The 57671-nt window shown below is 40.2% G+C and carries 50 protein-coding genes and 1 tRNA gene (1 of these 51 running past the window's edge); 21 read left to right on the top strand and 30 right to left on the bottom strand.

All coding sequences use genetic code 11. The annotated features are described in order from the left end of the window. Positions 1 to 303: 303 nt before the first annotated feature. Entirely contained in the window at positions 304 to 1017 is a 714-nt protein-coding gene (locus CRO21_RS01645) for a FadR/GntR family transcriptional regulator (RefSeq protein ID WP_097077610.1), read from the bottom strand. A gap of 580 nt (positions 1018 to 1597) precedes the next feature. On the opposite strand from CRO21_RS01645, the gene dusA reads away from it, so the two are divergent. Continuing rightward, on the top strand, positions 1598 to 2623 hold the full coding sequence (gene dusA / locus CRO21_RS01635) for a tRNA dihydrouridine(20/20a) synthase DusA (RefSeq protein WP_097077608.1): 1026 nt from the start codon (positions 1598 to 1600) through the stop codon (positions 2621 to 2623). Between the two features lie 76 nt (positions 2624 to 2699). Then, complete coding sequence (locus CRO21_RS01630) at positions 2700 to 3572, top strand: lysophospholipid acyltransferase family protein (RefSeq protein ID WP_097077607.1); 873 nt, start codon at positions 2700 to 2702, stop codon at positions 3570 to 3572. 55 nt (positions 3573 to 3627) lie between these two features. Here the strand turns inward: CRO21_RS01630 and CRO21_RS01625 are convergent, their stop codons facing one another. Further along, positions 3628 to 4848 (bottom strand): glycosyltransferase family 4 protein, encoded by a 1221-nt coding sequence (locus CRO21_RS01625; RefSeq protein WP_171293960.1) that lies wholly within the window; start codon positions 4846 to 4848, stop codon positions 3628 to 3630. Between the two features lie 137 nt (positions 4849 to 4985). On the opposite strand from CRO21_RS01625, the gene CRO21_RS01620 reads away from it, so the two are divergent. Further along, entirely contained in the window at positions 4986 to 5858 is an 873-nt protein-coding gene (locus CRO21_RS01620; RefSeq protein ID WP_097077605.1) for a glycosyltransferase family 32 protein, read from the top strand. 19 nt (positions 5859 to 5877) lie between these two features. On the opposite strand, the gene CRO21_RS01615 is transcribed toward CRO21_RS01620, so the two are convergent. From CRO21_RS01615 to CRO21_RS01595, 5 genes are all read right to left on the bottom strand, one after another. Further along, positions 5878 to 6789 (bottom strand): glycosyltransferase family 32 protein, encoded by a 912-nt coding sequence (locus CRO21_RS01615; protein ID WP_097077604.1) that lies wholly within the window; start codon positions 6787 to 6789, stop codon positions 5878 to 5880. A 57-nt stretch (positions 6790 to 6846) separates the two neighbouring features. Beyond that, complete coding sequence (locus tag CRO21_RS01610; RefSeq protein ID WP_097077603.1) at positions 6847 to 7605, bottom strand: glycosyltransferase family 25 protein; 759 nt, start codon at positions 7603 to 7605, stop codon at positions 6847 to 6849. 9 nt (positions 7606 to 7614) lie between these two features. Next, positions 7615 to 8610, bottom strand: a complete 996-nt coding sequence (locus CRO21_RS01605) for a stealth family protein (protein WP_097077602.1) — start codon at positions 8608 to 8610, stop codon at positions 7615 to 7617. Between the two features lie 150 nt (positions 8611 to 8760). Continuing rightward, a complete protein-coding gene (locus CRO21_RS01600; RefSeq protein WP_097077601.1) occupies positions 8761 to 9531 on the bottom strand; it encodes a glycosyltransferase in 771 nt (256 codons plus the stop codon). A 290-nt stretch (positions 9532 to 9821) separates the two neighbouring features. After that, the gene (locus CRO21_RS01595; RefSeq protein ID WP_087619340.1) at positions 9822 to 10442 is read right to left on the bottom strand and encodes a 2OG-Fe(II) oxygenase; all 621 of its coding nucleotides are present in this window, start codon (positions 10440 to 10442) and stop codon (positions 9822 to 9824) included. Between the two features lie 255 nt (positions 10443 to 10697). Between CRO21_RS01595 and CRO21_RS01590 the strand changes: the two genes are divergently transcribed. After that, a complete protein-coding gene (locus tag CRO21_RS01590; RefSeq protein ID WP_097077600.1) occupies positions 10698 to 11867 on the top strand; it encodes a nucleotide sugar dehydrogenase in 1170 nt (389 codons plus the stop codon). Next, a complete protein-coding gene (locus CRO21_RS01585; protein ID WP_097077599.1) occupies positions 11864 to 12886 on the top strand; it encodes an NAD-dependent epimerase in 1023 nt (340 codons plus the stop codon). Before CRO21_RS01590 ends, CRO21_RS01585 begins: the two co-directional genes overlap by 4 nt. A 54-nt stretch (positions 12887 to 12940) precedes the next feature. Here CRO21_RS01585 and CRO21_RS01580 read toward each other — a convergent pair whose 3' ends face one another. From CRO21_RS01580 to CRO21_RS01560, 5 genes are all read right to left on the bottom strand, one after another. Beyond that, positions 12941 to 13867 (bottom strand): branched-chain amino acid transaminase, encoded by a 927-nt coding sequence (locus CRO21_RS01580; RefSeq protein WP_097077598.1) that lies wholly within the window; start codon positions 13865 to 13867, stop codon positions 12941 to 12943. Positions 13868 to 13894: 27 nt separating this feature from the next. Further along, entirely contained in the window at positions 13895 to 16609 is a 2715-nt protein-coding gene (gene glnE, locus CRO21_RS01575; protein WP_378234920.1) for a bifunctional [glutamate--ammonia ligase]-adenylyl-L-tyrosine phosphorylase/[glutamate--ammonia-ligase] adenylyltransferase, read from the bottom strand. A gap of 178 nt (positions 16610 to 16787) precedes the next feature. Then, a complete protein-coding gene (locus CRO21_RS01570) occupies positions 16788 to 18014 on the bottom strand; it encodes a sensor histidine kinase (RefSeq protein ID WP_097077596.1) in 1227 nt (408 codons plus the stop codon). Positions 18015 to 18300: 286 nt separating this feature from the next. Next, entirely contained in the window at positions 18301 to 19053 is a 753-nt protein-coding gene (locus CRO21_RS01565; RefSeq protein ID WP_097077595.1) for a carbonic anhydrase, read from the bottom strand. A gap of 657 nt (positions 19054 to 19710) precedes the next feature. Further along, positions 19711 to 20700 carry a substrate-binding domain-containing protein gene (locus CRO21_RS01560; RefSeq protein WP_097077594.1) on the bottom strand — a complete coding sequence of 330 codons (990 nt, stop codon included), beginning with the start codon at positions 20698 to 20700 and terminating at the stop codon, positions 19711 to 19713. Positions 20701 to 21125: 425 nt separating this feature from the next. Here CRO21_RS01560 and CRO21_RS01555 point away from each other — a divergent pair, with 425 nt between their 5' ends. From CRO21_RS01555 to CRO21_RS01520, 8 genes are all read left to right on the top strand, one after another. Next, entirely contained in the window at positions 21126 to 23627 is a 2502-nt protein-coding gene (locus tag CRO21_RS01555) for a TonB-dependent receptor (protein ID WP_171293959.1), read from the top strand. A gap of 67 nt (positions 23628 to 23694) precedes the next feature. Beyond that, positions 23695 to 25032: a sulfatase family protein gene (locus tag CRO21_RS01550; RefSeq protein ID WP_097077592.1), complete on the top strand. Its 1338-nt coding sequence runs from the start codon at positions 23695 to 23697 to the stop codon at positions 25030 to 25032. 13 nt (positions 25033 to 25045) lie between these two features. Further along, positions 25046 to 26305 carry an ABC transporter substrate-binding protein gene (locus tag CRO21_RS01545; RefSeq protein ID WP_171293958.1) on the top strand — a complete coding sequence of 420 codons (1260 nt, stop codon included), beginning with the start codon at positions 25046 to 25048 and terminating at the stop codon, positions 26303 to 26305. Then, a complete protein-coding gene (locus CRO21_RS01540; protein WP_097077590.1) occupies positions 26305 to 27249 on the top strand; it encodes a carbohydrate ABC transporter permease in 945 nt (314 codons plus the stop codon). The genes CRO21_RS01545 and CRO21_RS01540 overlap by 1 nt, the downstream gene beginning before the upstream one ends. Positions 27250 to 27251: 2 nt before the next feature. After that, entirely contained in the window at positions 27252 to 28130 is an 879-nt protein-coding gene (locus CRO21_RS01535; RefSeq protein WP_097077589.1) for a carbohydrate ABC transporter permease, read from the top strand. 4 nt (positions 28131 to 28134) lie between these two features. Continuing rightward, positions 28135 to 29118 carry a formylglycine-generating enzyme family protein gene (locus CRO21_RS01530; RefSeq protein WP_097077588.1) on the top strand — a complete coding sequence of 328 codons (984 nt, stop codon included), beginning with the start codon at positions 28135 to 28137 and terminating at the stop codon, positions 29116 to 29118. Between the two features lie 22 nt (positions 29119 to 29140). After that, on the top strand, positions 29141 to 30262 hold the full coding sequence (locus CRO21_RS01525) for an ABC transporter ATP-binding protein (RefSeq protein ID WP_097077587.1): 1122 nt from the start codon (positions 29141 to 29143) through the stop codon (positions 30260 to 30262). A 230-nt stretch (positions 30263 to 30492) separates the two neighbouring features. Further along, complete coding sequence (locus CRO21_RS01520) at positions 30493 to 31179, top strand: GntR family transcriptional regulator (RefSeq protein ID WP_171293957.1); 687 nt, start codon at positions 30493 to 30495, stop codon at positions 31177 to 31179. 113 nt (positions 31180 to 31292) lie between these two features. On the opposite strand, the gene CRO21_RS01515 is transcribed toward CRO21_RS01520, so the two are convergent. From CRO21_RS01515 to CRO21_RS01475, 10 genes are all read right to left on the bottom strand, one after another. Beyond that, positions 31293 to 32033: an SDR family NAD(P)-dependent oxidoreductase gene (locus tag CRO21_RS01515; protein WP_097077585.1), complete on the bottom strand. Its 741-nt coding sequence runs from the start codon at positions 32031 to 32033 to the stop codon at positions 31293 to 31295. Between the two features lie 9 nt (positions 32034 to 32042). Continuing rightward, positions 32043 to 32888: a shikimate dehydrogenase family protein gene (locus tag CRO21_RS01510; RefSeq protein ID WP_097077584.1), complete on the bottom strand. Its 846-nt coding sequence runs from the start codon at positions 32886 to 32888 to the stop codon at positions 32043 to 32045. A gap of 152 nt (positions 32889 to 33040) precedes the next feature. Further along, positions 33041 to 34342: an MFS transporter gene (locus CRO21_RS01505; RefSeq protein WP_228150336.1), complete on the bottom strand. Its 1302-nt coding sequence runs from the start codon at positions 34340 to 34342 to the stop codon at positions 33041 to 33043. Between the two features lie 132 nt (positions 34343 to 34474). Further along, the gene (gene lpdA / locus CRO21_RS01500) at positions 34475 to 35866 is read right to left on the bottom strand and encodes a dihydrolipoyl dehydrogenase (RefSeq protein WP_097077583.1); all 1392 of its coding nucleotides are present in this window, start codon (positions 35864 to 35866) and stop codon (positions 34475 to 34477) included. 13 nt (positions 35867 to 35879) lie between these two features. After that, positions 35880 to 37118, bottom strand: a complete 1239-nt coding sequence (locus CRO21_RS01495; RefSeq protein WP_097077582.1) for a dihydrolipoamide acetyltransferase family protein — start codon at positions 37116 to 37118, stop codon at positions 35880 to 35882. A 45-nt stretch (positions 37119 to 37163) separates the two neighbouring features. Then, entirely contained in the window at positions 37164 to 39347 is a 2184-nt protein-coding gene (locus CRO21_RS01490; protein WP_097077581.1) for an alpha-ketoacid dehydrogenase subunit alpha/beta, read from the bottom strand. A gap of 48 nt (positions 39348 to 39395) precedes the next feature. Then, positions 39396 to 40181: an SDR family NAD(P)-dependent oxidoreductase gene (locus tag CRO21_RS01485; RefSeq protein ID WP_097077580.1), complete on the bottom strand. Its 786-nt coding sequence runs from the start codon at positions 40179 to 40181 to the stop codon at positions 39396 to 39398. A gap of 108 nt (positions 40182 to 40289) precedes the next feature. Next, positions 40290 to 41753, bottom strand: coding sequence for an NAD-dependent succinate-semialdehyde dehydrogenase (locus CRO21_RS01480; RefSeq protein WP_097077579.1), 1464 nt, complete (start codon positions 41751 to 41753; stop codon positions 40290 to 40292). A 404-nt stretch (positions 41754 to 42157) separates the two neighbouring features. Next, positions 42158 to 42334: a hypothetical protein gene (locus tag CRO21_RS17500; RefSeq protein ID WP_171293956.1), complete on the bottom strand. Its 177-nt coding sequence runs from the start codon at positions 42332 to 42334 to the stop codon at positions 42158 to 42160. A gap of 276 nt (positions 42335 to 42610) precedes the next feature. Then, a tRNA-Leu gene (locus tag CRO21_RS01475) sits at positions 42611 to 42697 on the bottom strand. A gap of 187 nt (positions 42698 to 42884) precedes the next feature. On the opposite strand from CRO21_RS01475, the gene queA reads away from it, so the two are divergent. From queA to CRO21_RS01455, 4 genes are all read left to right on the top strand, one after another. Next, positions 42885 to 43925, top strand: a complete 1041-nt coding sequence (gene queA, locus CRO21_RS01470; RefSeq protein WP_097077578.1) for a tRNA preQ1(34) S-adenosylmethionine ribosyltransferase-isomerase QueA — start codon at positions 42885 to 42887, stop codon at positions 43923 to 43925. A gap of 20 nt (positions 43926 to 43945) precedes the next feature. Next, positions 43946 to 45001, top strand: a complete 1056-nt coding sequence (locus tag CRO21_RS01465; protein WP_097077577.1) for a hypothetical protein — start codon at positions 43946 to 43948, stop codon at positions 44999 to 45001. 109 nt (positions 45002 to 45110) lie between these two features. Continuing rightward, complete coding sequence (locus tag CRO21_RS01460; protein WP_097077576.1) at positions 45111 to 45683, top strand: LemA family protein; 573 nt, start codon at positions 45111 to 45113, stop codon at positions 45681 to 45683. 167 nt (positions 45684 to 45850) lie between these two features. After that, positions 45851 to 46792, top strand: coding sequence for a Dyp-type peroxidase (locus tag CRO21_RS01455; protein WP_097077575.1), 942 nt, complete (start codon positions 45851 to 45853; stop codon positions 46790 to 46792). A gap of 302 nt (positions 46793 to 47094) precedes the next feature. On the opposite strand, the gene CRO21_RS01450 is transcribed toward CRO21_RS01455, so the two are convergent. Beyond that, positions 47095 to 47661 (bottom strand): L,D-transpeptidase family protein, encoded by a 567-nt coding sequence (locus CRO21_RS01450; RefSeq protein ID WP_097077574.1) that lies wholly within the window; start codon positions 47659 to 47661, stop codon positions 47095 to 47097. A 255-nt stretch (positions 47662 to 47916) separates the two neighbouring features. On the opposite strand from CRO21_RS01450, the gene tgt reads away from it, so the two are divergent. The 4 genes from tgt (at position 47917) to secF (ending at position 52409) form a co-directional block, all read left to right on the top strand. Then, complete coding sequence (gene tgt / locus CRO21_RS01445; RefSeq protein ID WP_097077573.1) at positions 47917 to 49053, top strand: tRNA guanosine(34) transglycosylase Tgt; 1137 nt, start codon at positions 47917 to 47919, stop codon at positions 49051 to 49053. 87 nt (positions 49054 to 49140) lie between these two features. Continuing rightward, a complete protein-coding gene (gene yajC, locus CRO21_RS01440; RefSeq protein ID WP_097077572.1) occupies positions 49141 to 49467 on the top strand; it encodes a preprotein translocase subunit YajC in 327 nt (108 codons plus the stop codon). A 49-nt stretch (positions 49468 to 49516) separates the two neighbouring features. Then, a complete protein-coding gene (gene secD, locus CRO21_RS01435; protein WP_097077571.1) occupies positions 49517 to 51424 on the top strand; it encodes a protein translocase subunit SecD in 1908 nt (635 codons plus the stop codon). Between the two features lie 10 nt (positions 51425 to 51434). Further along, entirely contained in the window at positions 51435 to 52409 is a 975-nt protein-coding gene (secF, locus tag CRO21_RS01430; protein ID WP_097077570.1) for a protein translocase subunit SecF, read from the top strand. A gap of 42 nt (positions 52410 to 52451) precedes the next feature. On the opposite strand, the gene CRO21_RS01425 is transcribed toward secF, so the two are convergent. From CRO21_RS01425 to CRO21_RS01395, 7 genes are all read right to left on the bottom strand, one after another. Continuing rightward, a complete protein-coding gene (locus CRO21_RS01425; RefSeq protein ID WP_228150335.1) occupies positions 52452 to 52985 on the bottom strand; it encodes a 4'-phosphopantetheinyl transferase family protein in 534 nt (177 codons plus the stop codon). Positions 52986 to 53138: 153 nt separating this feature from the next. Further along, positions 53139 to 53567 (bottom strand): excinuclease, encoded by a 429-nt coding sequence (locus CRO21_RS01420; protein ID WP_097077568.1) that lies wholly within the window; start codon positions 53565 to 53567, stop codon positions 53139 to 53141. 26 nt (positions 53568 to 53593) lie between these two features. Continuing rightward, positions 53594 to 54814, bottom strand: a complete 1221-nt coding sequence (locus CRO21_RS01415) for a beta-ketoacyl-ACP synthase (protein WP_097077567.1) — start codon at positions 54812 to 54814, stop codon at positions 53594 to 53596. Continuing rightward, positions 54814 to 55539, bottom strand: coding sequence for a 3-ketoacyl-ACP reductase FabG2 (locus tag CRO21_RS01410; RefSeq protein ID WP_097077566.1), 726 nt, complete (start codon positions 55537 to 55539; stop codon positions 54814 to 54816). Before CRO21_RS01410 ends, CRO21_RS01415 begins: the two co-directional genes overlap by 1 nt. Before the next feature lie 21 nt (positions 55540 to 55560). Then, entirely contained in the window at positions 55561 to 56001 is a 441-nt protein-coding gene (locus tag CRO21_RS01405; RefSeq protein ID WP_097077565.1) for an ApeP family dehydratase, read from the bottom strand. Continuing rightward, positions 55998 to 57173, bottom strand: coding sequence for a beta-ketoacyl-ACP synthase (locus CRO21_RS01400; protein ID WP_097077564.1), 1176 nt, complete (start codon positions 57171 to 57173; stop codon positions 55998 to 56000). Before CRO21_RS01400 ends, CRO21_RS01405 begins: the two co-directional genes overlap by 4 nt. A 27-nt stretch (positions 57174 to 57200) precedes the next feature. Continuing rightward, positions 57201 to 57671, bottom strand: partial view of a DUF3261 domain-containing protein gene (locus CRO21_RS01395; protein WP_228150334.1) — the 3' portion only. The gene runs 108 nt beyond the window's last position; only the last 471 of its 579 coding nucleotides appear in the window; its start codon lies off the right edge, out of view; the stop codon is at positions 57201 to 57203.

Genomic DNA, 57671 nt, shown 5'->3' with positions numbered 1-57671 from the left:
CAAAACTTTAAAATATAGATGTCGTGATCACGCTTTGTTTTGGGTAAAGCGAAAATTATGCCAGATATTTATAAAAAATATTTTTTTAATATAAGTTTATGTTTTATATTATTTTAATAAAAATCAAAAAATCATGTTAAGTGATGCAATATGATCACGAACCATCTGGTATGACCAGTATGTCCAAAAATTTCAAGGTGGAAATAGATGACCTATTTTTTGCATTATTATTGTGCACTTATGCCATAAAAATGGGCGTAAAAATATTTTGACTCATAAAAGTACATTTTAAAATCAGACAAACTAATCACTATGACTAAAAAAATAGATACCTGCACGTTGCGCTGCACCAATAATATGTTTTTGCATGGCATATTCAGCTGCTTTAGCATCCTTATTACATAATGCTGTCAAAATTGTCTGATGCTCTGTGATGGTTTTATGTGCAAGATTGGGTTGGATAAATGGTAAAATTTGACTTTGCTGCAACCATTTTGTTTGTTGTTGTAAAACATGAATAATCGATTGATTATGACTTAATTCAATAATATATTTATGAAAATCATAATCCTGCCTCGCTGCTTCTTGCCAGTTTCTAGATATAATGGCCGAAGATAAATTATCAAAATTATTTTTTAAGATAATAGCATCTTGATCCGTTAGGTACTCACATGCTAAGAGCGTACTAAAACTTTCCAAAATATAACGCATTTGATAAAAATCCTTTAAAGAAATATTATTTTGGACATTCCATTGTTCTACAGAGCGACTTTGCTGCGAGATGACATAAACCCCTTTACCTGCCCTAATTTGTATTAGACCCAAAGCAGATAATCGTATTAATGCTTCTCTTAGTGAAGCACGGCTAATACCCAACTTTAGAGCCAATTCACGTTGAGCCGGTAATGTAGAGTTAATTGGATAAAGCCCCTGTTGAATCCAATTATTAATCGTTTCTACAGCTTGTTCGGTAACTTGAGACGTTCTATGGTTGTTGAGCGTAGCTTGTGGCTTCATCACTATCAATATTCCTACAATTAACAAATGTGTAATAAAAATAGATTTTACACAAGTCTATGATTTTTTTTCTGTGATTTTGGAATTTACATTAAATCCTTAAATCGTCCCAATCAAGATCCGCATCACACATCACACATCACACATGTATGGGATAACATCGAAAGACTAGGTATAACTCATGTTACAAAGTATGTATTGCAAACGATTTCAAATCGAATTTTGCATAACTATTTCTTAAATAAGGCAACTTGATCACAAATATTACCAGGTTTTATTTTTATGATAATATGCTGCACCATTGAGTTTTTAAATGAAACGAAGGCAATATCACTCCGACTTCATCAAGATATATTGCGATGGCATTGGCTAAAGTGATATTGTTCGCCTCTGATCTGCTTAATAAAATATCTGGATTTTTTTCGATTTACTCTGTTAATTTACGTTATGACATGATTGCTATTATTTATACATTAGTCATTTTATTAAAACGTAAATTACAAAAAATAGGATATGAAATGCGGCGTAAAAAATTGCTATAAGTTAAAATCAGCAACACTGTAAAGGTATGTTTTTTAATATGAATATTGACAAACCCATTAAAATCACTAAAGAACCTCGCATCAGTGTAGCGCCGATGATGGATTGGACAACTCGTGATTACCGATATTTTGCTCGTCTATTCAATCCCCATATTGTTTTATATACCGAAATGGTCACCACAGGTGCCATTCTTTATGGTGATGCAAAACGTCATCTAGATTTTAATGCGCAAGAACATCCAATTGTTTTACAGCTTGGCGGTTCCAATCCACAAGAATTAGCACAATGCACAAAAATGGCAGAGGACTGGGGTTATGATGAAGTCAATCTCAATGTTGGCTGCCCGAGTGACCGTGTGCAGAATAATAAAATCGGTGCATGTCTAATGGCCGAAGCAGATCTTGTCGCTGAATGTATTACTGCTATGCAAAATGCTGTAAATATTCCGGTCACGATTAAGCATCGTATCGGCATTGATGACATGCAGTCCTATGAAGAAATGCTGAGTTTTGTCGATACTGTCGCTGCCATAGGTTGCACACATTTTGTGGTACATGCCCGTATAGCGATTTTGCAAGGTTTATCGCCCAAAGAAAATCGTGACGTTCCACCTTTACGCTATGAAGATGTCTATCATCTAAAACAGGATCGTCCATATCTCACCATTGAAATTAATGGGGGGATTAAAACTGTTGCAGAAACACAGGGTCATTTACAGCATGTTGATGGCGTTATGATTGGACGTGAAGCTTATCATAATCCTTATTTACTAGCAGAATTAGGGCAATTATGGAATCTGACATTGCCAGATCGTTTTGAGATTATGCAGCAAATGTTGCCTTATATTGAGCAACGACTGCATGAGGGTGCGCCCATGTCGATTCTCTCTCGGCATATTTTAGGTTTATTTCAAAACCTTCCTGGTGCTCGCAAATGGCGACAAGCGTTAAGTGGTGGCAATGCGAAAGATTTAAACGATATCAAAAATGCAGTGTTAAATATGCAAGAAACACTTGCTCGCTCAGAACACGATCGTCTTGAATATATCCAGTCCTTATCCTGATCTATATTGTGAATTGCATCATCACGCTGCTAACGTTATGATTTCGTCTTAAATAAATTCGGTTTGTTAAATTTTCATGCAGATTCTTAAACTCTTTCGTTATCTTCCGCTTACTGTGATTCAAGCAAGCGCACGCATGGCTGCATGGTTTATCAATCAAAAACCGAGTACAGGAATGTTTTGGAAAACAAGCATTAACCTTAAACTGGCCTATCCTGATTTAACAGATCAACAACGTCAACAGCTGGCAAAAGAAAGCGTGACCAAACAATGTTTATCTTATGCCGAATCACTAAAATGCTGGGCAATGCCACCTGAATGGAGTATCGAACAAATCAAAGTAGTTCATCATCTAGAAGTATTCAAAAATGCTTTAAATGATCTACATGGTGTATTGATTATTGTTCCACATCTAGGCACATGGGAAATGATGAATGCATGGATACATCAATATGGCATCCCAACCATTATGTATAAACCCATAAAAGATCAATCCATCAATCACTTTGTATTACAGGCAAGGGAACGGTTAAATGCGACACTTGTACCGACTAATGCCAATGGCGTAAAAACTTTATTTAAAAATTTAAAACAGGGCGGCTTTAGTATAATTTTACCAGATCATGTCCCGCATCCTTCCGGTGGTGTGATCGTACCTTTCTTTGGAATAAACTGCTTAACCAGTACACTTGCCAGTAAAATGGCACAAAAAACCCATTGCCGTTTAATCGGTTTAAGTTGTATTCGCCGTAATAATGATGACGGTTTTGAAGTCTATTGTGACGATCTTAATGATCCAAAACTTTATGATACAGATATTGAGATTGCTACCACTGCATTAAATCAGGCAATAGAAAAGATGATTAAGCGTTTTCCAGCCGAATATATGTGGGGATATAAGCGGTTTCGGGGCAATCCCGAGCTAAAAAATATCTATAAGATAAACTGAATTTATTTGAAGAGTAAAAGCCTAGTAGATTAAAACTAGGCTAAACCCACTCAGACTATAACTCCGCATCTAAAATTTGTTTAGCTGTTTTTTCCCAAGTCATAGGTCGATAATTATTCTGGATGTTGAATTCCTTCTCGGTAATATATGATGGATGGTTAATCAAAAATAGAATTTTCTCACACCATTCATTTATATTATGAGGATTTAAATAATCTATATAATTTCCTCCAACTTCTGGTAAAGAACCCGTATTAGAAGATAAACAATATTTGCCAAAGGAAAGACTTTCTGCGACTGGCAAACCATACCCCTCAATAAAAGATGGATATAGAGTAAACCAACATTTTTTATATAATTGAATCAAATCCCCATCTGAAACATGATCTAAAATAATAATTTTATTATGAATTCTATGATCAGAATCTAAATTTTTCAATAAGTTTTCAACTTTCCATCCTCGGCGCCCAACAAAATAAATTTTTGGCAAATTAGTTATACCTTGCTCAATCAAAGATAAATAAGCTTCGTATAAAACTTTATGATTTTTTCTTATCTCAATTGTAGAAACAAATAATAAATACTTATCCTTGACTAATTGGTCTATAAATTCACTATGTCTAATAGTCTCTTTTTTATATAAATCACAACCTAAAGTAATTACATGAATTGGGGGTATACTTTTTTGTTCTTCTTTCAAATATTTTACTAATTCCTGCTTTGTAAAATGAGAATTACAATAAAATTTATCAACGACATCGATTACTTCAGAGAAATATATCTTAAATAATGCTGAATGCTGCTCAGGTAAAAACTCTGGATGAGTAATTGGAATAATATCATGGCAAAGCAAATTAAAATTAATTTTAATTTTTTGCTTTAATAAGTGATAAACTTTTATTTCACCTGAGTAAAAATCTTGTCCTACAGAGATGACTTTATCCCCTTGTTGATAAGGATGAGAAATCTTGCCAAAGTTTTGTTTTAATACTCTTAATCTCTTACAGATACTACGAACCAATTTATATTTGAACTTCTCTACGAATTTCAGACCCTTCTTATTTTGAATAGATTTACTTCTAAACTTATTTAAAATACTGGAAATTTCTTTATGATCGACTTCAACAAAGCCAATACATACATCAAAAGTACTAAATTTAACGTCATGTCCTTGCTGCTGAAGTTTTAATCCATAGGAACATATTTCAAACTCTGTCCTAGCAATTCCTGTAAAATTATTTACCTTTGAAATATTTGAAATATTGATCCAAATCATAAATTGACCTAAAAACATACATAGTTAGTGAGTATTGGTTTACATCATATTTTATTATTGTATACTGTGAAATTCACCAACATCTAGTGATTAAACGTAACTATGACAAGATATTCATCCATATCTTGAATATAAAGATGATTACTTACAATGAGTTTGTCAAACTTATGCTAAAATATATCAAACCTGAAAAACATATTGCAAAAGTAATCCATCAAACCTATAAATCGAATCAGCTTCCAGAAGAGCTACAAAGCATAGTCAATCACCTAAAATTTAAAAATCCAGACTGGCAATACAAATTTTATGATGATCACAATATAATCAAATATATAAAATATCATTACGGTCAAATAATACTAGATTATTATCTTCGTATCAACCCAAAATATGGTGCTTCCAGAGCCGACTTTTTCCGATATTTACTTATTTATAATGAAGGTGGCGTTTACCTTGATATAAAAAGCTCCTGTAATATCCCTTTTGACCAAATTATACAAGATAATGATGTATATTTATTATCGCAATGGGACAATGAAAAAGATCAAGCATTTAAAGGTGCTGGTTTACATAAAGAATTAAGGAATATTAATGGTGGAGAACTTCAACAATGGTACATTATTGCTGCTGCTGGATCACCTTTTTTACGTGCGGTAATTGAAAAAATTATTAAAAATATTGATGAATATACTGTGTGGAAATTTGGTGTATCAAAACATGCTGTTTTGACTTTTACCGGACCTATTATGTATACACTTACTATTCATCCTTTATTAGCAAAGTATCCACATCGTTTTGAACGATACAATAGTAATTATGGTTTGATCTATAATGGTTTAAAAAATATTAATCATAAACAAGTTCTTCAAAACCACTATAGTCTAAATTTTGAACCCCTCGTAATGAATCATGGTTTTCAAAAATATATCGATTTAATGTTTGCTTTTTTTTATAAGTTTTATAGAAAAAATTTAAGATTTTCAAAAAAAGATTTTGTGCGAAAAAAATGACTTTTTACTTTTTATATTTTCAAAAATCAATAAGAGAATTCTTCAAGAACTTATCTTTAATATAATATTTTTCTAAAAAATTACGCTCCTTACGAGCAAGTTTTATTAATATTGGATGATTTTGTGGTGCATAATTAATCGATAAATCAATTAGAATTTTCTCTTTCACCCATTTATTTTTCACCTGATAAAACAAAGCATTTTGATCACAGTCAATCAATGTAATACTTGGAAAAGACTGTCTTAATACTTTTTGACAAGCGACATAGGCAACCAGATATTCTAAATTGCTGATCCGTTGAAAAATATCTTGAGTATTTGATTCTGTTTGTTTAATCTGTTGTATATATTTTTTAGGTGTTTGTTGAATTGCAATATATAGCTCATCATACCACTGTTTAAAGAATATATTATTCGGAACACTTGCCAATAACCAGTTTTCTATTACAGGATAGTTTAGATTGGTGGTATTTTTTCTTCTATAATAGGCAAAACTTTCTGTCTGGTTCTTCTGCATGATATTTTGAATCCAATCCAAACTATCATAGACAATAATACTGGCATCCAACCAAATACCACCGTGACGGTAAATAAGATCAAATCTTAATAAATCTGCTTTTTGTTGTGGTGTTGCTCCTTTTAATTGAGAAAAATCAAGATTGGTATATTGGTGTACATTTTCAGGATTAAGCACAAAAACCTCATAATCCGAATTTTTTTCACGAATATTAACAATACATTTCTCAACAAATTCCGGAAAATCACCTTCCCAATATATCCATATTTTTTTAGGTAAAATGATGCTTTTACTGACGGGATTAAAAGTCAACATACCCGCATAATTATCAATATTTTTATTCACCTGTCTAATTTTATAATGATACATAAAATGAAATTTAAGCAGATAAAATATTTTTTTAAAAATTTTCATATTAATTTCACACTATAGTCAGTTGATGAACATCAAAATTTATATAAATTGACGCGATCAGGAAATCAAATGCTTTAAGGCATGGTAACGATCCAGCCACATCCGTTTTTGCTTTTTCAAACCATGGGAAAGACTACGATTTTCTTTCTCTTTACGACTAATCCCTTGTGCAGCAACTGTACCTAAAATATCACTATCGACACCACGTGGACGAACCAGTGGAGGCCAAACACCTAGACCTAAACCATTTTTACTTAGCCAACGCTGGAAAAAAATATCTACAGGCACATTGATGTCCTTACCAGCGTTTAGAAATTCTTCTGCCCCTGCTCTAGACCAAATTAAACCCAAGCCACGAATAGGAAAATAATAGGCGTGCCAAAGTGAATATTCACCAATAGGTGTGATATCTTTTGCCAGTTTTTTCTTTTTGGCTGCAATATTAATCAAATACCAGTTCAAATCTTGATGTTGCTGTAAATAATCAAGTATGCCGTCAATAGCTGTTTTAAAATCCGTGACAATCTTCATATCATCTTCTAAAACAATTAGATAGTCAGCATCAGTTTTTAAAAACTGTTCGACACAACCATAATGACTTAGATAACAACCTATTTCGGAATTCAATAAACTACGACCTAAAATTGCTCTGGCCTCTGTATCGTCATAATCCTTGAATTCAGATAAATTTTTACCCCGACCATCATAAGCGGGAAAACGGCTAAACTCGACCTGTGCCAACTGCAACTGTTGACTGGCATTTTCCAGACGCTGATTGCTGCCATCAAGATTAATTAAATAAGTAATGACTTTCATTCTATGCTCTTAAACAGGTGTGTATTGAACTAAGGATTCGGGTAAAAATCCTGCAAACTTAGCATTTAAAGCGGTAGATATTTGCCGAGCTGCATCTTGATCAAGTTGGTCAAGACTCTGTATACAACCATATTTAATCGTATTCGACTGCAAATCCTGTATAAATTTGGTCAATCCTTGCTGATTTTTTAGATAAGCAATCTCAATATCCGTTTTCAAAATGGCTTCACCTTTTTGAATTTTTAAATGATTCATTAAAGAAATTGGGTTGAGTTGTTCTACACTTCTAAACTTATAGCGAATTTGTCGATCCAGTAATTCTGGTGATTTTAGCAGATAATCCGCTAGAATTTTTCGATCCACAATATGCGGATAATGATGAATTTCAAAGAATTTTTTAAATCCAAGAATATCTGCACCAAGCATTTGAGCAATAATATGTCCAGGCTGAATCGGCTTGCCAAATTGTTTGTTTAAAAATTGACGATATTTTAATTTGACTTTTAAAATACTGCTATTGGTCCAGTGACCATAAATAACCATTTTATCCTGCTGAATAAAATCTGTAATATCTGCTGGTTGATTAAAAAAGAAATCATCATTTAAATAAATGAAATCATCCGATAATCCGGGAATATTCCAAAGCATGCTCTCAATAGAACGTGTATTAAATGTCGGTAAATTTTGCGCATAGCCTGCAAAAATATCATGGTGGTCAACGATCTTTATCTTTTCAGCAGTGCAAATATTTTGCTTAGCAAATTCATCAATCCATTCTGGTTGTTGCTGATCTGTAACGATATAAATATGACGGCAAAATGGGACATATTTTAAAATAGACGCAACATTATAATAAATTTCATTATTACTGGCGAAGCGAGTATCACTGACGGCATCAGATGCTTGTTCAGGATTTAAATACTGTTGACGTTTTTGCTTAAGTTTTGGATCATTTCCATCTACCCAGGCAATCACTACATCTATATATTGCGCTGTATTATTCATTTACGCCAACTCTTAAAATGCTTTATTAAATCATCATAAATCAGACGCTTTCATTGGATGAATGAGCGATCATCAATATATTTATGATGATGTTCTGAAGTCTTTATTTTGCCAAAATTGATCATAAAACAGGCAAAAGCTAAACACCAGTTATTGCCATGCCTGTTTAATCCAGTCTGACGGCAAAATATGACGATACCATTTTCCACCACCGCCATTAATCGCATCAGGTGGATTTACTTCACCATGGAAAATAATAATTTTGGCATCTTTGGGTTTTTTAGGCGGCAAGACATAAGCCAAAGGGAGTTTGCGTAGGCAATGATATTTATAGCTTTTACACCAGCTTTCCGGCCAATAACTCAATTTACCTGTTTGTTTAACAAACCAAGTTAAATATTCCTGTTCGTTACGAAATCGATTACTGATTTCGTCAAAATGTTCACGGAAATAAGGCAAAATTTCCGGAAATGCTCCCAATTTAAAACGATAAACCGAACTATTTCCGGTAATACGCCATGGGCGCTTCCAGTCATGGATAATTAGAAAATCTCCTTCCTGTTGGAAAAAGCAGTCGATATTATCAATAATCACCACATCCAAATCCAGAAACAACAGATTCCCTCGTAGTCCATATAAATCAGGCTCAAAAGTGGACAGTTTATTCCAGCCACGTTCTGGACTACCCGCAGGTAAATCTAATGATGGTATCGGAAAACATTGTACTTCAGGATTTATGCCCTCGGTACGATCAGTTAGACACACCATTTTAAACGGCAAAGTCAAATGACGGCTGACCATGTTGTACAGGCGATTGACGTATTCGGCACCATATTTTGTACCCCACTTCATACATAGGATAATATTATCCTCTTGTGTTTGGCCAAGCTGTGAATCTTGTTCAATGTTATTGACCGGCATCATCAATCATCCTGCTATTCGACTGTTTATATCATAACATTATTGTCATTATATTTGCGTAATCCACATAATTTAGCACATTCCCAACAGACTTTATTTTTATGATTAAATTTAAAAAATATCAATCGATTAAATCAGAAACAATACGACTAAAATGATCAATAATTTTGATTTTAGATTGAAATTTTTTAAAAATAAGGAAAGGACAAAACCAAGCTATTATTTTTTTATCACATACAGAAACCTTTATACAAAGGAGAAACTATGCTCTCCTTTGTAAGAGAAAAAGATTATCCAAATAATTTTTTCATTTTTGCACTTAAACCATGGATAAAACGATGTTTAGCATTGGCTTTGTCGCTGGTTAAAAAATTAATTTGAATGGACTGACGTTGGCCTTCATAGGGTACATAACCATGCCAGCCATTATCAGTGACTTTAAATGCAACCAATGTCCCCGGACCTGCATTAATTTCTGCGGCATAGTTATCCATATCTTTTTCATCATTCAGAATACGTAAACGTCCGGTAGGCGCTTCCCAAGACTCGTTCAGATAAATAAGAATAGTGAGTAACTTGGTTTTGGAATCAGAATGAATACGACCATCTTTTTGACGGGAATAACCACGCAAAGTAATCATCATGGGATGTTCCATCACATCCACATCAAATTTTTCTGTCAGTATTTGGCGAAATTCCTTACAGTCCAATGACTTTAAAAAACGATCGAAATTCGGTTTCAGTTCAACATCATCAAGATTATAACTTCCACCCTGTTCAATCTTGGGAAAATCCCGAATAACAGCCTGAACCTCACTGTCTTCTAATGAATTTTCTACCACAAAATAGGGATATGGCGAAGTAGAAACCTTCGCTTCTTTTAAAGCGTCTAATTTTAAAATATGTGCCATAGGAATAATTCGATTAGATAATAAAACTGGCAATAATTATAGCAAAAAATTCATTGGCATGACATGTGACAACTCAACTTGGTGTGCCAATTACAAAAATCCAAATATCTGCAATATGATATTATCCTTATTTCGGACCAATCAGTTGAGCAGGTTCATTGCAAAATAATCCGCCTTTCACCTCAACCAGCCGTTATAATAAATACCATCTATCCAATCCTTTTCATTTAAATTGAATAATAGTGTCAGGTCATTATGAAAATTGCAGTTGCGGGAACAGGCTATGTCGGGCTATCAAATGCAATGCTGTTCGCACAGCACCACGAAGTCGTCGCATTAGATATTTTGCAAAGCAAAGTTGATTTACTCAACAATAAAATATCTCCTATTCAGGATGCCGATATCAGTTATTTTCTAAAAGAAAAACAGATAAATTTTCGTGCAACCACAGATAAGCAACATGCTTATCAGGATGCTACATTTGTTATTATTGCTACACCCACAGATTATGATCCGCAAAGCAATTACTTTAATACCCAAAGTGTCGAGTCTGTAGTGAAAGATGTGCTGGCCATTAACCCAAATGCAACCATGGTCATCAAATCCACCATTCCTGTCGGTTTTACCGAAAAATTAAGACAGCAGTTTGCGTGTGACAATATTATTTTTTCGCCTGAGTTTCTACGGGAAGGCAAGGCGCTGCATGATAACTTATACCCATCAAGAATAATCATTGGGGAACAATCGGAGCGGGCGCAACAATTTGCTAATCTTTTAATTGAAGGTGCAATCAAAAAAGATATTCCCGTGTTATTAACTGATGCCAGTGAAGCAGAAGCCATCAAACTTTTCGCCAATACTTATCTGGCCATGCGGGTATCTTTTTTTAATGAACTCGATACCTATGCCCAGACCTTTGGACTGGAAACCAAACAAGTCATTGATGGCGTTTGTCTGGATCCTCGTATTGGTAGTCATTATAATAATCCATCGTTTGGCTATGGCGGTTATTGCCTGCCCAAAGATACCAAACAATTACTTGCCAACTATCACAATGTACCGAGTAACCTGATTCAGGCCATTGTCGATTCAAACCGTACCCGTAAAGACTTTATTGCAGATTCTATTATCGCCCAAAATCCAAATGTGGTTGGGGTTTATCGTTTAGTCATGAAAAGCGGCTCAGACAATTATCGTGCCTCTGCTATTCAAGGGGTAATGAAACGAATTAAAGCCAAAGGCATAGAAGTCATTATTTACGAACCGACCTTCACGGAAGATGAATTTTTTAAATCCAGAATTGTTAATGATTTGAATACCTTTAAAGCATCTTGTGATGTGATTATTGCCAATCGTTTATCCAAAGATTTACTGGATGTTGAAGATAAAGTCTATACACGAGATATTTTTGGAGGCGATGAATGAAAGTTTTAATCACAGGTGCTGCGGGATTCATCGGCTTTGCTGTCGCAAAAAAACTACTTGAACGTGGCGATGATGTGGTCGGTTTTGATAATCTCAATGACTATTATGACCCTGCATTAAAGCAGGCACGGATTGAGCAGTTACATCATATTGCACAATCCGCACAAGGTACTTTTGTTTTTATTCAAGAGAATTTGGCCAATAAAGCTGCGGTAGATCAATGTTTCGAGCAGCATAAGTTTGATCGTGTGATTCATCTGGCAGCACAGGCTGGTGTACGTTACTCACTTGAAAACCCACATAGCTATGTAGAAAGTAACATCATCGCATTTACCAATATTCTTGAAGCCTGCCGTTATGCCCAGACACCGCATCTAACCTATGCTAGCACCAGTAGTGTCTATGGTGCCAACACCACCATGCCCTTTAGTGAACAACATGGTGTTGATCACCCAATTCAGTTTTATGCAGCCACAAAACGGGCCAATGAATTAATGGCACACAGTTATAGTCATTTATTCAAACTACCAACCACAGGCCTGCGCTTCTTCACCGTCTATGGCCCATGGGGCCGTCCCGATATGGCACTGTTCAAATTCACCAAGAATATTATTGAACAGCAGCCTATTCCAGTCTTTAATCATGGTCATCATACGCGGGACTTTACCTACATTGATGATATTGTAGAAGGTGTAATTCGTACGAGCGACAAAATTGCAGCACCGAATCCCGACTGGGATAGCCATCATCCAGATCCTGCCAGTAGCAATGCCCCGTTTAGAATCTTTAATATTGGCAATAATCATCCCGTGCAATTAATTGAATATATACATGCGATTGAAAAAGCATTGAATCAGAAAGCACAATTGAATTTACTGCCGCTACAACCTGGTGATGTTCCTGATACTTTTGCAGACAGTCATGCCCTTGAGCAATATGTTAATTATAAACCATCTACTTCGGTTGAAGATGGGGTGAGAAACTTTGTAGAGTGGTATCGACAGTATTATCAGGTTTAAGAATAAAGCATAAAAAAATCAGGCAAATGCCTGATTTTTTTATCACAAGATTACTTATTTTACATAAGTCAACCAATGTGCATATTTATCGTTTCGACCTTGAACAGCATCAAAAAAGGTTTTTTGAATCTCTGTGGTAATGGGACCACGACGACCTTCACCAATTTGACGATCATCATATTCACGGATTGGTGTTACTTCTGCGGCCGTACCGGTAAAGAATGCTTCATCTGCAATATAGAACTCATCACGGGTAATGCGACGTTCAATTACTTCAATACCCAGATCCTGTGCAATAGTAATCACGGTTTGACGGGTAATCCCGTCTAATGCGCCACCAGCAAGATCCGGCGTATGTAATTTACCATCTTTGACCAGAAACACGTTTTCGCCAGAACCTTGACAAACAAAGCCCTGTGGATCCATGAGCATGGCTTCGTCATAACCTGAATGTGCCACTTCCTGATGAGCAAGAATCGACACTGTATAGTTACCACTGGCTTTTGCTTTACACATGGTCACGTTTGGATGATGGTGGGTAAATGAAGATGTTTTGACACGGATACCCAATGCCATGGCTTCATCACCCAGATAAGCACCCCAAGACCATGCAGCAACCGCAGCATGAATGGTATTATCTGTCGCAGCAATACCTAGCTTTTCCGAACCAATCCAGATGATCGGACGTAAATAGCAAGAACTTAACTTATTTTCACGCACCACATCAATTTGTGCTTGCTCTAATGTTGCTTGATCAAATGGTACTTTCATTTGATAAATTTTGGCAGAATTTAATAAACGTTTTGTGTGGTCCTGCAAACGAAAAATTGCGGTACCTTTAGGTGTTTCATACGCACGTACACCTTCAAATACGCCCATACTATAATGTAAGGTATGGGTTAAAACGTGAATTTTTGCATCACGCCACTCAACTAATTTTCCGTCTTGCCAAATAAAACCATCACGATCAGCCAAATTCATGGCACATACTCCAAATTTTTTACACAATTACTCACTGTCCGGTGCCGAAAGCTTGTCAAAAAGCTCTACAGTTGCACTCGGATCAATTAATCTTTGCCATAACTTGCAAACGACTTCTCGGGTATCATGCCAATCCGCAGCTTTAACTTGCAAAGATTGATTTGCAAGTGCCAAACGGTGGCTTTCAGCGCGTTCACGTAGATAAGCTTGCGTTAATGCTGTGGCGTCGATGCTTGGTAAGCAGCCTGCTTTGGCAGCATCTTCAAGGATCCGCACATTGTCTGAGTAGTGGGCGAGATCAGGATTCGACCCACTCCATGCCAGTACTGCATACTGTGCCATAAATTCGATGTCAACGATACCACCTGCATCTTGTTTTAAGTGAAAAATTCCATGTTTTTTTTGTTCATTGGAAGAACCGAGATGATCTTTCATTTTTTGCCGCATCTTCAGCACTTCAGCACGTACTTCATTTTCATCACGTTTCCGGGTTAAAATTGTTCGACGAAGTGCCTCAAAAGCCTCGCACAATTCTATATTACCCGCAATCGAACGTGCCCGAACCAAGGCCTGATGTTCCCATAACCACGCACTGCTCAATTGATAATGCTCAAACGCCTTTAAGCTACACACCAGTAAACCGGCCTCACCATTAGGACGCAAGCGGGTGTCAATCTCATAAACACGGCCATCAAGTGTTTGTGTCGTCATCAGGGATAAGAACTTTTGTGCAACCCGCATGGCAAATTCAAGTCCAGTGACGACTTTTTTACCATCGGTTTCCGCTTGTTCTTCATATTGATGAATAAAGACCAAATCAAGATCGGAACCATATCCCAATTCAATGCCACCCACTTTGCCATAACCAATAATGGCAAATCCGAGACGATCTAAACTACAGCGCTCTCCGGCACTATCTAAAGGATAACCATGACGTTTCACCACCATTTGATAGGATAAATGCAGTGCTGTTTTTACAGTAATTTCGGCAATATCCGTCAGTACATCCGATATCCGCATCAATGGGCTTTCGGCCAGAACATCACTGGCGGCGACAGCCAAAACATTGGATTTTTTGAATAAGCGCAGCACTCGCATAATATCTTCGACTTGATCCAACTCAATACGCAACAGCTGTTGCCGTAAAGCCTGTTCCAAGTCCTGTCGACGAGGCAATTCAAAATCCATCGATAAAAATTCATCCAGTAATACAGGATAATGTGCCAATTCTTCACAAATCCATGGACTAACACTGGCCATTTTAACCAAACGCTGTAATGCACCGCGATTTTCCATCAGCATGACAATATACACACTACGCCGTAAAATCGATTCAATCAGTGGTAATAAGCGCATTAATGCAATTTGTGGATGTTCCGAAGCGATGACTGCCTGTACCAAATGTGGCCAGAATTGCTGTAACCGTTTCAATGCTGTACTGGGCAGACGCTGTACCGTATGACTTTGCCAAAATGCTTGGATACGTTGATAAGCCTCATCATCCAGATAAGGTTGTAAATCGATATGCTCTGATTCTGTAATATTGACATCAGCATCATTAATCCGCTCCTGAATTAATGTACTAAAATAAAAACTGACCCGTTCACGCTTTTGATTTAAGACCTGCATAAAATCTTGCCATGAATCGTAATTCAAGGCAAAAATCAGCCGTTCTCTTAAATTTTCATCCTGTGGCAAACTCTGGGTTTGTTGGTCCTGCAAGGCCTGAATTGCATGTTCAACCCGACGTAAGAATAGATACGCATCTTTTAATTCATGATAGGCTGTTTCATCAAGTAAATGATCATCTTTTAAATGCTGCATGGCGACCAGACACTGCCGATCCTGTAACTCCAGACGTGAACCACCATAAATTAACTGAAACACTTGTACAATAAATTCAATTTCACGAATACCGCCGGCACCCAACTTGACATCATCCGAGATATTGCGACGAGCCACCTCTTTCTCGATCATCGATTTCATTTCACGCATGGCAGAAAATGCGGTGTAATCCACATAACGACGAAATACAAACGGGCGTGCCATGGCAATTAATTCATCACCTGCCTGTCCGCCAGTGATCACTCTGGCCTTGATCCAGGCATAGCGTTCCCATTCACGTCCATGCTGAATCAGATATTTTTCCAGTGCAGCATAACTCAGCGCCAGTGCACTGCCATCCCCCCATGGACGTAAGCGCATATCTACCCGAAACACAAAACCATCAGCAGTCACCTGATCCAACAGGTTAATGATTTTTTGTCCCCACAAAATACAAAATTGCTGAACATCGATACACTTGCGTCCATTGCTTTCACCATTTTCACCAAAGGCAAAAATCAGGTCGATATCACTGGATAAATTCAGTTCCTGTGCACCATGCTTACCCATGGCAATTACAATTAAATCCTGTACTTGCCCATCATCACCAATCGGTTCACCATATTTTGCAACTAAAGCAGGACGGGCAAATTTTTTCGCAGCAATCACACAAGCATCGGCAAAATCTGATAACTCTCGTGTTAAGGTCACCACATCAGTGAGTTGATTACAATCCTGCCAGATCCAGCGCAGCATAAATCGGGCTCGTAACTGTCGAATACTACGCATCCAACTGGTTTCGTCACTGATATTTTGTAAGGTATTTTCAACCCACTGGAAAATTTGACTGCTATCTAAAGGAAGGAGAAATTGATCTTTGGCATAATCCTGCTGCCAGATGCCATCTAATGTTTGCATCACCTGACCAGCGTATAGACTACAAAATTGCACTCGTCTTGCGGAGGAAATATCTATCCCGTAAAGTTCCACATGTTGTTGATTCATTGATATTCAAAACCTGATAAACTTATATGTTCATCATTCCCGAATTTAGATCACCTTGCAACAACATATCGGATGTATTAAACATTCAGGTTCAAGATATACTTTTACCAATCGGCAAACGCACAATAAATTTTGTCCCCTGCCCCGGTGTCGATTCCACATGAATGGAACCGTGGTTTAAATCCAGAAAGCGTTTACACAATACCAATCCTAAGCCAGTCCCTTTCTCTCCGGCTGTCCCTTGCGTACTCGGTACAGTGTGTTCTCTGAACAATTTAGCGATTTGCACAGGCGTCATACCAACCCCCTGATCTTGAATGGAAATTTCTACCCATTGCTCGTTTTTGATCGCTTTGATTTTAACGGTTTTATCACTATTGATCGGGGTGAATTTTAGTGCATTAGAGGTTAAATTCTGAATCACTGATGTAACCATATTGACATCGGCAAAAGCATACAAATCATCAGCAGCATCATAATCTAAATGAATCTGTTTTTTAAAAGCAAAGGCATTTAAAAGATCACTCACAAACTGTAAGGTATCCGCCACTTTAAAATGTGAAGGTGTTTGATGAAAACGTCCATTTTCGGCCATGGCCCAATTTAGCAGGTTTTCCAGTAAGCCATAGGTTGATTGCGTCGTATCATGAATATAATCTGCCAAACGTTGTGCAGCGGCTTCATCCAGTGTTTCTTTCTCATGTGCCAAAATATCGGCACAACCCAGAATACCATGGAAAGGCGCACGTAAATCATGCGCAATAACTGAAAAATATTTGGCGCGCCCAAGATTAATACTTTCTAGCTCAGACATTCGCTGCTGTAATTGGTCATGTTGTAAAAGCTGACAACCACTCTTTTGACGTTGCTGTACATAACGTTCAATACATTGCCAAGTCGTATGAGAAAGTTGATGTTGCTGATCAGAAAACAGAATCACGGTAATATCGTATTCAACCGCATCAAAAGTCAATTTGACAGAACTTGCTGATTCCAACTTATGATTAAAAAGTTTTTCGAGTTTTTGTTTTAAGCTTAAAAATGATGGCGAAAATACATTCAACTTAATATGGTGGTCCAATACTGTAATTTCATCTAGACTGGCTTTGCTAATAAATGATTCCTGTCCAAGAAATATTTTTACATATTGTTGTCCCTTATCATAAAAACTATAAAGCGCAAAATCGTATTGACTCAATTCTTTTAATAAATCTACCGTCTCATCAATAAAGTTGGCAAAAGTGTGCGCTTCTGCAAACCAAGTTGAAGAAAAGTCAATTTGAGTGGTTTGATCTGGCATTTGAACTGCAACTTGCATTTTTCGCCCCCATCAATCCTAGTGTATAAAAAACATTAAGATATGTTTGATTGTTCAAAAATCATTGTTATGGATTAAATCTAACATACCTATAAAAACTTACAAGCTGTTTATGCCCAAAAGTGACAAAAATTGGTAATTTACAACCAGTTTAGATCCTATCTTTAGTATAACTATTTTAGTAAAAAGAGGCTTGATGATATTTTTTATACTTATATTTTGGATTGAATAAAAAAAGCAATAAAATCCAAGAGATTTTATTGCCTTAATTGATCAAAATAATCTCTTAATCTTCAATCACAATACGGCCATTGACAGGTTGTAATGGACGATTATTGGCTTCATCTTTCAATACAGCTTTAAATTGTTTTAATTGATCGGCAGAAATTGTTAAAGGTTGTTTTAAAACGATCCAGTTTACACCTTCAGAACAAGGCGGCGTAGTTAAGGATCCTGAGAAACGATAATACTCACGTTTTTTAGGCAAAAGTTTTTCAAGATCAATAGTATGCGTTAAACTTTTAGCATCATTTTCTTTATCGGAAAGATCAGACCAGAGTTTATTCCATTCAGAATTTGGCTGACCCAGTTCAAACATCACGGCAAGCACGGTTAATTGACCATCTGCATTAGCATTAACAAAGTGCAATTCCAATGGATAGCTTTTACCCTTGATCTGGTTTTCACTAGGTGTGTGAAAATGGAATTGTTTTAAGAAAAATTTTTGATTATCCAATACCAGATAATCACTATTATCGTCAGCCTTGGTATTGACCTGAACAGTATGACCATTAAATACAATGTCTTTTGGAGAAACTTTATATTCAATGTCAACTTTATGTTTCACAGTACTGGCATAAGTACTGCTGATGTTAATCGGTGTTTGATTTTTACCGGCACTACATGTTTTATATGTTTCATTGAGTTCACCCCAATGTTCAGGAGAGATATCTTTATCATATCCCCAATGGATCGTTTCTGCGGCAAAAGTGACTGAGCTTAAGCAGCAGATTAAGCTACTTAAAAGAATTTTTTTCATGGGAAAACCTATAGTGAAAAACAGATGAAAGGTATTATGAAAACGAAACAAATCATACGCCTTTACTTCGATTTTGACTTATAGATTATTTATATAAAAGTCAAACTACTATTAATATTTCTTATAAAAAATTTTTCAAAAAAAGAGTAAAGAATTGAAACAAAAAAATAAGACTACCCAAAGTAAAAATAAAAAATTAATAAAATCAAAAAATTAAGATTAAATTTATTTTTATTAAATTTTTTTCATTATACGCTTTTATTTCGTAAAAATTATGACAATTTAATGACCTTTTTTTCTTAGCATCCATCAGCGTCATCAAAGTAATTAACAATTAATCAAAAAAATTTATGTTTCACCCATATTTTCAATAAAAAATCAGATTATATAATCTTCAGATCGGCAATTTAGACTAAAATATAATCCTTATTAATAATAGGGTTTAAAATTGACTATACTTTGTCTGGATTAAATTCAAACAGCCTTCAAAAATGTAAATAAGACGTATTACTAATGTGGTGCTAGTAGAGAATGTTCTTAATAAACACTTAAATCCTCATTTATATATTTGAGTTGTTTATTTATCCTTCTATTTTTCATCATTTTGTAAACATAATATAAGTTTCTCTTTAAAAAAAACCTTATGTTAAGTTCCGATTAATACTCAATAAATCCAAGTACTGGTTGATATAGAACACTGGATATTTCATCTTTCTTCAAGAGATTAAGCATTAATTCTGCCAATTCATATCCCACATCAATTGTTTTGGGAATCTCTATGGTTTGAATATCATGTGTTGGCAATATGGTCTGTTGCGATAACATACCATAAACAATCACTTTAATATCCTGATTCAGATTTAAGCCTGCTTTAGAAAGGGCAAGTAAAACACCTACCGCCGCCATATGATTATCAACAAAAATAGCATCAGGTAATATTGTTTGTTCTAAAAGATGTTGGGTGACTAAAAAACCAGAATTTTGCTCAAGGCCAATGCGGTACTCTTGTAAGCGAATGTCTGGATATTGACAGACTTCATTTTTAAAAGCTTGATATCGTTGCTGAATAAAATTATAAGATAAATCTGCACCCAAATAGGCGATAGACCGATGGCCAGCGTTAATCAGCTGTTTTGCTGCTAGGGCCGCGCCATGGGCATTGTCCATATCAAACCAAGCATAGGGATGAATAAAACCCTCGCTTCTACCATGCGCCACAAAAGGGATTTTTCGTTGGTGCAGATAGGCCAGTCGCTCATCATGGACTTTTGTTCTGGGTACAATAAACGCATCGACACGCCCACCCTTAATAATCCGTTCATAAGTTGCCAGCTCGTGTTCTGGAGGAGCAGAAATAATCAGTAAATCTATGCCCTCTTTGGCAAAACGCTCACTCATGGAAGAAAGCACATGCAAATAATTAACATCGCCCAGATCATTCACTGTGGCGGGAAATACGATACCGACCGCATTCGCACGTCCCAATGCCAGTCCTCTGGCAATTGAATTCGGCACATAACCAAGACGATCTGCAACCTGTTTAACTTTGATTTTTGTTTTGGAGGATACTTCCGGATAATCATTTAATGCCCGACTCACTGTAGTAAGTGATAAACCAAGTTCTGCGGCGATGGCTTTGAGTGACATTAAATGGATAACCTGAATGACTGAATTTGGTGGTATAGCATTTTATCGAATATCCTTTTTTATAATCCAATTATTTTCGTCTAAAACCGGCATGATCACCTTTCGTTAAAAAATAATTTTTTATCAAGAATAATCAATCTATTACATGAATAAAATCTTCAAATTTTCAACATACAACTCTTGTTTATCTATTTTTCAGATGTTGACCCCTATTTTTCTTATTTCAATTTAAAGCCTAAAAGTCACAAAATCCAAAGCGCTTTGGATGGATACAAAAAATCATCAAAATATTCCCATGATTTTAAATATCCATCCTATAACAACAAGTTATCTCTAAACCATGTATCGGAAAAATGAATACTCGCTCGACAGATAACTTAATTTTTTGCCATGACTTTTGCTATGACCATTTGGGGGTTTGTATCATGACTTTATCCAAGACCAGATTATCTGTTGCTGTGAGTATGCTATTAAGTTTTGCACTTCAAAATAGCCATGCAGACACACAACCGGACACCGCTTCAACGACCACGTCTCCTGCTGTAGAAACGCAATCTACGGAACAGGTCAAACAGTTGGAAACAATTGTCGTGACAGGTACGGCAAGAAGTAGCGGCATCAGCAAATTGGATGCCGGTTTCTCTATTTCCACTGCAAATCAGGAACAAATTAAGCAAGTGGCACCACAAAGCACTGCCGATTTAATGAAAATCGTACCGGGTGTATTTGCTGAAACTTCGGGCGGTGTGGCCGGTTTACATGTCGGTGTACGGGGATTCCCGCAAAATGGTGGTGGCGGTTTTGCCACGGTCCAGCTGGATGGTTCACCGATCTTTGTACCTGCAACGCTAGATTTCCTCGAAGGGTTTAGTCTATTTCGTATTGATGATACGGTTGAGCGTGTAGAAGTCCTGCGAGGTGGTCCGAGTCCGATTTTTTCCAATGGTAATCCAGGCCTTACTGTAAATTTCATTCAAAAGAAAGGCAAAGATACCCCAGAAGGAACAGCTGGCATCACTTTAGGCTCTGAAGGGTTATATCGTTTTGACGGCTACTATGGCGGTAAAATTGCTGAAGGCTGGTACGCAACTGTCGGCGGTTTTTATCGTCAAAGTGATGGGATTCGTGATACCCAATATCCTGCTGATGAAGGTGGGCAACTCAGTGCCACTTTAAGCAAACGCTGGGGTGATGGCAATGATTTAACCTTCTATGTGCGAAAAACCCATGACAGCAATGCCTTTTTCACACCAGCCCCTTTACTCTCCAACAACGGTAAACTATCCACTTATCCCGGATTTGATCAACGCAAGGATACCTTACAGGGTAATGATCTTCGTCAACTTAATCTGGAAATTGCACCTGATCAAACCATCTCAAGAGATTATTCGGATGGCCGTACCATTGATCTGAATTTATTTGGTGTCAATCTCGACTTAAATTTTGATGAATGGACCTTGAGTAATCGTGCCAGTTTTCTTAAAGGTACAGCCGATGTGCGTGCCTTATTTACCAGCGCAACGCCTTTAAGTTTAAATGACTATATCAATGGTCGTATTACTGCTGCCAATGGTTCTGCCAATGTAGTGAATAGTGCGGGTGGATTAGCAACCTCGGGAAGTGCTTCTTTTGCCTCAACCGGTAGTGCCATTACCGACCTATCCCAACCGGTTATTGTGGCTGCACTTAATTCAATCGACAAAGACATCGAATCTTTTAGTAATGACTTTCGCTTAAGTCGTAGCTTTGCTGATCATACTGTTACGCTAGGTGGATATTTTGCACATTATAGTGTCGATGATTTATGGTATCAGGGCAATAATGTTTTATTGTCAATGGAACCTAATGCCCGTCGTATTAATGTCACGCTAGATAACGGGGTGCAAATCAGCCGGGATGGTTTTGTCAGTGCCACCACCAATCAGGTTAAGGCATCTTATACTGGTAGCAATTATGCCGCATTTCTGGCAGACGAGTGGCAAATCACACCCGATTTAAGACTGGATGCCGGCGTTCGTCTAGAACACTATAAAGCGGATGGTAATCGAAACCTCACCACAGCTGGTGTCGATCTGGATGGTAATCCTCTGACATTTTATAACAACAGCAGCGTCATTTTAAATGGCAATAAACTGTACTCAAAATTCTCTGATACCAAAACTTCTTGGACCTTAGGCGCCAACTATTTCCTACAACCTGATCTCAGTGTTTTTGCCCGTCTAAACTCTGGCTATCGTTTTCCCTCACTGGATGATGTGCGCAACTTAGGTGAAGCAAGTGTAGTACAAAGTATTGATCAGTATGAACTGGGTTTAAAAACCATTAATCCATTGTATGATCTGGCGCTCACTGCATTTTTAAATGAATTTGACGGACAGACTTACACTCAGCAAATTGTAGATCCCAATACCAATCAGCAAACCACCATTAACTCGATTGCTGGTTCCCGTACCTATGGTCTGGAACTAGAAGCTGCACTGCGCCCAACTGATCGTCTGGAATTACGTTTGAATACCACATGGTTAAATGGTGAATTTAAAGATGTCGTCGACAGTAGCAATCCTGCCTTTAAAAATGGCAATGAAGTGCAACGTCAACCCTCTGTACAGGTTCGTTTCACGCCAAGTTATTATATTCCGCTGAATTTTGCCGATTTATCGCTATATGGCACCTATAGCTATGTGGGTAGCCGTTATTCGGATATCAATAATTTGCAACCCTTGCCGTCTTACCAAACTGTAGATTTAGGGGCAAAACTGGACTTTGGCCAATGGGATCTACGTTTTACCGGCAGTAATATCACCAATGAGCTAGGATTGACTGAAGGTAACCCTCGTGTTGCAGGTTCAGCCAATGTGAATAATGTGGTGATGGGACGCTCGCTATTTGGACGTGAATACCAGCTAGCCTTACGTTATCGTTTCTAAATTGTTTTGGTGGCTGTTTACGGACAGCTGCCTGATTTAATTTCTCTAGTATGAAGTTGTTATTGCCATGAATTTGCTTTATTTACATACCCATGATAGTGGTCGTTATGTGTCACCTTATGGGTTTGCCATACCTACGCCGAATATTGCCAAACTTGCCCAGCAAGGGGTACTTTTTAGGCAGGCATTTTCGGCAGCGCCAGTCTGTAGCCCAAGTCGGGCTGCATTGTTACATGGTAACTGGCCACATGAAAATGGCATGATGGGCTTGGCACATCGTGGCAGTCGACTCACCACACCCCACCAACATCTGGCTTATGTACTGGCACAGGCTGGCTGGCAATCGGTGTTAATTGGCGAACAGCATGTCGCTCCACCTGATGAACTCACTGCATTGGGCTATAGCGAAATTTTGCAAATTGACAATACTGCCGCACAGAAAGTCGCACCTGTTGCCATCCATTGGCTAAAACAACGTGATCGCAGCACGCCTTTTTTCCTGTCTGTTGGTTTTCATGAAACCCATCGTCCTTATCCCTATGTTGCTGATGAAACACAAGCACGTTACCTCTCAACCCCACCCGGAATTCCTGATAATGCCGCCAATCGTCTGGATATGGCAGGCTATCATCAATCGATCAAAATAGCAGATGAAGCCTTTGGACAAATTCTGGCAGCATTAGAGCAAACAGGCGATGCAGATGATACGCTGGTGGTACTCACCACCGACCACGGATTACCTTGGCCCAATATGAAATGTACTGCGGGGGATGCAGGCACAAGCGTCATGCTGATTATGCGAGATGGTGCGCATTTTTCCGGCGGTAAGGTGATTGATGGTATAGTCTCACAACTGGATATTTTCCCGACATTTTGCCAACTTGCCAATATACCGGAACCTGACTGGCTAAGAGGAGAAAGTTTATTGCCACTGGTCACAGGTGAAACCGAACAACTTCATCAACAACTCTTTTCAGAAATTACCTATCATGCTGCATTGGAACCTGTGCGTAGTATTCGCACAGCGAAATGGCGCTTTACCAAGCGTTTTGATACAGCAGATTTGCGTATTCTGGCGAATGTCGATGCCAGTCCCAGCAAACAACAATTTATTGAACATGGCTGGCGCAACTGGCTGCCCGAGGGAGAAAGTTTATTTGATGTGATTCTGGATCCGCAGGAAAAAGTCAACCTGATTGATCGAATAGACTATGGCGAAATTGCCCAACAGCTTCGGCAACAGTTATTGAGCTGGATGCAGGAGACTCATGATCCTCTATTACAAGCGGACTGGACGCCTGATCCAAACATCTATGTGGTACCTCGTGATGCTATTTCACCGGATGGCGATACCAAGGTCAACTCACAACAAAATGATGATACAACCTCATCTACAGTGTTATAAGGTCGCCAATCTTATGAAAAGAAGTGTTTTTTTCTGTTTATGTGCCTTGTCTGTCACCACACTGTTTTCATCAGCATATGCAGCAACTTTAACCCTTGCTGCACCCTCTGATGCACAACTTCCAGCACTGAAAAAACAATTGGCAGCATGGCAGAAAAAAACCGGGCATCAGGTTAAAATCATCAAGCTGAGTAATGCCAGTAATGATGTTTTTGTGCAATATCGTACCTGGCTGGCTTCACGCAATAACAGTGTGGATGTGTATAAATTTGATAGTCAGTGGGTGGGGCAATTGCGCCAACATTTACTGGATTTATCGCAAGACACCACACAACAGCAACAGATGTTCCCCACTGTCATTTCTGCATATTCTGATCAAAGTGGAAAATTATATGGGCTACCTTATACCGTAGGTATTCCGCTACTCTATTATCGTAAGGATTTACTGGATCGATACCAACAGCCAGTACCCAAAACGTGGACAGAAATGACCCGAATTGCCCGCTATATTCAGCAACAGGAACGGGCAAAAGGGCAAAAAAATCTCTGGGGCTATGTCTTTCAGGGCGCTGCCTATGAAGGTCTGACTGCCAATGCTTTGGAATGGGTCGCGTCCTATGGTGGTGGGCAAATTGTTGAGGCGGATGGTTCAATCAGCATCAATAATCCTGCCAGCATCGCTGCACTGAAACTGGCTGGTTCATGGGTTGGAAGTATCTCCCCCATTGGTGTGGTCAACTATAAGGAAGATGATGTACGTGGCGTGTTTCAGACCGGTAATGCGGTATTTATGCGACACTGGCCAGCAGTGTGGAATTTACTACAAAAGGAATCAGGTAGTGCAGTCTCCGGCAAGGTTGCCGTCACACGTCTACCGTATGAAGGTCAAGGTCAATCTGCGGCAACTATGGGGGGTTGGGGTTTTGTTGCCTCTAAATATTCAAAGCAAAGCCAACTGGCAAAACAACTGGTGATTTATCTAGGTAGTCAGGAAGCACAGCGTATTTCAACCACCTATAGCTTACCACCTACTTATCCAACACTGTATGATGATCCAGCCCTTATTCGGCAATTCCCATTATTGCCCCAACTTAAACTTGCTGCACGGGATTTGATCGCACGACCTTCGGCACAGACTGGACAACATTATCCTGAAGTCAGTAATGAATTCTGGACAGCGGTGCAACGTGTTTTACAAAAACGACAAGCCGCCCCTGAAGCAGTCGAGCAACTGGAACAACGCCTGAAACGGGTTAAAGGTCGGGGGTGGTGATGAATATCAATCATTTAGGTCAGACATTTTTTGCCAAGACATTGGCAGCAAGACGATTACGTACAGCCCTATATTTGTTGCTACCAGCTTTATTATTACTGCTTTTGGTGGCGGCACTGCCCTTAGGGCAAACCATTTTATTTAGCTTTAGCAATGCCACTGCCGATGACCCACAAGCGGCTCAATGGGTTGCTTTTGATAATTATTTTAGTGTTTTTCAGGGTGAATATTTAGGGATTTTAACCGATACGCGCTGGTGGTTATCGGTTAAAAATACCATTATTTTTGCCTTTTTTTCCGTGTCGCTTGAATTGTTTTTTGGCATGGCGATTGCGCTGAGTCTCAATCGGGAATTTCCCTATCGAGGAATTGTACGTGCCTTGGTATTAATTCCTTGGGCGATCCCAACCATTGTTTCGGCACAAATGTGGGTCTGGATGTTGCACGATCAATACGGCATTATCAACTGGATACTCACACAGCTTGGCTTGATTGATACCGGTGTGGCATGGTTATCACAACCGTCCACTGCACTTGCCACCATTATTGTGATTGATGTCTGGAAATCCACACCCTTTATGGCTTTAATGCTATTGGCAGCACTACAAACTGTACCGAATGAGTTAAAGGAAGCGGCCAGAATAGATGGTGCAACGTCATGGCAAACGTTTAGGCACATTGTTTTACCGATTATTTTTCCTGCGGTTGCTGTGGCAGTGGTATTTCGTATGCTGGATGCCTTACGTGTGTTTGATCTCATTTATATTGCCAATCCCTCTGATGAAAATGTAATTTCTATGTCGGTCTATACCCGTCGTTTATTGTTTGAATATGGCAAATTCGGTGAAGGTTCTGCCGCATCGGTTCTATTATTTCTGGTTGTATGTGGCTTGGCAATTGTCTGGATTAAATTTTCAGGTGTCATTGAGCGGCAGGAGCATTAACCATGGCAAAAAACATTGCAAAACATATAGGCAAAAGTGGGTTGTTTTTTTTCTGGTTATTGGTGGTGGTGGTCTGGCTGGTATTTCCCTTTTATTATGCCATTATCACCTCGTTACAATCCGGAACAGCAATCTTTCAACCTGGTTTAATTCCGATTGATGCCAGTTTGGAGAATTATCGTCAAATTTTTCTTAGAGAATATTTTAGCGTCAATATTTTAAACTCGGTCATCATCGCCAGCACTGTGGTCTGCTTATCCTTATTCTTTGGCGTGTTGGCGGCCTATGCACTAGCACGAGTTGACTTTATTGGCCGCAAAACCTTATTACTGACAATCCTGGCAGTTTCCATGTTTCCGCAAATTGCAGTATTGTCGGGCATGTACCAGATGTATGTGGCATGGCGCAGTTTTTTACAAGTTGAATTGGGCGTGCAATGGTCACATGCCTTGTCGTTAAGCTGGCTTAGTTTTTCTTATTTAATTTTTACCTTGCCATTTACCATCTGGACCATCACCGCCTATATGCGTGCCATTCCACAAGAACTCGAAGATGCAGCACTGGTCGATGGTGCCAGCTACCCTACGATTATCCTTAAAATCTTTTTACCCACTCTCTGGCCTGCTTTAATTACCACAGGTCTGATGGCTTTTGTTACGGCATGGAATGAGTTTTTATTTGCTTTAACCTTTACCAGTCAAGAATCCGAACGGACCGCAACGGTGGCCATTTCTATGATTTCCGGAATTGCCGACTATCAAGTGCCCTGGGGTATGATTATGGCAGCCTCGGTCATCATCACCATTCCCATCATTCTTTTGGTATTGATCTTTCAGCGTCGTCTCATCTCTGGTCTTACCGCTGGGGCTGTTAAAGGATAAATCTATGCACAAACCTATCACACCACAAACCCAATCGCCCTGCTGCTGCCCACAAAATCAACAACAGCATTGTCCATCTTCAATGGAGATACAAGTACAAGCTCATGCCGTATTTCAGCTTGATCTGGTTAAATTTGAAAATCAACAACAGTTTTTGATGGGCAGTGAAGATACTGATATTAATATTTTGGATGGCGAGGGTCCTGTTCGACAAGTGACCTTATCGCCCTTTGCCATTGCAAGCAAACCAATCAGTAATGCAGAATTTCAACAGTTCATTGATGCCACTGCATATGTGACGCAAGCAGAACAGTTCGGTGGATCGTATGTGTTTTTCAAACATTTACAAACACAGCAATTGCAACATTATCAAGCACAACATGTCGCTGAAACACCCTGGTGGGTCTATGTAGAACATGCAGCATGGCATAGCCCTGAAGGAAAAGGTTCAACCATTCAACATCGGCTGGATCACCCCGTAGTCCATATCTCTTGGCATGATGCTCAAGCATTTTGTCAGTGGGCAAAATTGCAATTACCAACAGAAGCACAATGGGAATTTGCAGCACGAGGCGGTTTAATTCAGCAAAAATATGCCTGGGGCGATACATTCCAACCCAATCGACAATTAATGTGTAACACATGGCAAGGCAGATTTCCGGATCAACACAGCGGACAAAATACACCTGATACCGGCTATTTAGGCACCTCACCTATTGGCACATTCCCTGCCAATAACTACGGTTTATATGATGTTGCTGGCAATGTCTGGGAATGGTGCGCCGATTATTTCAGTACGCGCCATCTACAGCTCCATTTACATGATCCCAAAGGCCCCGAGACTGGCAAACAACATGTCTTGAAAGGTGGCTCTTTCTTATGTCATGACAGCTATTGCAATCGTTATCGTGTTGCTGCGCGAACCGCGAATACGCCGAACAGTAGTGCGTCCAATATTGGTTTTCGTTGCGTATCTAACCCTGAATAAAAATAGAATCGAGTAACCCTTCATGGCAAAAGTAACCCTCAAAAACATTGTAAAACGATATGGTCAACTTGAGATTTTAAAAGATATTTGCATAGAGATTGCCGATGGTGAATTTGTTGCATTGGTTGGACCATCAGGCTGCGGTAAATCGACGCTTCTACGCAGTATTGCAGGACTGGAAAGCATACAATCTGGCGATATTAAGATTGGTGAACAAATCGTTAATGATATTGAACCCAAACATCGTGACATTGCCATGGTATTTCAAAGCTATGCCCTCTATCCGCAAATGACCGTCGCAGAAAATATGGGTTTTGCGCTAAAACTCAAAAAAATAGATAAACAAAGTATTCAAAACAAAGTCGAACAAGTCGCAAAAATGCTGGACTTAAGTGCAATTCTTGAGCGTTATCCCCGCCAGCTTTCAGGTGGGCAACGACAACGTGTTGCCATGGGACGGGCCATTGTACGTGATCCACAGGTATTTCTATTTGATGAGCCCTTGTCCAATCTGGATGCCAAATTACGGGGCCGCATGCGGCTAGAACTCAAACAATTACATCAAACGCTGAAAACCACGACGCTATATGTCACCCATGATCAAATTGAGGCCATGACGCTGGCAGATAAAGTGGTGGTGTTAAAAGACGGAAAAGTTGAGCAAATCGGTACGCCCCTGCATATATACGATGCACCGACAAATGTCTTTGTAGCCGGATTTATCGGCTCACCCAGCATGAATTTCCTAAAAGGTAAAATTTCATCACAGTATCCCCACGATTTTATCACCACGCATGGCTGTAAAATTACACTTGGTAATAATCAAAATATCAAAGCATTACTGGATCGCGACCTGATTCTCGGTATTCGCCCAGAAGATATCTCACTTGTCGCAGCCCCACAGAAACACAGCATCACGGCAACCATTCAAGTCACTGAACAAATGGGCGCAGAAACCCATATACTGACGTATTTACAATCACCTTACCAACCGCAAACCAAACATGATGTCGAAGAGTTATTTATTATCAGTAAAAAACGCGACATCAGACAGGCAGGAGAGCCGCTCTATCTAAGCATCAACGCAGAAAAATTGCATTTTTTTGATGCGTTGACTGAACAACGGATGAATACACATGTATAAAAATGTTTATGCCAAAAACCGGCTTAGCCCTTCAATCATGGTACAAAAATCTTTCTTAACCCATTTTTATGCAGATACTTTTGCGACATATTTTTAGCGAATTAAATTTTGACTATTTTTAAATAATTTTGATAATTTAATTGTTTACAGATACTTTGTCCCAGTACAAACCAACAAAATAAATCTATCTGTATTATAATATTACGATGTCCATTCCTCAGGTTCCAACAATGAATGATAAGCCTTTAGTTCAACGCCAAGCAGCGCCGATTAGGCAACAAGTTACAACTTTGTTAAAACGTGACATCCTTGATGGCTTCTTTATGCCTGGTGATCGTCTGGTAGAAAGTACACTATGCGAACGTTATGGTGTTTCTCGCACAGTTATCCGTGAAGTTTTACGCCTGTTAGAAAGTGAACATTTGATCAGTGTGGAGTCTACACAAGGTCCCATCGTAACTAAATTGTCTGAAGATGACATTATCAATTTATATTTGGTTCGGGCCAAAGTTGAAAGTTTAATGATTGAATTATTTATTAAAAATGCCAATGCAGCAGACAAAAAAGAACTCAAAGAATTATATAATGCACTGGATAAGAATTTTTTAAATGGTTCAGTAGATCAACGCTGGGAATACAAAGATAAATTTTATAACATTCTACTCAAAGGCGCTAAAAATAATGTACTCGAAGAAATGATTTTAAAAATTCAGGCACGTGTCGGCTTATTTAAACACTTTGCGTTTGTTTACGAAGATCGAGTCAAACGTGGTTATGCAGATTTAAAACTGATCTTTGATGCAACTCTTGCCGAAGATATTGAACAGGCCTGCGCACATAACGATGAGCATTTATTAGATGCAGGTCGAGCAGCCGTGATCAATTATAAACGCCGTTTAGATTTACATTCGCTATAAACATCTTCCTTTCGTCCTCTTCCTTTGAAGAAGAAGACGAAAGATTGTGATGGCTATAGATCTTTTCACTTTAAGAAATATATGCCTAGTGATTGGCGTCTGTACTGCCTAGATTAACTTGCGATATATAAACCGCCATTCACATGCAAGGTTTCACCAGTAATAAAACTAGCAAAATCAGAAGCTAAATATAAAATCGCGTCTGCGACTTCATCTGCGTGTCCAAGGCGGTGTAATGGCGTTTGATCAAGCAACTGCTCCCCTTTTTCTTCCATCAATTGACGAACCATGGGGGTATCAATTAAACCTGGTGACACATTATTGACGCGAATATTGGGCGCCAATTCCATCGCCAACGTTCGGGTTAAATTTAGTACCGCACTTTTAGATGCTGCATAATGACCATGGTTAAAACTCCCTTTATGACCTGCCATTGAAGCCACATTAACAATTGCACCGCCTTGACGTAAATGCGGAATGGCTGCGCGAATGGTATAAAATACCCCTTCCAAATTTACACCCGTTACTTTCGACCATTCCTGATCGGACATATCTTTTAGAGCACGCTCTAAATATAAGCCTGCGCACGGAATCACAATATCAATGCCACCAAAGCGTTCCACTGTAGCTGCAACCACATCAATGGCGTGTTGAGAATTCGATACATCTTGCACCACAGCTAAAATACGTTCGCCAGTTGGATCAAGTGCTGAAGTAAATTTTTCTAGGGTATCAATATTCAGATCCGACAGTACCAACTGAGCACCCGCCTGATAAAGTTTTTTGATACAGCTAATTGCGATTCCACCAGAAGCACCAGTAATCAGAACAGTTTTACCTTGAAAATTAAACATTTCGATATCCTATAAACGAATAAGCGCCAATTCTGGTTCATCTAAAATAAAAGCAGCCAACTGACCAATTTGTGCAAGTAACATTTCTTGTCCAGGTACGATTTTCATTCCCTTAGCTTCGGCCTTTAAGAGTATTTGTGTTTTCGGTGGATTCATGACCACGTCAGCAACACAAGTTTTTTGGTCTAAAGCATCAATATTAAATGGCAGGATATTTTGCAAAGCACCCAACATACCTGCCGAAGTCGCATTAATACATAGATCGACATCAACTGCGTTGGCATTTGCATATTGAATATCTGCATCTGGAGCATAGGCTTGTAATGCAAGTACTAATTCTTCTGCTGTCGCCTGAGTACGATTATATATACGTAGCGTTTTAACGCCTTGTTCTAATAACGCAAAAGCAATACCACGTGCCACACCACCAGCACCGGCCATAAATACCCTTAAATCTGCGCCAACATTAATATCTGAGTTAATTAAACCCTGCACGAAACCTTTACCATCAAACATTTCACCATGTACCTGACGTTGCGAATCAAAGCGAATGGCATTCACTGCACCAATGATTTTCGCTTGTGCACCTTTGACATGGGTTAATTCAGACATACTCATTTTATGCGGGACAGTGACCACGGCTCCGGCAATGGTCGGAATCAATCTTAGGCTTGCTATACATTGACCGAGATTTCCAGCCGCTACCTGAAACGGCACACAAACTGCATCATAATTGGCTTTACGTAGTAACATATTCATGATGCGTGGGGTTTCTACATGAGCGATGGGATCGGCCAATATCGGAATGATTTTGGTGTTACCAGAAATGGGCATTGCTTCAATATTATTTATCATCACGTTCCTCAACTTGAAACTTTATCGCTATGTTTTCGCTATTTTTTACACATTCAACATGGTATATAGAGATTTAATCGTCACCGATACCAACATTGTTGATTAAATCCAAAGAAAGCTTCTATTCAAGGAAAGCTTTCTTTGATAGAAGCTTAAACTTTATCCAAATCAATACCTTTATTATCTTTCCAAGTTAGTACCACAGCAATCGCAATAATACACACTACAACTGCATAAATATTAAAGAAAGCCTCAAGATTATTGGCATATAACCAAGTATTTAAATAAGATGCGGTACCACCGAACACTGCGATTGACAGCGACATAAAGATACCAAATAATTTAGTACGATAACGGTTTGGAATTTGCTCAGACATTGCCGCAGGTTTGCTGGAAGTCAAGAAGCCTACAAAGAATAGACCAATGGCCTGTGCAACAAACAAAGTCCACGGCTCATTTGAAAGCAGGCCCCACAATGGGAATAACATCACCATCGAACCACTAAATGAAATCAGCGTACTAGTTTTACGACCAATAATATCCGATAACCAACCTTGGATCGGCAGACAAATCAAATAAACCAGCTGCGCTAAACAACTCATAACGAAAGCATCATGTGGGTCCATTTTTAAATGCGTAATCGCATAGATAGCACATACCGTCACCCAAATATAATAAGTTAAGGTTGAACCAGCTTCATAGAAAAATAGTTTTAACCCCGTTATTAGAAACTTAGAGAATGGCCAAGGTGGACTATCATCCTGCTGCATTTTTTCAACATGCTCACTTTCCATCATATTACGTCGGAGATAAAGTGCAAAGAAGGCTAATACTCCACCCAATAGAAATGGAATCCGCCAGCCCCACTCATACATTTCTTCTTTTGGAATCACAGATGTCAGTAAAGCAAGAAATAACGTTGCTGTTAAAGAACCTAAGCCAACCGCAAAAAATACTGTACTCGACCACAGGCCACGCCTTTTTGGCGGGGCAATCTCAGATACATAAGCATATGATGTGGTCGTTTCTCCGCCATGAGCAAATCCCTGAACTAAGCGTGCCAAGACTAAAATCAATGATGCCCAATAGCCAATGCTTTCAAAGCTTGGAATCAAAGCAATCACGATACTTGCACCCGCCATAAGTAACATGGTAATCATCAGCACATTACGTCTGCCGATTTTGTCCGCAAGCGGCCCAAAAATAAAACCACCAAAAGGGCGTGAAATAAAACCTACAGCAAATACTGCCAAGGTACTGAGTAATGCAGAAGTGGGATCAGATTTATCAAATAATGCTGAAGCAATATAAACTGAAGCAACCGCATAAATGGTCCAGTCATACCATTCTAAAAGGTTACCTACTCCACTTGCCATGAGCGATTTTCTACGCGTCGCATCCATTGCGGGCGTTTCATCTACGGATTTATTTAAATTATCTAGGGCCTGATTCATATATATCCTTATGTAATTTCTCTTAATTGGCTACCAATTCAATGATTTGCATACAAAAATGCATCCATACTCATCGTGCACAATCATGTCATGATGTGATCTCACAAATCCTAATCTGCAAGTCCTTTCAGACTATTGATGCAGTGCGCGTTGATAAGCAGCAAGTACTGCTTCATGCATTGCCTCCGACATCGTTGGATGCGGTAAAATAGTTTGCATCAACTCCTGCTCAGTGGTTTCAAGGGTCTGTGCGATGGCATACCCATTGATCATTTCCGTTACTTCATCTCCCACCATGTGTGCACCCAGCAATTCACCACTAGCCTCATCAAAAATCACTTTGACAAAACCTTCGCTGCTTTCCATTGCTAGGGCTTTACCATTAGCAACGAATGGGAATTTTCCAACACGAATTTTTTTAGCTAAGGCCTGCGCTTGTTTTTCGCTATAACCTACACTGGCCACTTGTGGATGGCTGTAAGTACATGCAGGAATTTTATGGACTTCCAGTGGATGTACCTCCAACCCCATGATTTTTTCAACACAGAGTACACCTTCATGACTGGCTTTATGCGCTAACCACGGCGGACCAGCAACATCACCAATAGCATAGACATTTTTTTCACTGGTGCGACAATATTCATCTGTCACGATATGACCACGATCAAGCTGAATTCGAGTTTTTTCCAATCCGAGATTTTCGGTATTGGCCGAAATCCCTACTGCCAACAACACCACATCAGCGTTCAATTGAGTATTTTGCTTGCCTTCAATACTGAGCTGTACTTCGTCATTAAGCAGTTGATGACGAGCAACTTTGCACTCTGTATAGATTTGAATACCATCTTGCTTCAATGATTTGGCAACTGTACTTGAAATTTCAGCATCTTCTTGTGGCAAAATACGATCTGTAAGTTCAATCACGGTGACTTTGGCTCCCATTGATTGATAAAAACAGGCAAATTCCATTCCAATCGCTCCGGCACCAATGACCACCATACGTTTTGGAATCATCTTGGGTACTAATGCTTCCCGATAACTCCAAAAATGCTGTCCATCGACTTGCATATTAGGTATGGCACGTGCGCGGGCGCCGGTTGCCAAAATAATATGGGTGGCATCAAGTTGTTGTGTTGATGCTATGTTTTGTACACTAATTTGACCTTTCCCTAGCAGTTTGGCCTCACCTTGAAAAACAGTCACTTGGTTTTTCTTGAGTAAACCTGCCACGCCACGCTGTAACTTTGCCGATACATCGCGTGAACGTTGTACCACTTTGTCAATATTTACTTGTGGTTGTTCAACATCGATACCAAATATATCTGCGTGTTTCACCAGACGTAAAACATCGGCACTACGTAATAATGCTTTGGTCGGTAGACAACCCCAATTCAGACAGATCCCACCTAATTCCGCTTTTTCAACCACTGCGGTTTTCATACCAAGCTGACTGGCACGGATTGCCGCAACATAGCCGCCCGGTCCGCCACCAATTACGACCAGATCAAATTTTTGCTTACTCATTATGTTCCCCTACTCAGATCAACAACTTCAGTGGATCTTCGATGAGTTGCTGGAAAGCAGACAACCATGCAGCAGCCACGGCACCATCGACCACACGATGGTCCGCAGACAAACTACAACGCAGTACTGACCCAACTTCGAGGACATCATTGATCACGATTGGTTTTTTCTTAATGGCACCCACTGCCAAAATACCAGCCTGAGGTGGATTGATGATGGCATTAAAATCTGATACACCAAACATACCCAAATTACTGATACTAAAGCTGCCACCTTGATATTGGTCAGGGGTCAATTTACCGGCACGCGCTAACTCTGCTAATTCAGCCACTTCACGATGAATTGCCGACAACGACTTGGTTTCGACCTTTTTAATCACTGGGGTAAGAAGACCTTTTTCAGTTGCCACAGCCACGCTAATATCCACATGGTGATATTGACGAATGACAGTTTCAGCCCAGCATGCATTCATTGCAGGCACTTGTACTGATGCCATTGCAACAGCTTTAATCATCATGTCATTAACCGAAATTTTCTCTTGAGCAATCGCATTGATTTGCTGACGCATTGCCAGCAAAGCATCCACATGACACTCCACATTTAAATAGAAATGCGGTACGGTCGATTTACTCTCAGACAAACGACGCGCAATAGTCTTACGCATATTGGTCAATGGGATTTCGTCATATTCCGCCACAACTGTAGCAGGCTCTGCGATAACAACTGGTACGGATGTCGTCTGCGCAATCGATTGCTCTAATGCCAATTCAATATCACGTTTGACAATACGACCATGAGGACCACTGCCATTGAGATCATTTAGATTTAACTGATTTTGCTGTGCCAAGCGTTTTGCCAAAGGAGAAGCAAAAATACGTTTATCTTTTTTATGATTTGATGCCGTTGATGAATCAGTTTCAGCAGTCTGGGCAATAGATGCAGCATCACCTGTTGTATTTGAAGCAGTATTAACCTCTACTGTCTCAGATTGAATCGCAGCGAGATCAACCTGACCACCACCATTTAGCTGCGCAATTGCTGCACCGACTTCAATTTCCTCACCTTCTTGAGCAATAAGTTTAGTGATCAAACCTTCTTGCTCAGCAATCATTTCAACGACTGCTTTATCGGTTTCGACTTCTGCAATACATTGGCCAATAATGATGCTATCGCCTTCTGCAACCAACCATTTATTAATCGTGGCATGAGTAGTATTCGCCAAAACTTCTGGCATATGGAGTAACTTTGACATGGTGCGACCTTTGACTAAAATGTATATAAACTGTGACGAAGGCGATTAGATCGCTTCGCCCTTATCACGCATAACCCGGTATAAACCATCAACCACTTCTTCAGTACGCGCAGCCGCAGCGCGTTCGAGCACCTTGGAAATACTCGGCGCACCTTCCGTGCCGTGGACACGCTGAATCGGTTGATCAAGCCAATCAAAGCAACGACGTTGTAATTCATCTGATAACCAGCCGCCATAGGAAGTACCTTGATTGCCCTGTTCTACAATCAATACATTGTTGGTTTTACGAATACTGGCTTCGATGGTATCCCAGTCCAGACTGGCGCGATCAAGGAAACGTAAATCGATGACTTCCGCATCAACTCCGGTTTGTTCAACCGCTTCCAAGCTATGATTAACCATAGATAAATAAGTCAAGATAGTCACTGCTTGACCTTCACGACGTACTGCTGCTTTACTGAATGGAATTTGGTAATCGAGGTTATTTTCAGGAACAAAACCACTTTTGCTATACAAGTCCACATGCTCAATAACCAAAACCGGATCATGGCAAGCTAAGGCAAAGTTCATCAGGCCGATATAATCAAACGGTGTTGATGCGGCAACGATCCGCCAGCCCGGATTGGTGACAAAAATACCAGCAGGATCCATAGAGTGTTGTGAGCCATAACCAGTTCCCATCGCAATCTTAGTACGCAACACCAAAGGCACATCGCTTTGACCACCAAACATATGACGCGCTTTACCAATTTGGTTAAATACTTGGTCAGCTGCCACCCACATAAAGTCTGGATACATAAACTCGACTACAGGTTTAAAGCGACCATCAACCGCAATGCCACCACCAAGCCCCATAAATGCATTTTCACTGATCGGCGTACCTAGAGTACGGTTTGGATAGCGCTCTTTTAGCCCCTTGGTGGCACCGTTGGTCCCTCCTTTTAAACGGTGAACATCTTCTCCCATCACCACGATTGAATCATCCGTTTCCATACGACGATTCATCACATTGGCGACTGCATCAATAAACTTACTTTTCACTAAAGGTTGGGTAAAGCCAATTTCTTCCAGCGTTTCTGCATTTTTAATCTCCTTGAGATCACCACGAATACCGACATCAACAAAATCTTTTGAAGGCCACAATTCAGGACGAATCCGGCGCTTGCCTTTGTCTGTAGGTTCTGTCAATTCAGCCACAGCTTGTGCCATGATATCTTGGCATTGTCTACGCAATATATTGACTTGATCTAGAGTCAATAATCCGCGTTCAATCATTTGTGTTTCGAGCAATAGAATCGGATCACGGACTTTCCATTCTTGCTCTTCTTCTTTACTGCGATAACCAAATGCACTGCCCGGATAGGGACCGTTTTGATGAAAAAAGCGATAAACATCCGCTTCAACAATGGTCGGGCCCTTACCTTCACGCATATGTTGTAAGGCTTGCTGCATGGTCAAATGCACAGCTAAAGGATCCATTCCATCGACTTTCCAACTCGGAATATTGAATGCTAATCCTCGTGAAGACAAACGTGTTTCTGCTGTGGCTTCTTCAACCGACGTAGAAACAGCATAACGGTTATTTTCAATAAAAAAGCAAATGGGAAGTTGCCATGCTGCTGCCAAATTCATGGTTTCAAGCACAGAACCAATATTAACCGCACCATCACCAAAATAAGTAATCGCAACCGCATCGGTTTGCGCATGGCGATGAGCCCAAGCTGCCCCTGCTGCCATCGGTGCGCCACCACCCACAATAGCATTGGTTCCCAAGGCACCCGCTTCAATCCATTGCAAATGCATTGAACCACCACGACCTTTACAAAAACCTTGTGCCAAGCCTAGAATTTCCGCCAAAGTACGTTGTAATACATCTTGGACATCTGCACCAAAAGCATCACCTAGCTTTATACCGTCTGGACGGAGATAAGTTAAGGCTTTGGCTAAAAATTGATGATGACCACGATGTGAACCATTGACTTGATCTGCAGCAGTTAAGGAGATAATCGAACCGACTGCTCCACCTTCCTGGCCAATACTTGAATGTGCCGGACCATGCACTAAACCTTCGCCAGCAAGTTCAAGTACAGACTCTTCAAATGCACGAATAATATGTAGCTGTGTCAGCATACTTTCGAGCAATCCAGCATCTGCTTGGTTCCAGTCTTCTTGGGTACTTTGCAATTCAATCCAAGGGCTTTCTGGATGAAGATTAATCTGATTTGACATTCGGTCTATCCTTTACAATATAGCTTTATGTTGAATAAATGCGAGGGTTTACTGAAACCCATTGGCTTCCCAGCCACCATCAATTAAATACGTTTGTCCAGTCATAAATCTGGCTGCGTCCGAAGCAAGGAACAGTGCTAATTCTGCAATTTCCTCTGGTTCGGCCAAACGGCCCAGTGGAGTGCGACGTTCAAGATCAGTCACATCCAAAGTATTTTGTTGCTGTAGTTTTTCAACCAATGCTGTACGGGTATAGCCCGGTCCGATTGCCAGAACACGGATACCCAATTTACCCCATTCAGCAGCCAAGCATTTGGTCATCGATACGACACCGGCTTTGGTAGTGCAATACGCGGTACGCTCAGCGGAGGTACTCAGACCCCAAATCGAAGCTGTGTTAATGATCACGCCATGACCTTGTTGTTGCATATGTTTAGCAGCTTCTTGCGAACACAAAAACAGGCTACTAAGATTAATATCAACACAGCGGCGCCATTCTGACATGGTGATCTCCAATGACCGTTTATTCAGTGATATGCCGGCATTGTTAAACAGTACTTCCACCAAACCAAAGCTGTTTTTACAAGCGTCAAAAGCTGCCCGGACTGCATCATCATCGGTAACATTAGCGGCATAGCCTTGCACGCAATAATCTTTCAAGGCATCGGTAGCTTCGGTCAAAGCGGTTTGATTTAAGTCGATCATAAATACTTTCGCACCCTGTTCTGCAAAAGCTTTTGAAAGACAGAATCCGATACCCGCAGCGGCCCCTGTCACCATGACTGTTTTGCCGGCAATACCTGAGTAATGGTTCTTTGCTTGATTATTTTCCATAATAAATTTCCTTAAAATTAATGCATATCAAACATGTCAATGCCAAACCAGATCGCATTGACTGCAATATTGATTTGCTTAGAGCTAAGACTGTCAAACAGTATCTAGTTATAATGTTGCTTGGACGTTGCCGACACAGATGTATTTAATTTCGGTATATTCATCTAAGCCATATTTTGAGCCTTCACGCCCTAGACCTGAGGCTTTCACCCCACCGAATGGTGCCTCTGCAGTTGAAATTAGACCAGTATTAATACCCACCATGCCATATTCCAATGCTTCTGAGACAGCGATACTGCGATTGAGATTTTCAGTAAAAATATAAGAAGCCAAACCAAATTCCGTATTGTTGGCACGCGCTACCACTTCGGCGTCCTCAGTAAATTTAAAAATTGGTGCCAATGGTGCAAAGGTTTCATCTCTAAAACACAACATCTCGTCACTCGCATTCTTGATCAATGTCGGTTCAAAAAAGTTGGCTCCCAAATCTGAAACACGACCGCCCAGCACAACTTCACCACCGAGTGACACGGCATCATCGATATGCGCTTGCATTTTCTCAACCGCTTTTTGATTGATGAGCGGACCAATATCTGTCCCTGCTGTTAATCCATTACCGAGTTTGAGTACAGCAATTTTGTCTGCCAATTTCGCCACGAAGGCATCATAGATTTGTGCTTGAACAAAGATACGGTTACTACACACACAGGTTTGACCCGCATTACGGAACTTACTGTCCATCACACCCTGAACAGCAATATCCAGATTGGCATCATTAAAAATGATCAGCGGTGCATTACCGCCGAGTTCAAGTGACATCTTTTTCAGAGTCGGTGCAGACTGTGCCATCAGCATTGCACCTACTGGGGTAGAGCCTGTGAAACTAAGTTTTTTTACAAGTGGGCTTTGAACCATGACAGGGACAATCTCGGCAGACTTACCTGTAACAATGTTCAAGACACCTTTTGGTACACCAGCCAATTCAGCAAGATAGACTAATGCCAAAGCAGTAAAGGGTGTTTCTTGCGCAGGTTTGACAATCATCGTGCAACCTGCCACCAATGCCGGCGCAGCTTTACGGGTAATCATTGCTGCCGGAAAGTTCCATGGCGTAATCGCCACACAAACTCCAACTGGTTCGCGCTTGGTCAGGATACGCTTATCGATACTCGCAGAAGGAATCGTGTCTCCATACATGCGACGACCTTCTTCAGCAAACCACTCAATAAAACTCGCAGCATAACTCACTTCACCTTTGGCTTCATGTAAAGGTTTGCCTTGTTCAACCGTCATGATTGCAGCGAGGTCATCTTGATGTTTTATGATCAATTCAAACCATTTTTTCAAAATGTCTGAACGTTGTTTAACGGAACGCGCTTTCCATGAACCCAAAGCATGTTCTGCCGATTTGATTGCAGCGGTGATTTGATCTGATTCAAGTGCTGGAATAGTTGCAATCAAGGACTGATCAACAGGATTAAGTACGGCAATTTCTTGCCCCGAAGTCGATGCAACCCATGTCCCATTGATTAAGGATAAATTTTTAAAAATTTCAAATTGAGTGATATCCATAACTTGTCGCGTCCTTGGAGTAATTAATATGTATCCTACTTTCACTGAAACAATATTACCATAATACGATATTACAGCAATAGTTTTTTAAAGCGCCTTACGGTAGATTTCTTCATCAACACTGATGCTTAAATTAGAAAATTAGGCGAATATTGGGATTTAGCATGTCTTAAATTTATTAAAAATATTTAATTATCAAAATCTTATTATTTATTTTAAAAATTACTATAGGAAGATTTAGCTTCTTCATGAAATGAAGCCGCAAAATTTAAAAAATATCATCAATTCGAAAAAATTTAACTGAGGTTGGTTTTTAATAAGATGACTAAAACTTTAAAGACATCTTATTTTGAAGACAATTAATAAAAAAATATTAAATATAATCAATTATTTATATTTTTACGTCAATCAGTCATCACTATTAAAAATTTTCTTGTATGGATATCGAATTTTAAAAATTCTGATACTTCACTGGCATAACGTCGTAAAGCCTCGGCCACAGTCAAAACAATATTCCGTTTATCCAATGCGTCACGGGTACGTTTGTTCAACAACAAATCACGTTCATTTTCTTTTGCCACAGCACAGCATCACTTTTTTTATCAAAAGTTTTTGTGCGACGTTCATCATCAAGTGCAACGTCTGCCTTCCATTTACCATTCGCCCTTTGATAAACAGATGATCTCATAAAACCAGCTCCAATTAACCAGGTGTAACGGGTGGAGATCGGGTGGAGATACATACCGAAATATACCTAAAAATACCCGAAAAAAACCGAAACCCCTAAAACGACAAAACCCCGAAGCCTTTATATATCAAGGCTTCGGGGTTTTGCGTAATAAACTGTTTATTCCTAGTGGTCCCGAGGGTCGGACTCGAACCGACACGTCATCGCTGACAGTGGATTTTGAGTCCACCGCGTCTACCAATTTCACCACCTCGGGAAGGTAGGAATGTGTTGCACATAATACGCTGTTCTTTGATGTTGTCAATATCTAGATAATGCTATTGCTTATTTTTACAACAATTATCATAAATCATGGACTTATCGCCGATCATTTATACGACTTTACCCGATGATGCAAGAAAGTCGCTATAATAGTCCGGTCTTTTTATCCATATTAGCGTCACATGCAACTTTCCGACTTTAGTTACCATTTACCCGAAGAACTCATCGCACATTATCCTTTGGCAGAACGCAGTGCTTCCCGTTTATTACATCTGGATGCTCAGGGACAATTTCATGATCAGCATTTTACCGATCTGCTAGATTTACTCGATGCAGGTGATGTGCTGATTCTCAATGATACCAAAGTGATGAAAGCCCGTTTAAAAGGTAAACGTGCATCTGGCGGTGCCATTGAAGTTTTGGTTGAACGTTTAACCTCGCCGAGCACAGCCTATTGTCATATTAAAGCCAGCAATGCACCAAAAGCAGGTACGGAAATTTTTATCGGACCAGAGCTTATTCCAGCCAAGGTGCAGGGTCGGCATGAAAATTTATTTATTGTTGAGTTTTCTCAATCTGTGCTTGAGGTGTTGGAGCAATATGGACAATTGCCGATTCCGCCTTATTTTAATCGTGAAGCAGAAGCGATTGATACCGAGCGTTACCAGACTGTTTTTCACGATCCCAATAAACTGGCCAGTGTTGCCGCACCTACTGCCAGTTTGCACTTTGACCAAAAATTATTAAAACAATTACAAGACAAAGGGATTTGCGAACATTTCGTGACTTTACATGTAGGCGCAGGCACGTTTTTACCGGTTCGGGTCGATAATATTGAAAATCATGTCATGCATTCGGAATGGTGCGAAGTCCCCGCAAGTACAGTTGATGCGATTTTGGCAGCCAAATCTCGTGGTAATAAAGTGATTGCCGTCGGGACTACAGCAACACGTGCGCTTGAAAGTGCGGCAAAGGCGCACAATGGAAAACTCGCTGCGTGGTCCGGTGACACTCAAATTTTTATTTACCCAGGATATGATTTTAAAGTGGTGGATCATTTGATTACCAATTTTCATTTACCTGAATCAACGCTGTTGATGCTTGTATCTGCCTTATCAAATCGTGACAATATCCTGAATGCCTATCAGCATGCTGTCGCACAGCGATATCGCTTCTTCAGTTATGGTGATGCAATGCTGATAGATCGCCTACAACGCGCATAAATATACAATGAAGATCAATTATGCCATTAGAACATTTGCAGGAACGCCGACACTTTCACCAGCGTATGAATAAAAAAGTCTGGAATAATATTCATCGCTTACGCAATATTGCCCTGTCAAATCCTTCCAAACAGGAAGTACTGGATGCGCTGCATCCTTGGCGCTTATCCATTTCTCTACGCTACAACAATACTTTTAGCTATTTACTATTAGGGATCAGTATATTACTACTGGTTGGTTCAACACTGTACCTCTACCAGACTGGTCTTCCATTACTATTATGTTGGATTGTGGGAATTTTTCTCGCTACCTATGCCCTGCTGTCGATTGATAAACAAAGTGAAGTCGAGGATGTGATCAATCTACTTCAGGACAGCGTTTTTCAGTCCCAATATGAAATCAAGTTTTCAGAATTCCCAACGATTGATCAAAACATTGCAATGAACCAAGCCTATATGCTAGCAAAGGTCACTCAAGGGTTCCCTTGTTTAAATGAAGGCAACGCTGGCAATGAAATTGCACAATATGCTGCAACACACTGGCATATCGATGGGCATGACTACCCTGTTCTACTATTACATTATATTGCGGTTTCTGAGATTGTTGTTCGCAATCAAAAAGGTGAGGAAATTCGTAAAATAATCGAGACGCCACGCTGGGGTGCATGTGTATTTGATATGCCAGCGTTAGCTCTGGTCATTAGTAGTGAAAATGTCAATTATGAGCGTTATCCGGTACGTTGGACCAGTAGTGACATTCAGTTTAACCAAAGATTTTACCTGTATGGTCAACAGGAGTTTGAAATGGCAAAAAATTTAAGTCCAATACGAACCTTAACCCTAGCCAATCATTTACAGCATATGAAAGGCAGACTGGTCTTTCATGAGCAAATGCAAGCCTTTTGTTATCTCAGCCTACAAAATATTTTTGAATGTAAAAAACCTGCAAAAAATATTACCGATGTTTCCCAATTACGCGGCTATTTAAGAACATTGCAAGCCCCTCATTATGAACAAATGCAGCGTGATTTAACCGCAATCATTCGTAGTTTTAGAGATGAGAATTTGCTACATTAACTGGGGTTTGTTGACACCAAAGGAAACACTTGATCATAACGGGAATACCGAATTGTTGTTTCTTTAAATTTATAGATGTTCAAATTTGGATAATATTGGGGGAGTGGTTATGGGGACGTTAATTTTCTTGATCATCATCATACTCATTGTGGTGATCTTTATCATGATTCGCAATAACATTGTCAAAAATGAAAATGCAACCAAACGTGCCTGGGCAGATGTTGCCAGTTTTGAACGTCAGAAAGTCAAAATACTCGATGATCTCCAACCGCTGATTGATCGTTATGGCGAGTTTGAACAAACCACCATGACACAAATTAGCGCCTTAAGACAAAACATCCTGAATTTAAACAGCGATAAACAGGATGTACGCCAATTAGAACAAATTGAACAGCAAACCTCACAGTTACTCAAAGGCATTCATGTACAGGTCGAGGCCTATCCGGAACTCAAGGCCAACGAAATTTATCAAAAACTAATGCATGAAATTACCGAACAAAATGAAAATGTTGGGGCTGCCATCAGTATTTTTAATCGTAATGTCGAGCACTTTAATAACAGTATCCAGATTTTCCCAAACAATGTGGTCAATGGTCTGACCTTAAATCGTAAAGCGTTAAAACCTTTTCAGGATCACGTAATGAATAACGGTTTTGACTATAAGCCTAATTTTCATGGCTAAAATAAGGATTTAAAAAGTTGATTGTCAGTCTTGCGATAAAATAAAGACACCATCACCAGATTTTAAAATTGTCAGCGCAATATCCGGTTTTATTGATTAATATGATCATTGTAGAATATGCTGAACAGCCTAAGCGACCACAATTTAAGAACTTAGAGAGATAAACTATGCCAAGTGAAAGAATCCAGCCAGTTACAAATCCTCCAGGTGAAAATGCACTTTTTATGATTTTGACCATTAATCAAAATCAGGATGCGCTTGACAGCGTGATTGACTTTGCAGCAGGATTTACTGCCATCGTGCGGAGTCTGGGCAAGCGTTTTCCACAGAGTCATTTTAATGCAGTGATGGGTTTTGGTTCAGATGCATGGGACCGATTATTCCCGAATCAGCCGAAACCGAAAGAACTGGCAACATTTCAAGAAATTCGTGGCAAAAAATATGTGGCAGTCTCCACTGCGGGCGATTTATTTTTTCATGTACGCGCCGATAGTCAGGACATTTGTTTTGAGCTGGCCTCAATCATTCATCAGCAATTGCATGATGCAACAAGCGCAGTAGATGAAACGCATGGTTTTAGATATCTGGATGGTCGTGCCATTATTGGTTTTGTGGATGGGACAGAAAATCCGGAAAGTGAAATTGCCGCCGATTATGCATTGGTGGGTGATGAAGATCCTGAGTTTAAGCATGGCAGTTATGCCTTTACCCAGAAATATTTACACGATATGGAAAAATGGCGTGCCCTTTCTACCGAAGAACAGGAAAAAGTGATTGGTCGACGCAAGTTTGATGATATTGAACTCAGTGATGAAGAAAAACCAAAAACTGCCCATAATAATGTCAGTAAAGCTCACGATGCTGATGGTAACGAACTCAAAATCCTGCGTGCCAATGTGGCCTTTGCCAAACCTTCAAGCAATGAATATGGCACTTACTTTATTGGCTATGCCAAAAGTTTTAGTGTCACACATACCATGCTAAAAAACATGTTTAGTGGCAACGAAGAAGGCTTTACCGATCGCTTACTGGATTTTAGCACGCCGATTTCAGGCTGTTTATTCTTTGTCCCGACTTATGATTTCCTTGATGATCTGGGTGATGATTAACACATAACGTACGCCAATCTCAACTTATTTAAGAATATCATTTTTCACTAATAACCTTATGTTTTTGCAATTTTGGTTGCCGTAGGCAACCAAAATTGCGAGGGAAGTTGGGGGCGTACGCCCCCACAAGCCCCCCTCGCCGAGCCGCCAAAGGCGGTGAGGCGAGCAATATTTGTGTAAAATTAACAATTTTAGGTTATTTATTAATCGGTTGATAATGAATTAAAGTTGAGATTAACACATAACGTGTGATTGATTATTCAACCTGCTTTTAAATATTCATGATCTAAAACACCCATAGCTTAAGGAAAAATTTCTATGGGTGTGTTATTTTTAATCTGCGCCCATAATTCATCCATATCTTCATTGGACACCGCAATACAGCCCCATGTCCAGTCTTTGGCTGGCAAGTAATGATAAAGCGGCTGACCTTTGGCACCGCCCAAAGATTTCATTGAGCCATGGATCATGACATCACCGCCTGCACTCACACCTCGAGCCTTAGCCTGTGCTTGGTCTTGTGCATTGGGATAAGAAATATGCAGGGATTTATAAAACTGGCTGTTAGGATTACGCCAATCTAGTCGATATAGGCCCTCAGGTGTTTTACCATCGCCTTCTGTAGTTTTATGACCCACTGGTTCAAAGCCCAAACGCATTTTATAGGTTTTTATCACTTGCCCTTGCTGTAATAGCTTAAGTTCCCGTCTGGATTTATAGACTTCAACCTTATCAACCACAACTTGTTGCCAATCTACGGGTTGTATTGCTGTTTTCTCGGTTGTCGGACTCGGCATAAATTGATTGAATCGCAGCACAAGTAACACTGCAACAATCGATATCGCCACTAAAATAATCAGTTTTTTCATCTATCTCTTTTCCGCTGATATCCGCATCATGATCCGTTTTTTAAATTGGTCTATCTTTAAGCCATCTTTTGCACACTTTGTCCTGTTGTTATATTGCATGGTATTACATCCCAGCTTAGTCATTCTATTGATTAAATTAACATATCCCAATACATTTTTTTGTATGGAAACTGCATTAAAACTGGCACTTCTGGCTAAAATCTAAGACAATATGCGCCAACCAGCGAACTGTTTTTTCGCCCATTCAAGGTATGTATGAAATTTGAGAAATTAAACCAGTCGGGACGTGCCCGTCGTGGTCGTTTGACGTTAAATCATGGTCAGGTGGAAACACCTGCTTTTATGCCTGTCGGTACTTACGGTACAGTCAAAGGGATGTTGCCTCGGGATATCGAGGAAATTGGTGCCCACATTATTTTGGGTAACACCTTTCATCTTTATTTGCGTCCTGGTCTGGACGTGATTAAAGAACATGGTGGCTTACATCAATTCGTCAAATGGGATAAACCCATTCTAACTGATTCCGGTGGCTTTCAAGTGTTTAGTCTGGGTGAAATGCGCCAGATTAAAGAAGAAGGTGTTACTTTCCGTTCCCCCATTGATGGGGCAAAAGTCTTTCTATCACCTGAAGTATCCATGGAAATCCAGCGCGTATTGAATTCCGATATCGTGATGATTTTTGATGAATGTACGCCTTATCCTGCTACACATGAGCAGGCACAAAAATCATTACAGTTGTCTTTACGCTGGGCCAAACGTTGTAAAGTCGCACATACTGAGAACGGTAATCCCAATGCGCTATTCGGCATAATTCAGGGCGGTATGTATGAAGATTTACGTGATGAATCATTAAAGGGTTTGCTGGATATTGATTTTGATGGTTATGCCATTGGTGGTTTATCTGTTGGTGAACCAAAAGAGGAAATGATCAAGGTACTGGATTATTTACCCAATAAAATGCCAGCAGACAAGCCGCGCTACCTGATGGGCGTCGGCAAACCGGAAGATATCGTTGAAGCGGTGCGTCGTGGCGTAGATATGTTCGACTGCGTGATGCCAACCCGTAACGCGCGCAATGCACATTATTTTGTTAGCGATGGCGTGGTCCGTATCCGTAATAGCCAGTATCGTCATGATCAACAGCCGCTTGATCCGCATTGTGATTGCTATACGTGCAAGAACTTTACTCGTGCTTATTTATTCCATCTGGAAAAATGTGGTGAGATGCTCGGTGCCATGCTCGGAACCATTCATAATCTGCGTTATTATCAACGATTGATGCAAGGTATCCGTGATGCGCTGGATGCTGGTACATTTGATCAATATGTACAGGACTTTTATCAGCGTCGTGGTCTGGAAGTTCCGGTTTGTGACGCTGAATCATTTGCGTAGTTGCCCAATACAAGGTAAATTGCTGTGCAGCGTTTTTATAAATTTTAATTGTACGTTTTAATTCATTTGCGTTATTAGGAAAGATACATGAGTTTATTTATTTCTACAGCTTATGCAGCTGAAGGTGCTCAAGCTCAGAGCCCGTATATGTCACTCATCATGATCGTGGTGATGATTGCTATTTTCTATTTTTTGTTGATTCGTCCACAATCAAAACGTGTCAAAGAACACCGTGCTTTGGTTGAAAGTCTGTCTGAAGGCAGTGAAGTGGTTTTTGCAGGCGGTTTGATGGGTCGTATTATCAAAATTGATGGTGACTATGCAGTGGTTGAACTTAGCCGTGGCAACGAAGTCAAAATTCAGCGTGCATCGGTAATCTCCGTATTACCCGAAGGCACACTCAATAATCTTTAATATCAAGTCCGTGCGAAAGCACGGCTTTTCATTTTAAGAAGAATATAGAATGCGTTACCCTGCATGGAAATATGTGCTGATCATTTTTGTATTAGTGCTAAGTACGATCTATGCGTTACCCAGCCTTTACCCGGATGAGCACGCTGTGCAGATCTCCGGTGCAAAAGCCGGTACGCTAATTGATGACTCAATTGTACAAAAAGCGGAACAAGCTTTACAGCAAGCCAATATTGCAACCCACAACAACAGCTTTACCAACAATGCCGCATTATTGCGTATGGCAGACAATAAAGCTGAAACTCAGTTAAAAGCTCAGGATGTATTGCGCCGTAATCTCGGCGACAATTATGTGGTGGCACTTAACCTTGCACCAACCACACCAGAATGGCTACAAAAACTGGGTGCCAAACCTATGAAACTGGGTCTGGACTTGCGTGGTGGTGTACACTTCCTGCTTGAAGTGGATATGGACAAAGCGATTAGCCAGCGTATGGAAACATCTGCTGCCGATCTTCGTCGTCAATTCCGTGAAAATAAAATCCCCTTCAATCAGCTCAGCTTGACTGCAAATACCATTACCGTACGTTTTGCCAATAATAGTGATCGTACGGCCGCGATGGATTTTCTACGTCGCAATGGCAATGAATGGACACAACAAGCACTTGCTACCGATAATGGCAGTGTGCTTAGACTGTCCTATAGCGATGCCAAACGTCAGGAAATCGAATCCTATGCAGTCGATCAAAACCTGACTACCCTACGTAACCGTATCAATGAACTCGGTGTTGCCGAAGCATTGGTACAACGTCAGGGTAGCAATCGTATTGTAGTGGACTTGCCGGGTGTACAGGATACTGCCGAAGCCAAACGTGTGCTTGGACGAACTGCTAATCTTGAATTCCGTCTGGTATCCGACCAGAATGATCAGGTGGTTAATCCTTATACTTATCAATATAATGATCAGCCGATTCCTGCCGGTACAGAACTTTTTGACTATCAGGAAATCAATAGCGGTAAGAAACTACTGCTGCAACGTCAGCGTATTTTAACTGGTGAACGTGTCCAAAATGCCCGTTCTGGCTTTAGTCAGGATTCCGGCGGTGCAGAAGTCAATATCACACTGGATGCTGCTGGTGGCAAAATGATGGCAGATGCCACACGTAATGCTGTTGGCAAACGTATGGCGGTATTGTTTATTGAAAATAAACAACGGATCAGCTATGTCAATGATCCAGCAACCGGAACACAAACCGAAGTCCGTACACCTTATACCGAGTCGGTGATTATTAATGCTGCGACCATTCAGGCGGTATTGGGTTCACAGTTCCGTATCACCGGTCTAGATTCACCACAAGAAGCTTCTGAACTTGCCTTGATGCTACGTGCCGGCGCTTTAGCTGCACCGATGTATTTTGTTGAGGAACGTGTGGTTGGGCCAAGTCTGGGACAAGAAAATATCGATAAAGGTATTTTATCGACCCAGATTGGTTTCCTGCTGGTGGCGATCTGGATGGTGGTGTTCTTCCGTTTATTCGGTTTAATTGCCAACTTTGCGCTGGTCTTTAACCTTGCCATGATTCTCGCGATCATGTCCTTAATGGGCGCAGCATTGACCTTGCCAGGGATTGCCGGGATCGTGATTACTATCGGTATGGCGGTTGATGCCAACGTACTGATCTGTGAACGAATACGGGAAGAAATACGCTGGGGTGCCTCCCCCAAACAGGCGATTGTGGCAGGTTATGATCGTGCCTATAACACCATTTTTGACTCGAACTTGACCACATTTATTGTTGCATTGATCCTGTTCGCCATTGGTACAGGCCCGATTAAAGGCTTTGCTGTGACATTAATGATCGGTATTGTTTGCTCGATGTTTACTGCAATCACCGTGACTCGTGCGATCGTACAGCTTATCTATGGCAAACGTCGCAACTTGCAAAAGTTGAGCATTTAAGGAGAGCATGATGAGCACTGAAATGACTCAACCTAAAGACAAGCAGTATGGTCGTCCGGATGATGAGAAAGTCATCGACTTTATGAAGATTGCCAAACCAGCGGCAATCTTCTCCATCATTTTAACTTTGGCCAGTATTTTCTTTCTGGTCACTAAAGGACTAAATCTGGGACTTGATTTTACCGGTGGTGTCTCTGCCGAGTTAAATTATTCACAGCCCGTCAAACAGTCTGATGTCAGTAAAGCACTGGTTCAAGCAGGATTTACCGATCCTGTGGTACAGAATCTGGGAAGCGAGCGTGACTTGCTAATCCGTATGCCTGCACTGGAAGAATCAGTCGACAATTTAAAGGCACATATTCAACAAGCGGCAACCATGCCCAATAATGAACTGACCGTGAGTAAGGTCGATTCTGTTGGTTCGCAAGTGGGTAATGAACTTTATCTGCGTTCTGCTGGTGCAGTGGCTTTGGCATTATTGTTAATGCTGATCTATGTGACCATTCGCTTCGAGTTTAAACTGGCGGTGGGCGCAGTACTTTCACTGTTCCACGATATCATCGTCACACTGGGTTTCTTTGCCTTTTTCCAATGGCCTTTTGACCTGACCGTATTGGCCGCATTGCTGGCGATTATTGGTTTTTCACTGAATGATAATATCGTTGTCTCAGACCGTATCCGTGAAAATTTCCGTAAAATCCGTGGTGCGACACCGCGTGAAGTCGTGGATATTTCCCTGACCGAAACATTACGCCGTACCATTCATACCTCCATGACGCTATTACTGGTCGTGGTTGCCATGATGTTATTAGGCGGTGATGGTTTACACTGGTTCTCAATTGCCATGTTTATTGGGGTCTTTGTCGGTACCTACTCATCAATTTATATTGGTACCACCTATGCCCTATGGCGAGGTCTAAATCGTCAGGACTTTGTCGTTCAGGTTAAACCGGAATTTGATGAAGAAGAAGCAAACATTCCCTAAGTTGAATCGATCTACACAATAGCGTCTTCGGACGCTATTTTTTTAACCAAAAAAATGCAAAGGCTGCAACGTTAGATCTTGTTGTCGATAAGCGACGGTTAACATAGAGTTTGGCAATTGCAAACATTGATAGGTAAATTGACCCAGTTCAGGGTGATCAACCACGCCAAAATCCCAGCTTGGATGGGCATGACTATTTAAATCTTTTAAACTTAACCGAATGCCCAAACCATGGGCTTTTAAAACCGCTTCCTTGATCGTCCAGACTTTAAACCAGAAAGCAGGATCAAAGCCTATTGCTTGCCAGCATGCAATCTCATCAGGATGAAAGGCATGTTGCGCCAAAGCATGCATGCGTACGTTACGGGAAAAATCTTCAATATCAATCCCAAGATCTTGTACATCTTCACTATAAGCCAATGCATAGTATTTTTGACTATGGGAATGATTAAAACTTAAACTTGGTTCATTTTTGGCAATCGGTTTACCATATGAATTAATATCCAGTATCAGATCAGGAGCAATCTGTTGTAATTGCTGTAACCGATAATGTCGTACAGCTTCCCGATCTATCATTGTTATGCGCTGATTTATTTTCCAAGATGGAAGAATAAGACTTAGTGGCACATAATGAATATAAATTGACATGGTGTTTAAAAATTTAGGTAAATTTTAAGCAATACCTTACATTAAATGAAAAGTATTGCATTAGATAAAGATAAAACACGCTTAGAATTTGACAATATCACCTTTGATGGTAACAGCGGCAACCGCAGTCCCCTTGTAACATTCATATTTATTAGTGTTTTTATATTCATTGCGTTTATAAAAACTTACAATATTGGTTACAGCATTGGCGCCTTGGGCTTTAGCGGTTTTTTCAAACTGGATTAACGCTGAACGTAATGCCCAATCGCAGGCATTCTCTGCTGTTTTTGCAAAACCATTGGTTTTTTTATTGCTAATCAAATCTTTTTGAAGCACTGTGCCACCACTCTTTGTGCCAGCTAAATAAAATTTAACTGAACCATCTAATGCACCTGCTGCAATTGCACTTTCTACTGCCTGGTTAAAATCAAAATAATGCGCTTCATCTTTTGCATTGGCAACTACGGTAACACTGGTTAAAGCTGCTGCTAGTAAAATTTTTTTTAACATGATTAAATCACCTTTTTCACTTTAGTTTATAATTTCTTAAAAATCAAAGACGTATTTATACCCCCAAAAGCAAAATTATTACTCATAATGATATGGGCATCGATATTGCGTCTTTGTTGCATAATATAATCCAAATCTCCACATTGTTCATCGACTTGTTGTAAATTGATGGTTGGAATAAAACTATTTTTATTCAGCATATCAATACTCAGCCAGGCTTCAATTGCCCCACATGCACCTAAAGTATGACCAAAATAGCTTTTCAATGAGCTAATCGGTTTTCTACCCAAAATTTGGGCAGTCGCCTGACTCTCGGCAATATCGCCCTGATCGGTAGCCGTGCCATGGGCATTGACATAATCAATGTCATTAGCAGAAATATTGGCATCGGTTAACGCCAACTGCATGCAACGCCCCATTTGCTCACTATCAGGCTTGGTGACATGCTTGCCATCAGTATTAGAACCATAGCCGATGATTTCAGCATAAATAGTTGCGCCTCTGGCAATGGCATGTTCATATTGTTCCAAGATCAAACAACCTGCCCCCTCACCAACAACTAGTCCATCACGATCACGGTCAAAAGGTCGAGGTGTTGTATCAGGTGCATCATTTTTACAACTGGTGGCAAATAACACATCAAATACCGCAGCCCCAGCAATACTTAGCTCTTCTGCACCACCTGCCAGCATGACTTTTTGTTTACCATATTTAATCGCTTCATACGCCTGTCCGATTGCCATAGAACCTGAAGTACAGGCACTCGACGTCGGCAATGTTAAACCTTTAATGCCAAAATGTACGGTTAAATTCACAGCACTGGTATGTGACATCATACGAATATAGGTAGTCGCATTAATACGTCGCCCTGTTACATCCAGCATAAGTGATCCTAACTCCAGTACAGCATCCGTACTTCCAGAAGATGAACCAAATGCCACGCCTGTTTCACCCGAGTGCAGCACTGAATTACCGAGTAACTGGGCATCTTTTAGCGCACGCTCGGCAGCGACCACTGACATTAACGCCACACGCCCCATGCCTCGTGTGGTTTTGCGGGTGAAATGTTCTGGCAAGCTAAAATGTTCTACAGGCGCAGCTAAACGGGTGTGTACATCTGGATAGTTTTGCCATTCTGACATAAAACGTACTGCGGTTTTTTTTTGATCAATCGCAGTATTCACTTGCTCTAGCGTTTCACCCAAAGCAGTAATGGCAGACATGCCTGTTACAACAACACGATGCATTAGATCAATCCCCCATTGACTGAAATCACCTGCCGTGTGATATAAGCTGCCTCATCAGAACATAAAAACTTCACCACTGCGGCCACTTCTTGCACCTGCCCCATGCGTTGCATCGGAATCATCTGTAAAGCATGTTGTCGGACTTCTTCTGTGACCATTTCGGTATCAATTAAACCAGGTGCAACACAATTGACGGTAATTTTGCGTTTTGCCAATTCAAGTGCCAATGCTTTGCTTGCACCAATTAAACCTGCCTTGGCCGCACTATAATTCACTTGCCCACGATTGCCCATAATGCCAGAAACAGAAGACAGTGTGACAATACGCCCCCCCTGTTTTAGCCGTACCATCGGCATAATCAGTGGTTTTAATACATTATAAAAACCATCCAGACTGGTATCGATCACCTGATCCCAATCCTCATCACTCAATGCAGGGAATGCACCATCTCGTGTTAAACCAGCATTCAGTACAACACCATAAAATGCGCCATGTTGTTGCACATCTTGCAGTAAAATCTGTTCAACTCTGGCACGATCATTGACATCAAACTGTAGATAATGACTTTGCCGTCCCAATGCCTGTATTGCGGTAACCACCTGCTGTGCTTCATCAACACGAGAACGTGCATGCACGGTAATATCAAAACCTGCCTGTGCAAGTTGTAATGCAACAGCCTTACCAATGCCCCGACTTGAACCTGTAACCAAAATTCTTCTATTCATACGATTAATATTTAAACCTGTCTAATTTACATACTCTTCTATAACACCGACATCATCCGGTTCATACACGCTTAATGTCGCCGTGATTGTATGCGACCCACTTGTTAACTCACAATCAAACACAGCTAAATTATCATGCATATAATTTTTCGTAACCCTGATATAAATCTCACCCCTCAGTGGAAAGTACGGCATAGGTAAACGCATTTTGCGTGTTCCCAGCAAAAAACCTATTTTGGGCGGTAATCCATGTAAACGTCCTTGCACGCCGGCATACATACTAATGGTTTGTGCCATCAACTCAATTGCTGTCCAGGTTGGCAAACCCTCGGCTTCACAAAACATCAATTCTGGACGTACAGTTAATTTTGCCACAGCATGTTGTTCATCTGCTGCCAGCAATTCATCAATAAACACCATCGGCATTTGATGTGGAATAAAATCGATCGCTGCCTGACTCATGCTGTTCCTCTGGCAAAAATTAAGCTGACATTACTGCCACCAAAAGCAAATGAATTACTCATAGCATGATTAATCTGGTCCAATTGACTATGCGGTTGTACATAATTTAATGCAGCTAACTGAGGATCAATTGCGTGTTGCTGATGCCATGGTAACCATGCCTGTTGATCCTGTAAAATTTGCTGACAAATATAGGCTTCAATTGCCCCAGCAGCACCAAGACAATGCCCTGTTTTATGCTTGCTGCTACTAACCCAGACAGGATGCTGAAAAATCTGTGCAACGGCTTTACTTTCCATGGCATCATTTTGCATTGTTGCTGTACCATGCAGATTCAAATAATCAATTTGGTCTGCTGATAATTGTGCCATCTCTAAAGCACGACGCATTGCCATTTCTGCGCCCACACCCTCGGGATGCGGTGCTGAAATATGCCATGCATCCATAGATTCACCGCTGCCAAGCAACATCACAGGCGCGGATTCGCGGGTCATGACAAACATGGCTGCCGCTTCCCCAATATTAATGCCATCCCGATCTACACCAGATGGACGACAAATACCGCTGGATAAGCTTTCCAGACTATTAAAGCCATTTAAAGTAAGCGGACATAAGGTATCTACGCCACCCACCAGCACCACATCGGCAAGATCACTATTTAATAAACGTTGCGCTGTTGCAATCGCTTTGCCACTGGAAGAACATGCGGTAGAAATTGAATACGCAAAACCTTGCCAGCCTAAATATTGCTGTAATGCAAATGCCAGACTACTCATGGCTTGTTTTGCTTGCAAAAGCTGAATGTTTTGACCCATTTTTTTTTGCTGTTGTAGCAATGCCTGATTATCAGCAATACCTGAAGTTGATGTGCCCATGACAATGGCTAAACGTTGTTTTGCCATGCCTGCTGTAAGCTGTAGTAGTGGTTGCTCAATCTGCTGTAAAGCAGTCAATGCAAAACGTAGATTACGTGAATCCAGCATATGCAGTTCCGCAGGCAAATGTTCAACCAGTGGCAAAGGATATGCGCCAACCCAGACAGGGCGATCGAGCAAATCTTTCTGTAAACTCAAAGTATTCTCATCACCACATAACACCTGTTGCAAGCTTTGCTGTGGAACACGATGCAATGCGGATAAAGCACAACTGAATTGAATGCCTACCGCTTGCATAATCTTTTTCTCATGAATATGCTTCTCTCATTCTGGCTGAAAAAACTGCTGATCTGCCGCAGTGATGGTCATTTGATAAGGCACATTTAAATTATTGATTTGAATGTTGCCATTCTGCTGTAATATCTTCAATTGCACTTTATTCGTCGTGCCAATTTCACGCTGTATCTGCCCATGTTGCCCCACCGTCTGCGTCAAGTTCAAACCTAAAGTCTGCACCTGTTGTTGCACCATAGAGGCAGGCAATGTTGCCCATAAAATATCACGCAGAACAAAATCAAAAGGCAAATATTTCATGGCATCAATACGCTGTATGACGTTGACCTGATCACCATCATAATGCAACTCAAATAAAACCTGTCCTGTTAAGGACAATGCCAGCACGTGTAAATGATCCTGTTGTTGCTGTTGATAAAGCAAAAAAGCAAAAGATTGATCACGCCATTTAATGTCCACCTGATCCTGTCTGTTTTGTATATTGTACTGCTGTAACTGCGT

It is taken from the genome of Acinetobacter puyangensis (assembly GCF_900096995.1).
Taxonomy (GTDB): domain Bacteria; phylum Pseudomonadota; class Gammaproteobacteria; order Pseudomonadales; family Moraxellaceae; genus Acinetobacter; species Acinetobacter puyangensis.
This window is presented reverse-complemented; position numbering and strand designations above follow the sequence as displayed.

Excerpts from the sequence above, each read along its gene's own strand:
- CRO21_RS01460 (WP_097077576.1), top strand. The coding sequence starts at position 45,111 with ATGGGGACGTTAATTTTCTTGATCATCATCATACTCATTGTGGTGATC.
- CRO21_RS01560 (WP_097077594.1), bottom strand. The coding sequence starts at position 20,700 with ATGTCACTCAAAGCCATCGCCGCAGAACTTGGTTTATCACTTACTACA.
- CRO21_RS01520 (WP_171293957.1), top strand. The coding sequence starts at position 30,493 with ATGAATGATAAGCCTTTAGTTCAACGCCAAGCAGCGCCGATTAGGCAA.
- CRO21_RS01590 (WP_097077600.1), top strand. The coding sequence starts at position 10,698 with ATGAAAATTGCAGTTGCGGGAACAGGCTATGTCGGGCTATCAAATGCA.
- CRO21_RS01565 (WP_097077595.1), bottom strand. The coding sequence starts at position 19,053 with ATGAAAAAAATTCTTTTAAGTAGCTTAATCTGCTGCTTAAGCTCAGTC.
- CRO21_RS01405 (WP_097077565.1), bottom strand. The coding sequence starts at position 56,001 with ATGAGTCAGGCAGCGATCGATTTTATTCCACATCAAATGCCGATGGTG.
- CRO21_RS01555 (WP_171293959.1), top strand. The coding sequence starts at position 21,126 with ATGACTTTATCCAAGACCAGATTATCTGTTGCTGTGAGTATGCTATTA.
- CRO21_RS01455 (WP_097077575.1), top strand. The coding sequence starts at position 45,851 with ATGCCAAGTGAAAGAATCCAGCCAGTTACAAATCCTCCAGGTGAAAAT.
- CRO21_RS01535 (WP_097077589.1), top strand. The coding sequence starts at position 27,252 with ATGGCAAAAAACATTGCAAAACATATAGGCAAAAGTGGGTTGTTTTTT.
- CRO21_RS01630 (WP_097077607.1), top strand. The coding sequence starts at position 2,700 with ATGCAGATTCTTAAACTCTTTCGTTATCTTCCGCTTACTGTGATTCAA.
- dusA (WP_097077608.1), top strand. The coding sequence starts at position 1,598 with ATGAATATTGACAAACCCATTAAAATCACTAAAGAACCTCGCATCAGT.
- CRO21_RS01600 (WP_097077601.1), bottom strand. The coding sequence starts at position 9,531 with ATGCCGGTCAATAACATTGAACAAGATTCACAGCTTGGCCAAACACAA.
- yajC (WP_097077572.1), top strand. The coding sequence starts at position 49,141 with ATGAGTTTATTTATTTCTACAGCTTATGCAGCTGAAGGTGCTCAAGCT.
- CRO21_RS01585 (WP_097077599.1), top strand. The coding sequence starts at position 11,864 with ATGAAAGTTTTAATCACAGGTGCTGCGGGATTCATCGGCTTTGCTGTC.
- CRO21_RS01495 (WP_097077582.1), bottom strand. The coding sequence starts at position 37,118 with ATGTCAAAGTTACTCCATATGCCAGAAGTTTTGGCGAATACTACTCAT.
- CRO21_RS01615 (WP_097077604.1), bottom strand. The coding sequence starts at position 6,789 with ATGAAAATTTTTAAAAAAATATTTTATCTGCTTAAATTTCATTTTATG.
- CRO21_RS01425 (WP_228150335.1), bottom strand. The coding sequence starts at position 52,985 with ATGATAGATCGGGAAGCTGTACGACATTATCGGTTACAGCAATTACAA.
- tgt (WP_097077573.1), top strand. The coding sequence starts at position 47,917 with ATGAAATTTGAGAAATTAAACCAGTCGGGACGTGCCCGTCGTGGTCGT.
- CRO21_RS01605 (WP_097077602.1), bottom strand. The coding sequence starts at position 8,610 with ATGAATAATACAGCGCAATATATAGATGTAGTGATTGCCTGGGTAGAT.
- CRO21_RS01485 (WP_097077580.1), bottom strand. The coding sequence starts at position 40,181 with ATGGAAAATAATCAAGCAAAGAACCATTACTCAGGTATTGCCGGCAAA.
- CRO21_RS01400 (WP_097077564.1), bottom strand. The coding sequence starts at position 57,173 with ATGCAAGCGGTAGGCATTCAATTCAGTTGTGCTTTATCCGCATTGCAT.
- CRO21_RS01595 (WP_087619340.1), bottom strand. The coding sequence starts at position 10,442 with ATGGCACATATTTTAAAATTAGACGCTTTAAAAGAAGCGAAGGTTTCT.
- CRO21_RS01625 (WP_171293960.1), bottom strand. The coding sequence starts at position 4,848 with ATGATTTGGATCAATATTTCAAATATTTCAAAGGTAAATAATTTTACA.
- glnE (WP_378234920.1), bottom strand. The coding sequence starts at position 16,609 with ATGCAAACATTAGATGGCATCTGGCAGCAGGATTATGCCAAAGATCAA.
- CRO21_RS01580 (WP_097077598.1), bottom strand. The coding sequence starts at position 13,867 with ATGAATTTGGCTGATCGTGATGGTTTTATTTGGCAAGACGGAAAATTA.
- CRO21_RS01410 (WP_097077566.1), bottom strand. The coding sequence starts at position 55,539 with ATGAATAGAAGAATTTTGGTTACAGGTTCAAGTCGGGGCATTGGTAAG.
- secD (WP_097077571.1), top strand. The coding sequence starts at position 49,517 with ATGCGTTACCCTGCATGGAAATATGTGCTGATCATTTTTGTATTAGTG.
- CRO21_RS01540 (WP_097077590.1), top strand. The coding sequence starts at position 26,305 with ATGAATATCAATCATTTAGGTCAGACATTTTTTGCCAAGACATTGGCA.
- CRO21_RS01450 (WP_097077574.1), bottom strand. The coding sequence starts at position 47,661 with ATGAAAAAACTGATTATTTTAGTGGCGATATCGATTGTTGCAGTGTTA.
- CRO21_RS01570 (WP_097077596.1), bottom strand. The coding sequence starts at position 18,014 with ATGCAAGTTGCAGTTCAAATGCCAGATCAAACCACTCAAATTGACTTT.
- CRO21_RS01610 (WP_097077603.1), bottom strand. The coding sequence starts at position 7,605 with ATGAAAGTCATTACTTATTTAATTAATCTTGATGGCAGCAATCAGCGT.
- secF (WP_097077570.1), top strand. The coding sequence starts at position 51,435 with ATGAGCACTGAAATGACTCAACCTAAAGACAAGCAGTATGGTCGTCCG.
- queA (WP_097077578.1), top strand. The coding sequence starts at position 42,885 with ATGCAACTTTCCGACTTTAGTTACCATTTACCCGAAGAACTCATCGCA.
- CRO21_RS01530 (WP_097077588.1), top strand. The coding sequence starts at position 28,135 with ATGCACAAACCTATCACACCACAAACCCAATCGCCCTGCTGCTGCCCA.
- CRO21_RS01525 (WP_097077587.1), top strand. The coding sequence starts at position 29,141 with ATGGCAAAAGTAACCCTCAAAAACATTGTAAAACGATATGGTCAACTT.
- lpdA (WP_097077583.1), bottom strand. The coding sequence starts at position 35,866 with ATGAGTAAGCAAAAATTTGATCTGGTCGTAATTGGTGGCGGACCGGGC.
- CRO21_RS01420 (WP_097077568.1), bottom strand. The coding sequence starts at position 53,567 with ATGTTAAAAAAAATTTTACTAGCAGCAGCTTTAACCAGTGTTACCGTA.
- CRO21_RS01465 (WP_097077577.1), top strand. The coding sequence starts at position 43,946 with ATGCCATTAGAACATTTGCAGGAACGCCGACACTTTCACCAGCGTATG.
- CRO21_RS01515 (WP_097077585.1), bottom strand. The coding sequence starts at position 32,033 with ATGTTTAATTTTCAAGGTAAAACTGTTCTGATTACTGGTGCTTCTGGT.
- CRO21_RS01490 (WP_097077581.1), bottom strand. The coding sequence starts at position 39,347 with ATGTCAAATCAGATTAATCTTCATCCAGAAAGCCCTTGGATTGAATTG.
- CRO21_RS01545 (WP_171293958.1), top strand. The coding sequence starts at position 25,046 with ATGAAAAGAAGTGTTTTTTTCTGTTTATGTGCCTTGTCTGTCACCACA.
- CRO21_RS01510 (WP_097077584.1), bottom strand. The coding sequence starts at position 32,888 with ATGATAAATAATATTGAAGCAATGCCCATTTCTGGTAACACCAAAATC.
- CRO21_RS01415 (WP_097077567.1), bottom strand. The coding sequence starts at position 54,814 with ATGCATCGTGTTGTTGTAACAGGCATGTCTGCCATTACTGCTTTGGGT.
- CRO21_RS01550 (WP_097077592.1), top strand. The coding sequence starts at position 23,695 with ATGAATTTGCTTTATTTACATACCCATGATAGTGGTCGTTATGTGTCA.
- CRO21_RS01620 (WP_097077605.1), top strand. The coding sequence starts at position 4,986 with ATGATTACTTACAATGAGTTTGTCAAACTTATGCTAAAATATATCAAA.
- CRO21_RS01480 (WP_097077579.1), bottom strand. The coding sequence starts at position 41,753 with ATGGATATCACTCAATTTGAAATTTTTAAAAATTTATCCTTAATCAAT.
- CRO21_RS01505 (WP_228150336.1), bottom strand. The coding sequence starts at position 34,342 with ATGAATCAGGCCCTAGATAATTTAAATAAATCCGTAGATGAAACGCCC.
- CRO21_RS01645 (WP_097077610.1), bottom strand. The coding sequence starts at position 1,017 with ATGAAGCCACAAGCTACGCTCAACAACCATAGAACGTCTCAAGTTACC.